This is a genomic window from Macrococcoides caseolyticum (genome assembly GCF_002902665.1).
GTDB classification, from domain to species: domain Bacteria; phylum Bacillota; class Bacilli; order Staphylococcales; family Staphylococcaceae; genus Macrococcoides; species Macrococcoides caseolyticum.
The window spans coordinates 1,432-59,102 of the sequence record NZ_PPRM01000068.1 but is presented as its reverse complement, the minus strand read 5'-3'; the positions used below and the strand labels follow the sequence as shown (position 1 = coordinate 59,102).

The 57,671-nt window shown below is 36.1% G+C and carries 56 protein-coding genes and 1 riboswitch (1 of these 57 running past the window's edge); of the genes, 41 read left to right on the top strand and 15 right to left on the bottom strand.

The window, feature by feature from the left end; all coding sequences use genetic code 11:
* The 6 genes from CD152_RS09670 to CD152_RS09645 all read left to right on the top strand — a co-directional run.
* On the top strand, window positions 1-1,747 hold the 3' portion of the coding sequence (locus tag CD152_RS09670) for a sensor histidine kinase (RefSeq protein ID WP_103214711.1). It extends 770 nt beyond the left edge of the window; only the last 1,747 of its 2,517 coding nucleotides appear in the window; its start codon lies off the left edge, out of view; its stop codon occupies window positions 1,745-1,747.
* Window positions 1,744-2,430, top strand: coding sequence for a response regulator transcription factor (locus tag CD152_RS09665; RefSeq protein ID WP_086037894.1), 687 nt, complete (start codon window positions 1,744-1,746; stop codon window positions 2,428-2,430). Before CD152_RS09670 ends, CD152_RS09665 begins: the two co-directional genes overlap by 4 nt.
* A gap of 54 nt (window positions 2,431-2,484) precedes the next feature.
* Window positions 2,485-3,009: a hemerythrin domain-containing protein gene (locus CD152_RS09660; RefSeq protein WP_086037895.1), complete on the top strand. Its 525-nt coding sequence runs from the start codon at window positions 2,485-2,487 to the stop codon at window positions 3,007-3,009.
* Between the two features lie 167 nt (window positions 3,010-3,176).
* Entirely contained in the window at window positions 3,177-4,334 is a 1,158-nt protein-coding gene (locus CD152_RS09655; RefSeq protein ID WP_086037896.1) for a nitrate/nitrite transporter, read from the top strand.
* A 10-nt stretch (window positions 4,335-4,344) separates the two neighbouring features.
* Complete coding sequence (locus CD152_RS09650; protein WP_101140719.1) at window positions 4,345-5,334, top strand: ThiF family adenylyltransferase; 990 nt, start codon at window positions 4,345-4,347, stop codon at window positions 5,332-5,334.
* An 11-nt stretch (window positions 5,335-5,345) separates the two neighbouring features.
* A complete protein-coding gene (locus CD152_RS09645; protein WP_103214710.1) occupies window positions 5,346-5,846 on the top strand; it encodes a MogA/MoaB family molybdenum cofactor biosynthesis protein in 501 nt (166 codons plus the stop codon).
* On the opposite strand, the gene moaC is transcribed toward CD152_RS09645, so the two are convergent.
* Window positions 5,847-6,323, bottom strand: coding sequence for a cyclic pyranopterin monophosphate synthase MoaC (moaC, locus tag CD152_RS09640; RefSeq protein ID WP_101140717.1), 477 nt, complete (start codon window positions 6,321-6,323; stop codon window positions 5,847-5,849).
* A 63-nt stretch (window positions 6,324-6,386) separates the two neighbouring features.
* On the opposite strand from moaC, the gene CD152_RS09635 reads away from it, so the two are divergent.
* From CD152_RS09635 to desA, 7 genes are all read left to right on the top strand, one after another.
* Window positions 6,387-7,631, top strand: coding sequence for a molybdopterin molybdotransferase MoeA (locus CD152_RS09635; RefSeq protein WP_103214709.1), 1,245 nt, complete (start codon window positions 6,387-6,389; stop codon window positions 7,629-7,631).
* Window positions 7,625-8,104 (top strand): molybdopterin-guanine dinucleotide biosynthesis protein B, encoded by a 480-nt coding sequence (mobB, locus tag CD152_RS09630; RefSeq protein WP_101140715.1) that lies wholly within the window; start codon window positions 7,625-7,627, stop codon window positions 8,102-8,104. The genes CD152_RS09635 and mobB overlap by 7 nt, the downstream gene beginning before the upstream one ends.
* Entirely contained in the window at window positions 8,091-8,531 is a 441-nt protein-coding gene (locus CD152_RS09625; RefSeq protein WP_086037902.1) for a molybdenum cofactor biosynthesis protein MoaE, read from the top strand. The genes mobB and CD152_RS09625 overlap by 14 nt, the downstream gene beginning before the upstream one ends.
* 4 nt (window positions 8,532-8,535) lie before the next feature.
* Window positions 8,536-8,769: a MoaD/ThiS family protein gene (locus CD152_RS09620; protein ID WP_103214708.1), complete on the top strand. Its 234-nt coding sequence runs from the start codon at window positions 8,536-8,538 to the stop codon at window positions 8,767-8,769.
* On the top strand, window positions 8,770-9,381 hold the full coding sequence (mobA, locus tag CD152_RS09615; protein WP_103214707.1) for a molybdenum cofactor guanylyltransferase MobA: 612 nt from the start codon (window positions 8,770-8,772) through the stop codon (window positions 9,379-9,381). It abuts the gene before it with no gap.
* The gene (moaA, locus tag CD152_RS09610; protein ID WP_103214706.1) at window positions 9,362-10,372 is read left to right on the top strand and encodes a GTP 3',8-cyclase MoaA; all 1,011 of its coding nucleotides are present in this window, start codon (window positions 9,362-9,364) and stop codon (window positions 10,370-10,372) included. Before mobA ends, moaA begins: the two co-directional genes overlap by 20 nt.
* 242 nt (window positions 10,373-10,614) lie before the next feature.
* On the top strand, window positions 10,615-11,628 hold the full coding sequence (gene desA / locus CD152_RS09605) for a Delta(5) desaturase DesA (protein ID WP_041635767.1): 1,014 nt from the start codon (window positions 10,615-10,617) through the stop codon (window positions 11,626-11,628).
* A gap of 33 nt (window positions 11,629-11,661) precedes the next feature.
* Here desA and CD152_RS09600 read toward each other — a convergent pair whose 3' ends face one another.
* The 4 genes from CD152_RS09600 to CD152_RS09585 all read right to left on the bottom strand — a co-directional run bounded on the left by CD152_RS09600 (window position 11,662) and on the right by CD152_RS09585 (window position 15,949).
* The gene (locus CD152_RS09600) at window positions 11,662-12,702 is read right to left on the bottom strand and encodes an SDR family oxidoreductase (RefSeq protein WP_232237523.1); all 1,041 of its coding nucleotides are present in this window, start codon (window positions 12,700-12,702) and stop codon (window positions 11,662-11,664) included.
* A gap of 69 nt (window positions 12,703-12,771) precedes the next feature.
* On the bottom strand, window positions 12,772-13,944 hold the full coding sequence (locus CD152_RS09595; RefSeq protein WP_103214705.1) for an MFS transporter: 1,173 nt from the start codon (window positions 13,942-13,944) through the stop codon (window positions 12,772-12,774).
* 15 nt (window positions 13,945-13,959) lie between these two features.
* Complete coding sequence (locus CD152_RS09590; protein WP_086037907.1) at window positions 13,960-14,385, bottom strand: MarR family winged helix-turn-helix transcriptional regulator; 426 nt, start codon at window positions 14,383-14,385, stop codon at window positions 13,960-13,962.
* A gap of 112 nt (window positions 14,386-14,497) precedes the next feature.
* Window positions 14,498-15,949, bottom strand: a complete 1,452-nt coding sequence (locus tag CD152_RS09585) for an NAD-dependent succinate-semialdehyde dehydrogenase (protein ID WP_103214704.1) — start codon at window positions 15,947-15,949, stop codon at window positions 14,498-14,500.
* Window positions 15,950-16,074: 125 nt separating this feature from the next.
* Here CD152_RS09585 and CD152_RS09580 point away from each other — a divergent pair, with 125 nt between their 5' ends.
* From CD152_RS09580 to CD152_RS09565, 4 genes are all read left to right on the top strand, one after another.
* A complete protein-coding gene (locus CD152_RS09580; protein WP_103214703.1) occupies window positions 16,075-17,256 on the top strand; it encodes a multidrug effflux MFS transporter in 1,182 nt (393 codons plus the stop codon).
* A 73-nt stretch (window positions 17,257-17,329) separates the two neighbouring features.
* On the top strand, window positions 17,330-18,208 hold the full coding sequence (locus CD152_RS09575; protein WP_103214702.1) for a nuclease-related domain-containing protein: 879 nt from the start codon (window positions 17,330-17,332) through the stop codon (window positions 18,206-18,208).
* A gap of 224 nt (window positions 18,209-18,432) precedes the next feature.
* A complete protein-coding gene (locus CD152_RS09570) occupies window positions 18,433-19,191 on the top strand; it encodes an ABC transporter ATP-binding protein (RefSeq protein WP_101140709.1) in 759 nt (252 codons plus the stop codon).
* Complete coding sequence (locus CD152_RS09565; RefSeq protein WP_103214701.1) at window positions 19,184-20,755, top strand: hypothetical protein; 1,572 nt, start codon at window positions 19,184-19,186, stop codon at window positions 20,753-20,755. Before CD152_RS09570 ends, CD152_RS09565 begins: the two co-directional genes overlap by 8 nt.
* A 97-nt stretch (window positions 20,756-20,852) precedes the next feature.
* Here CD152_RS09565 and CD152_RS09560 read toward each other — a convergent pair whose 3' ends face one another.
* The gene (locus CD152_RS09560) at window positions 20,853-22,142 is read right to left on the bottom strand and encodes a DUF1958 domain-containing protein (RefSeq protein WP_103214700.1); all 1,290 of its coding nucleotides are present in this window, start codon (window positions 22,140-22,142) and stop codon (window positions 20,853-20,855) included.
* A gap of 250 nt (window positions 22,143-22,392) precedes the next feature.
* On the opposite strand from CD152_RS09560, the gene CD152_RS09555 reads away from it, so the two are divergent.
* The 4 genes from CD152_RS09555 to CD152_RS09540 all read left to right on the top strand — a co-directional run bounded on the left by CD152_RS09555 (window position 22,393) and on the right by CD152_RS09540 (window position 27,455).
* A complete protein-coding gene (locus CD152_RS09555; protein WP_101030950.1) occupies window positions 22,393-23,598 on the top strand; it encodes a NupC/NupG family nucleoside CNT transporter in 1,206 nt (401 codons plus the stop codon).
* 272 nt (window positions 23,599-23,870) lie between these two features.
* The gene (locus CD152_RS09550) at window positions 23,871-25,466 is read left to right on the top strand and encodes an L-lactate permease (RefSeq protein WP_101035595.1); all 1,596 of its coding nucleotides are present in this window, start codon (window positions 23,871-23,873) and stop codon (window positions 25,464-25,466) included.
* Window positions 25,467-25,493: 27 nt separating this feature from the next.
* A complete protein-coding gene (locus CD152_RS09545; RefSeq protein WP_012656074.1) occupies window positions 25,494-26,441 on the top strand; it encodes an L-lactate dehydrogenase in 948 nt (315 codons plus the stop codon).
* Window positions 26,442-26,621: 180 nt separating this feature from the next.
* Complete coding sequence (locus tag CD152_RS09540; protein WP_103214699.1) at window positions 26,622-27,455, top strand: YitT family protein; 834 nt, start codon at window positions 26,622-26,624, stop codon at window positions 27,453-27,455.
* 94 nt (window positions 27,456-27,549) lie between these two features.
* Here the strand turns inward: CD152_RS09540 and CD152_RS09535 are convergent, their stop codons facing one another.
* A complete protein-coding gene (locus tag CD152_RS09535) occupies window positions 27,550-28,590 on the bottom strand; it encodes an NAD(P)/FAD-dependent oxidoreductase (RefSeq protein WP_101140706.1) in 1,041 nt (346 codons plus the stop codon).
* 106 nt (window positions 28,591-28,696) lie between these two features.
* Here CD152_RS09535 and CD152_RS09530 point away from each other — a divergent pair, with 106 nt between their 5' ends.
* From CD152_RS09530 to CD152_RS09480, 11 genes are all read left to right on the top strand, one after another.
* Window positions 28,697-29,518, top strand: a complete 822-nt coding sequence (locus CD152_RS09530) for an ABC transporter ATP-binding protein (RefSeq protein ID WP_012656077.1) — start codon at window positions 28,697-28,699, stop codon at window positions 29,516-29,518.
* Window positions 29,511-30,506 carry a FecCD family ABC transporter permease gene (locus CD152_RS09525; RefSeq protein WP_012656078.1) on the top strand — a complete coding sequence of 332 codons (996 nt, stop codon included), beginning with the start codon at window positions 29,511-29,513 and terminating at the stop codon, window positions 30,504-30,506. Before CD152_RS09530 ends, CD152_RS09525 begins: the two co-directional genes overlap by 8 nt.
* Window positions 30,503-31,510, top strand: a complete 1,008-nt coding sequence (locus tag CD152_RS09520) for a FecCD family ABC transporter permease (protein WP_232237438.1) — start codon at window positions 30,503-30,505, stop codon at window positions 31,508-31,510. The genes CD152_RS09525 and CD152_RS09520 overlap by 4 nt, the downstream gene beginning before the upstream one ends.
* 97 nt (window positions 31,511-31,607) lie before the next feature.
* Complete coding sequence (locus CD152_RS09515; protein ID WP_169926192.1) at window positions 31,608-31,856, top strand: GTPase domain-containing protein; 249 nt, start codon at window positions 31,608-31,610, stop codon at window positions 31,854-31,856.
* 132 nt (window positions 31,857-31,988) lie between these two features.
* A complete protein-coding gene (locus CD152_RS09510) occupies window positions 31,989-32,657 on the top strand; it encodes a hypothetical protein (protein ID WP_103214697.1) in 669 nt (222 codons plus the stop codon).
* 9 nt (window positions 32,658-32,666) lie between these two features.
* The gene (locus tag CD152_RS09505; RefSeq protein WP_407943924.1) at window positions 32,667-34,343 is read left to right on the top strand and encodes a glycoside hydrolase family 13 protein; all 1,677 of its coding nucleotides are present in this window, start codon (window positions 32,667-32,669) and stop codon (window positions 34,341-34,343) included.
* Between the two features lie 76 nt (window positions 34,344-34,419).
* Window positions 34,420-35,118 carry a FadR/GntR family transcriptional regulator gene (locus CD152_RS09500; RefSeq protein ID WP_103214695.1) on the top strand — a complete coding sequence of 233 codons (699 nt, stop codon included), beginning with the start codon at window positions 34,420-34,422 and terminating at the stop codon, window positions 35,116-35,118.
* A gap of 119 nt (window positions 35,119-35,237) precedes the next feature.
* Complete coding sequence (locus CD152_RS09495) at window positions 35,238-35,975, top strand: (Fe-S)-binding protein (protein WP_103214694.1); 738 nt, start codon at window positions 35,238-35,240, stop codon at window positions 35,973-35,975.
* Entirely contained in the window at window positions 35,972-37,405 is a 1,434-nt protein-coding gene (locus CD152_RS09490; RefSeq protein WP_101143178.1) for a LutB/LldF family L-lactate oxidation iron-sulfur protein, read from the top strand. The genes CD152_RS09495 and CD152_RS09490 overlap by 4 nt, the downstream gene beginning before the upstream one ends.
* The gene (locus CD152_RS09485) at window positions 37,405-38,100 is read left to right on the top strand and encodes a LutC/YkgG family protein (protein ID WP_086037919.1); all 696 of its coding nucleotides are present in this window, start codon (window positions 37,405-37,407) and stop codon (window positions 38,098-38,100) included. Before CD152_RS09490 ends, CD152_RS09485 begins: the two co-directional genes overlap by 1 nt.
* A gap of 116 nt (window positions 38,101-38,216) precedes the next feature.
* Complete coding sequence (locus CD152_RS09480; RefSeq protein WP_169926191.1) at window positions 38,217-38,951, top strand: VOC family protein; 735 nt, start codon at window positions 38,217-38,219, stop codon at window positions 38,949-38,951.
* Here the strand turns inward: CD152_RS09480 and CD152_RS09475 are convergent.
* The gene (locus tag CD152_RS09475; protein ID WP_041635768.1) at window positions 38,944-39,198 is read right to left on the bottom strand and encodes a hypothetical protein; all 255 of its coding nucleotides are present in this window, start codon (window positions 39,196-39,198) and stop codon (window positions 38,944-38,946) included. The two genes, CD152_RS09480 and CD152_RS09475, sit on opposite strands and share 8 nt — an antisense overlap.
* 85 nt (window positions 39,199-39,283) lie before the next feature.
* Between CD152_RS09475 and CD152_RS09470 the strand changes: the two genes are divergently transcribed.
* Complete coding sequence (locus CD152_RS09470; RefSeq protein WP_165980527.1) at window positions 39,284-40,525, top strand: lipid II:glycine glycyltransferase FemX; 1,242 nt, start codon at window positions 39,284-39,286, stop codon at window positions 40,523-40,525.
* Window positions 40,526-40,619: 94 nt separating this feature from the next.
* On the opposite strand, the gene CD152_RS09465 is transcribed toward CD152_RS09470, so the two are convergent.
* Window positions 40,620-40,934, bottom strand: coding sequence for a hypothetical protein (locus CD152_RS09465; RefSeq protein WP_012656088.1), 315 nt, complete (start codon window positions 40,932-40,934; stop codon window positions 40,620-40,622).
* 56 nt (window positions 40,935-40,990) lie between these two features.
* Between CD152_RS09465 and CD152_RS09460 the strand changes: the two genes are divergently transcribed.
* The 3 genes from CD152_RS09460 to CD152_RS09450 all read left to right on the top strand — a co-directional run bounded on the left by CD152_RS09460 (window position 40,991) and on the right by CD152_RS09450 (window position 46,508).
* Complete coding sequence (locus CD152_RS09460) at window positions 40,991-41,869, top strand: NAD(P)-dependent oxidoreductase (protein ID WP_050742416.1); 879 nt, start codon at window positions 40,991-40,993, stop codon at window positions 41,867-41,869.
* 70 nt (window positions 41,870-41,939) lie between these two features.
* Window positions 41,940-45,122 (top strand): efflux RND transporter permease subunit, encoded by a 3,183-nt coding sequence (locus CD152_RS09455; RefSeq protein WP_103214692.1) that lies wholly within the window; start codon window positions 41,940-41,942, stop codon window positions 45,120-45,122.
* Between the two features lie 64 nt (window positions 45,123-45,186).
* Window positions 45,187-45,287, top strand: a riboswitch (SAM riboswitch).
* Window positions 45,288-45,344: 57 nt separating this feature from the next.
* Window positions 45,345-46,508 (top strand): aminotransferase class I/II-fold pyridoxal phosphate-dependent enzyme, encoded by a 1,164-nt coding sequence (locus tag CD152_RS09450; RefSeq protein ID WP_101140702.1) that lies wholly within the window; start codon window positions 45,345-45,347, stop codon window positions 46,506-46,508.
* A gap of 34 nt (window positions 46,509-46,542) precedes the next feature.
* Here CD152_RS09450 and CD152_RS09445 read toward each other — a convergent pair whose 3' ends face one another.
* From CD152_RS09445 to CD152_RS11945, 3 genes are all read right to left on the bottom strand, one after another.
* Window positions 46,543-46,860, bottom strand: coding sequence for a hypothetical protein (locus CD152_RS09445; RefSeq protein ID WP_101140701.1), 318 nt, complete (start codon window positions 46,858-46,860; stop codon window positions 46,543-46,545).
* A complete protein-coding gene (locus CD152_RS09440; RefSeq protein ID WP_103214691.1) occupies window positions 46,857-48,002 on the bottom strand; it encodes an MFS transporter in 1,146 nt (381 codons plus the stop codon). The genes CD152_RS09445 and CD152_RS09440 overlap by 4 nt, the downstream gene beginning before the upstream one ends.
* Before the next feature lie 81 nt (window positions 48,003-48,083).
* Window positions 48,084-48,242 carry an SE1832 family protein gene (locus tag CD152_RS11945; protein WP_169926190.1) on the bottom strand — a complete coding sequence of 53 codons (159 nt, stop codon included), beginning with the start codon at window positions 48,240-48,242 and terminating at the stop codon, window positions 48,084-48,086.
* A gap of 85 nt (window positions 48,243-48,327) precedes the next feature.
* On the opposite strand from CD152_RS11945, the gene ybaK reads away from it, so the two are divergent.
* From ybaK to CD152_RS09425, 3 genes are read left to right on the top strand one after another with little or no spacing between them, the layout of a single operon-like run.
* Window positions 48,328-48,807 (top strand): Cys-tRNA(Pro) deacylase, encoded by a 480-nt coding sequence (gene ybaK, locus CD152_RS09435; RefSeq protein WP_012656094.1) that lies wholly within the window; start codon window positions 48,328-48,330, stop codon window positions 48,805-48,807.
* Window positions 48,797-49,858, top strand: a complete 1,062-nt coding sequence (locus CD152_RS09430) for a metallophosphoesterase (protein WP_101143176.1) — start codon at window positions 48,797-48,799, stop codon at window positions 49,856-49,858. The genes ybaK and CD152_RS09430 overlap by 11 nt, the downstream gene beginning before the upstream one ends.
* A gap of 33 nt (window positions 49,859-49,891) precedes the next feature.
* A complete protein-coding gene (locus CD152_RS09425) occupies window positions 49,892-50,797 on the top strand; it encodes an AEC family transporter (RefSeq protein ID WP_101140698.1) in 906 nt (301 codons plus the stop codon).
* Window positions 50,798-50,835: 38 nt separating this feature from the next.
* On the opposite strand, the gene CD152_RS09420 is transcribed toward CD152_RS09425, so the two are convergent.
* The 3 genes from CD152_RS09420 to CD152_RS09410 form a co-directional block, all read right to left on the bottom strand.
* Window positions 50,836-51,621 (bottom strand): glucose 1-dehydrogenase, encoded by a 786-nt coding sequence (locus tag CD152_RS09420; protein WP_101140697.1) that lies wholly within the window; start codon window positions 51,619-51,621, stop codon window positions 50,836-50,838.
* A gap of 13 nt (window positions 51,622-51,634) precedes the next feature.
* Complete coding sequence (locus CD152_RS09415) at window positions 51,635-52,486, bottom strand: GRP family sugar transporter (RefSeq protein ID WP_101140696.1); 852 nt, start codon at window positions 52,484-52,486, stop codon at window positions 51,635-51,637.
* Between the two features lie 133 nt (window positions 52,487-52,619).
* Window positions 52,620-53,471: a GNAT family N-acetyltransferase gene (locus tag CD152_RS09410; RefSeq protein ID WP_157820921.1), complete on the bottom strand. Its 852-nt coding sequence runs from the start codon at window positions 53,469-53,471 to the stop codon at window positions 52,620-52,622.
* Between the two features lie 244 nt (window positions 53,472-53,715).
* Between CD152_RS09410 and CD152_RS09405 the strand changes: the two genes are divergently transcribed.
* Both CD152_RS09405 and CD152_RS09400 read left to right on the top strand, forming a co-directional pair.
* Window positions 53,716-55,842: a DNA topoisomerase III gene (locus CD152_RS09405; protein ID WP_103214690.1), complete on the top strand. Its 2,127-nt coding sequence runs from the start codon at window positions 53,716-53,718 to the stop codon at window positions 55,840-55,842.
* 73 nt (window positions 55,843-55,915) lie between these two features.
* The gene (locus tag CD152_RS09400; protein WP_103214689.1) at window positions 55,916-57,433 is read left to right on the top strand and encodes an SLC13 family permease; all 1,518 of its coding nucleotides are present in this window, start codon (window positions 55,916-55,918) and stop codon (window positions 57,431-57,433) included.
* Window positions 57,434-57,671: the final 238 nt, after the last annotated feature.

Sequence of the window (57,671 nt, the reverse complement as noted above, 5' to 3'; positions counted from 1 at the left end):
TATTGTTGTAGAAAATGAAGATAGTATAGACAGTGCAGTGCTTAATGAAAATTTAAAGCTGCTCGATGCATTAGGTGGAAGATACGTAAAATTATATGGGGATGAAGTTGAACAAATCGGTGATTGGTGTAGGTTGAATAGAGTAGATAAACTTGTATTAGGAAGAAGTTTAAAACAAAAATGGTTTCAAGATGACATCATTACAAGAATTAATAAAAATTATCAAGAGATAAATGTAATCATTATAAGCAATGCGATTACATATACGGATAAACAAAAATATTCATTACCGAAATTTGATGTACAGTTCTTAGAATTATTTAAACTAATCGTTATACTCTCAATATGTACGTTAATTGCATTGTTAATGTTTAATATTAATCTCAATGAATCGAATACAATAACTGTTTATATGCTCGGTGTCCTTGTACTGGCATTATGGACGGAGTCGAGATGGATGATATTGATCAGTTCAATAAGTGCCGTATTAACCTTTAATTATTTCTTTACTGTACCTAGATTTTCATTTGAAGCATATCGCTCTGATTATCCGGCGACTTTCTTGATCATGTTCATATCAGGGTTGATTATTAGTTCATTAGCAAAAGGTGTGAAAAGACAAACGAAGATTGCACGATTTAAGACGTATCGTATGAGCTTGTTACTTGAGACGAACAAACAATTATCAGAAGCAAACAGTGCCTTAAATATCGTTCATTGCGTAAAGGAACAATTATCTAGATTACTTACAGGACAAATTGATATTTATAAAGCGGATGAAATATATGCGAGTTCGCTTGATGATACACTGAAAAATCACGTAAAATGGGCTGTGAAAAATAATACGCCTGCAGGTTATATGACGGATACTTTTGCAGGTTTAAATGCACTGATTATTCCAGTCATCGTCTCATACCGATACGAATATGTCATTATTATTCATGTTACAGAAGAAGATAAACTTCAATTTGAAGAAGATATCATTTATTCGATTATCGGTGATATGACCAGTGCTTTAAAAAGATTAGATTTATATGAAGAAAAAGAATTGCAGCTGAAAGAAAAAGAACAGGAGAAAACAAGAAGTACATTCTTAAAATCTATTTCTCACGATATAAGAACACCACTAACAACGATAATGGGTAATGCTCAATTACTTAAGGAATCAAATCTAGATGATGCTAATATTGCTCTATCTATTTATGAAGATGCAAAGTGGTTAAATAATTTAGTGAATAATATATTACTTGTAACGAAGATGGAACAAGAAGATAAACTAAATCTCCAGTTAGCACTGTTAGAAGAAATAATTTATCAAGCGTATCAACTTTCCTCTAAAAGGAGTGGAAATAAATCTATTCAGCTTCACATAGAAGATACTTTAATGTTTGTTGAAGTAGATGAGTATTTAATCACCCAGGTTATTATCAATTTAATAGATAATGCATTAAAATATACACCGGAAACTGCTCAAATCGAAATACATGCATTTAGAATTGATGGTAAAGTAACAATAGAAGTCAGAGACAATGGCTTTGGTGTGAACGGGGTGGAACATGATAAATTATTTGAACAGTTCTATACGAATAATATTACTTCAGATAAAAGTAGAGAAGGACTTGGGCTTGGTCTATATATTTGTCAGGTTATATTAAAAGCGCATCAATCTTCATTGTATGTAAAGGATAATGAACCTCAAGGGGCAATATTCGGCTTCCAGCTCCAATTAAAGGAGGAAGTTCTGTGAAACAGAAATTATTAGTAATAGAGGATGATAAATCTGTACAACTCTTGCTAACAAGAATATTTGAAAAACAACAGTATACGACTAAAATAGCATCTAACGGTAAAGATGGAATATTTGAAGTACAAAATTTTAATCCTGATTTAATCATTCTTGACTTAGGATTACCGGATATTGATGGGTTAGAAGTAATTAATCAGCTCAAACAATTTAGTGACACACCTATCCTAGTGCTTAGTGCCAGAGCAGATTCTAATGAAAAAGTAAGCTGTCTGGATCTTGGTGCAGAAGATTATGTCACGAAACCTTTTGATGCTGAGGAATTACTAGCCAGAGTCCGTGTCTTGATTCGAAGACATTTTAAGATGAACGAACAAGAGAAGTATTATGTAAATGGTGATTTGAGAATTGATTATGAAGGTCATAAAGTATATGTCGGTGAACAAATCATTCACCTTACACCAATTGAGTATCGTTTAATTGTACTATTGTCACTGAACACTGGCAAAGTATTGACGTATAATTATATTTTGAAGGAAATCTGGGGACAGGTAATGGAAAGTGAACTTCCGTCATTGCGTGTCTTTATGACAACATTACGCAAAAAAATTGAGAAAGATCCAAAAAATCCAGAATATATTGAGACGCATATGTCCGTTGGCTATCAAATGAATAAAATCATTTAAAGGGAATTTCCTAATATCTTTTCTAAATCATTCATTTACAATGGAGTAAAAGAATTGATAGGACGTGTAGATATGCAACAATTCCAGACGAAGATGAAAGCATTACGCATATTAGAAAATGAGCACATGCTCATTAGAAGTTTAATGCATGAATGGTTTAGTGAAATGCAAATTATTAAAACATGCGCACCGCTCGCGCGTTTTGAACATGTAAACAACATACGTAAATTGATAACCGCATTCATTCCTGTATTGATGAAACATCAGGAAAAAGAATCACGCTTCTTCTTTCCTATCCTAGGTTCATATATCGGAACAGATCAAGGTCCGATTATTACGATAGAAGCAGAACACGATGAGATGATGCAGTACTTTAATCACTTCTTAGAGGTGACAAAGGTGATGAATTACGAAGTGGAAGATATCCCTTTAATCATGCAGGATTTAAATGAAGGGTATGAAATCTGTATGGTACATATGTATAAAGAAGAAAATGTACTGTTTCCGATGGCAGAAAAAGTATTCAAGATTAAGGATGAAGATTTGCTGCTGGAAGTAGTGAATACAAAAATATTATAAGTATAGAACGCAGGATAATTATTATTCTGCGTTTTTAATTTTATACTGTACAACATATAGGGAAACTTTCCTCATCATAGGGGAAATCCCCAATTATATAAGCACATAAAAAGGCTTAAAATAAGTTTGTATAAATAATCACAAACTTATAAAAAAGGGTGAAACGTATGAACAAAGCATCGGGTAAAGTGCAGTTAACGCTTCAAACGTTCAGTTTATTAGCTGGATTTATGGCTTGGACAATTATTGCACCGTTATTACCATTTATGTCTCAGGACTTCTCAATTCCTGAAAGTCAGAAAGCAATCATTTTAGCAATTCCAGTTATTTTAGGTTCTGTATTACGTATTCCATTAGGATATTATGCAAACTTAATCGGTGCACGAAAGGTATTTTTAGGAGCATTTATATTCCTGCTCATTCCTGTATTTTTACTTAGTATGGCGCAATCGACTACAATGTTGATGATTGCTGGTCTTTTTCTAGGGGTTGGGGGCGCAATCTTCTCTGTAGGTGTTACAAGTGTGCCAAAATATTTCCCTAAAGAAAAGCATGGTCTTGCTAACGGTATTTACGGTATGGGTAACATCGGTACGGCAGTATCAGCATTTGCTGCACCACCGATTGCGAATGCAATTGGCTGGAGCAACACTGTTAAATCTTATTTAGTAGTTATGGCACTGTTTGCGCTACTGAACTTCTTATTAGGGGATAAAGATGAACCTAAAGTAAAGCAACCATTAATGGATCAAATTAAAGGGGTGTTACCGGAGTATAAATTATATTTACTGAGCTTCTGGTACTTTATTACATTCGGTTCGTTCGTAGCATTCGGATTATTTTTACCAAACTTTTTAGTTAACAACTTCGGTTTAGATAAAGTAGATGCTGGTGTTCGTACAGGTACATTTATTGCGATTGCAACGTTGCTTCGTCCAATTGGTGGAGTACTCGGTGATAAGTTACGTGCTATGGACGTGCTTAAAGTTGTATTCGTCGGTTTAATTATTGGTGCTGCAATGTTATCTATTAACCATCAAATTTTCTTCTTTACTGCAGGATGTTTAATTATTTCAGCATGTGCGGGATTAGGAAATGGCTTAATCTTTAAATTGGCTCCGACATATTACTCTAAACAAGCAGGTATTGTTAACGGTATTGTTTCGATGATGGGTGGATTAGGTGGATTCTTTCCGCCACTAGTTATTGCCGCTTGTGCAGCAAACTTCGGTACAAACAAGCCAGCTTTTGCCTTCCTTGCAGTGTTTGGTATAATTGCATTAATAACAATGTTCTGGATGGACAAAAAAGAAGGCAGAAATTAGGGGATGACATATGCGATATGACAGACAAATAAAATTTTATGGTATCGGCCAGGAAGGTCAGGAGAAACTCTCTTGTAAGACTGTTGGTATTGTAGGATGTGGTGCATTAGGTACGCATCTTGCAGAATCCTTGGCAAGGTGCGGTGTAAGTAAAATTGTGATTGTCGATCGCGATTATGTTGAACTCTCAAATTTACAGCGACAATCACTTTTTAAGGAACAAGATGCGATTGATGCGACGCCTAAAGTGATTGCTTGTGAACGTGAAGTTAAAGCAATTCGAAGTGATATTCAAATTGAAACATATATCAATCATCTTGATGCGCCGCTTTTAGAAGCGGCGTTTTTGCAATGTGATTGTATATTAGATGCAACAGATAACTTTGAAACGCGATTGTTAATTAACGATTTCGCTTATAAATATAATATCCCATGGATTTATGGTGCATGTGTAGAATCAACTTACGTAGCATGCCCTTTTATTCCTGGTGTAACGCCTTGCTTTAATTGTGTGATGGGTATGTTACCCGTAATGAATAGAACATGTGATACAGTAGGTGTTATAGAACCCGCTGTGAGTATGGCAACAAGCTTTCAGATGATGTACGCATTAAAACTGTTAACAGATACACCGTTCGATGCAAAACTAGTGTTTGGTGATGTATGGCAGATGGATCATACAGCGCTTAAATTTTCTCGTATGTTTAATGAAAGTTGTTCAACGTGCGCAGCACATGCAACATATCCGGCACTTAGTCAGCAAACACATGAAACGATGTTATGTGGTAGAGATACAGTACAAATTGTGACAGCGTTCAGCGATGAAAATTTGTTGAAACATTTACAATCGTTGTCTATCATATTTCAGGAAACCCCTTACTTTATAAGGTTTAAGTTTGATGATCATCCGATTGTCTGGTTTAGAGGTGGTCGTATGCTTATTCATGAAGTTCAATCGATGGCGGAAGGCAAGACAGTTTATCATCAACTATTTGGTTAGGAGAGATAGTATTGGAACATTCAAATGACGTGCGTAAACAATTACTGGTCGGTGTGATTACAGTTAGTGATACGAGAGATTATGGTACGGATAAGGGCGGAAAGGCGATTATTGAACATTTAAAAAGTATCGAAATCGATGTTTCACGTGAACATTACTTAATCGTTAAAGACGACCAGGCTGACATTCGTGCAAGTATTATAAAATTATTGCATGAAAAAGTTGATGTTATTATTACAACAGGTGGTACAGGTGTTGCGAAGCGTGATGTTACAATTGAAGTTGTCCAATCGATTATCGATAAAGAAATGGAAGGTTTCGGGGAAATTTTTAGATACTTAAGCTATACAGAAGATGTAGGGACACGAGCGATGCTATCTCGCGCATTATGTGGCACGAAAGACAATACCGTAATCTTCTCGATTCCGGGTTCAGTTGGTGCAGTAAATCTTGCGATGAAAAAGCTCATTACACAAGAGATTCATCACATTGTGCATGAGCTTAATAAGTAATTAACGGTTAAAATCACCATTTTTGCCGCCTGATTTATGTTCAAGATAAGTTGGTCCGATGATCATACTTTTATCAACGGCCTTCGTCATATCATATATCGTTAGCGCAGTTGCGCTTGCACCTGTTAAAGCTTCCATTTCAACACCAGTTTGTCCGGTCGTTTTTACAGTGCAGGTAATGAATATTTCATAACCATCTGATGTGTCCCATTCAAAAGAGATATCAATGCCACTTAAATTCAGTGGATGACACATCGGTATAATCTGCGATGTATTTTTTGCAGCCATAATACCTGCCACCTGTGCAACGCCAAGTACATCGCCTTTTTTGTTCTTATGGTTGATGATTTGATCATGAATAACTTCGTTCACTTTGATAGAGGTTTTAGCAACAGCTGTACGTGTTGAGACTGGTTTATCTGAGACATCGACCATCTTTGCACGCCCTTGTTCGTTAAAGTGTGTTAATTGATTCATCATTTCACTTCCTTTTTTATATACTATAACTATCATACTACATTTATAGAAAGTAGGATAACGATGCTTGAAAAACGTACACCAATTCCTGTAACAGAAGCGATAGATAAGTGTTTAGAGCATGCTAAAAATAAATCAGTAATCAAGAAATATTATACAGATAGTTTAGGCTATACATTAGCTGAAGATATTATTGCAACATATGATATACCTATGTTTGACAAGTCACCATATGACGGGTTTGCGATTGTAAGTGAAGCGTCAGAAGGCGCAAGTGGTGATGATAGAAAATCATTTAAAGTTATCGATCACATCGGCGCCGGACATGTAAGTGACGCACAACTAAAAGACAACGAGGCAGTACGTATTATGACGGGCGCACCAATTCCAGAAGGTGCTGATGCTGTCGTAATGCTTGAACAAACGACGCCAATAGAAGATGGATTTACGCTTAGAAAAACCTTTGCACCGGGTGAAAATATTTCAAGGCAGGGTGAAGAATGTAAGCGAGGTGAAGTTGTTATTCCGAAAGGAACGCAAATTACTGCAGGGGTAATCGCAGTACTGGCGACGTTTTCGTATGAGTATGTGAACGTTCATCGTAAGCCAACTGTTGCACTCATAGCTACTGGTTCAGAACTTGTGGAAATTAATGAACCACTTGCACCGGGGAAAATTAGAAATTCGAATGGACCGATGATTGCATCACTTTGTAAAGCAATGGATGTTGAAGTGAAAGACTATCGTGTTCATGGTGACGACTTCGATGCGCTATACGAAGTCGTCCGTGATGCACTGGATGCACATGACATCGTAATTACTACGGGCGGTGTGAGTGTTGGTGACTTCGATTTCATGCCTGAAATTTATAATAAGCTTTCAGCAGAAGTATTATTCAATAAAATTGCGATGCGACCAGGTAGCGTAACAACTGTTGCAGTAAGTGATGATAAATTTCTATTCGGATTATCCGGAAACCCAAGCGCTTGTTACACAGGGTTTGAGCTATATACGAAACCTGTACTGCGTAAAATGATGGGGCAAAGCGATGTATATCCAACAGTGATTAAAGCAACGCTTGCAGAAGACTTCACGAAAGCAAATCCATTTACTAGGTTTATAAGAGCGGATTTAGATTACCGTAATATGATGGTAGCACCGAGTGGATTTAATAAGAGTAATGCAGTAATTGCCATCGCAAAAAGTAACAGCATGATTGTTTTACCTGGAGGAACGAGAGGATTTAAACAAGGCGATACGGTAGATGTCCTGTTAACAGATCTTTCTTGTCAGGATTCATCATGGTAAAAGTATTGCAAGTCATCGGATATAAAAAGTCTGGAAAAACAACGACGATGAATCGGATTATTAAGCAATTGAAAGCAATGGATTATGAAGTATCTGTTATTAAACATCATGGTGAAATTGGTGGACAGGAAATCGATATCCCAAGAACACGTGATCATATAACATATATAGAAAGTGGTGCAGATGAAAGCATCGTCCAGGGATATGCGTATATTCATAAGTTAAGAAAGAACGAGTCGATTGAACTAAAGACAATTATCGATGAAGAAGTAACGAGTAAGGATATTGTACTTATAGAAGGTTATAAGCAGGCACATTACGATAAAATTGTGCTCTACAACAATCATGAAGATAAAGAGGCGTTATCTCAGTTACAAAATATTAAACTGATGGTAGATACATCTGTGGATAGCGAACAAGTGATAAAGGAATTTATACAAATTTGGGTAGGTGACACACGTGAAACAATTTGAAGTAGTAACAATGCCGATTGATGTTGAACATTATCGCAAGATGACGGTAACACCTCATCAAGGTGCAGTATGTGTATTTACCGGGATCGTCAGAGAATGGACACAAGGTATTAAAACAGAGTATCTGGAGTACGAAGCATACATACCGATGGCAGAGAAGAAATTAGAACAAATTGGTCAGGAAATCAACGAGAAATGGCCGGGGACGATTGTAAGTATCGCACATCGTATCGGTAATCTTGATGTGTCTGAAATTGCTGTCGTTATTTGTGTTTCAAGCCCACACCGAAAAGATAGTTATGCTGCAAATGAATATGCAATTGAACGCATTAAAGAGATTGTTCCAATATGGAAAAAAGAAATATGGGAAGACGGAGAACAGTGGATTGGTGGCCAAAGAGGTTACCATCCGAATTATAAGGAGTGATATGATGAAAGTATTATATTTTGCACATATTAAAGCGAAGCTGGATCGCACAGAAGATCAGTTTTCATTTGCTGAGCCTATTACAGTAAGTCGGTTTAGAAATCATTTATATGAAACGTATCCGGTAATACGTGATGAGCAATTTCAAATTGCTGTTAATGAAGAGTTTGTGCGTGACGAAGATGTAATTCATAATGATGATATTGTCGCATTAATCCCACCTGTTAGTGGTGGCTAAATGATAGGTGTGATATTAGCAGGAGGTGCTTCTACGCGATTTGGCAGTAATAAAGCGCTTCACAAAATCGAAGGTAAACCATTTTATGAGCATGTATATGAAGCATTCAAAGAAAGTGATGTATCGCGCATTGTTTTAAGTACGAATAAAATGATGACTGCATACTTTGAATCGGAAATTAAAGAAAAACAGCTCGATATGCATGTAGTAACGGATATCGAAGCGGATTGTGGTCCGATGTCAGGCATATACACTGTAATGGAAGCGAGTTTTTCAGAAAGTTACTTCGTCGTCTCTGTTGATACACCGTTTATAACAACAGAAGCGATCAACTATCTTATTAGCTGTTTTAATACACGAAGTGTAAATGCGCTGTGTTATAAGGATGACTTACAAGTACATCGCACAATTGCGATTTATCATCGTTCGTTACTACCTGTTATACAAGAAAGTATGAAACAAAAGCGTTACGCGTTAAAACAATTAACGGTTGAGGCACAGTTTATTCCTGTTTCAGAAGTAAGCGACGAAAGCGAATGGTATGCTAATATTAATACAAAGAATGATTTACAGAGCGTAAGGAGGGTGACAAATGGAACAAATAACAGATAAATTAGGGCGCCCGATTAGAGATTTGCGTATTTCTGTAACAGATCGCTGTAACTTCCGTTGTACATATTGCATGCCGAAAGAAAAATTTGGCGATGACTATGTTTTTCTGCCGAAAGATGAACTGCTTTCCTTTGAAGAGTTAACACGCATTGCAAAAGTATATGAACAGCTCGGTGTTAAGAAAGTAAGGATTACAGGTGGAGAACCGTTATTGCGTAGAGATTTACCAAACTTGATACAGGAAATCCATGCGATAGAAGGTATAGAAGATATTGGTTTAACGACCAATGGTTTGTTGCTGAAAAAACACGGACAAGCATTATACGATGCAGGTTTACGTCGCATAAATGTGAGTTTAGATGCCCTGGATGCAACATTTGAAGCGGTCAATGGACGTGGTATAAAAGCAGAACAAATATTAGAACAAATTGATTACGCTGTTTCTATCGGTTTACAAGTTAAAGTGAACATGGTCATACAAAAAGGTATGAATGACCACCAGATGATTCCGATGGTGAAGTATTTCAAAGATAAAAAAATAACATTGCGCTTTATTGAATTTATGGATGTCGGTAACGACAATGGCTGGAATTTTGATAAAGTTATTACAAAACAGCAAATGATAACGCATATTTCAGAGCATTTTAATATTAAACGTGAACAACCTAAATACTTTGGTGAAGTTGCGAAATATTATGTTCATGATAATGGCGCGAAACTCGGATTTATTACTAGTGTTTCAGAATCATTTTGTTCATCATGTACAAGAACACGCTTAAGTTCAGATGGTAAACTGTTCGGTTGTTTATTTGCAACAGATGGCTATGACTTGAAAACATTCATTAGAAGTGGTGTGACAGATCAGGCGTTGAAAGAAAAGTTAATTGCGCTATGGTCTGTGCGTCAGGATCGTTATTCTGATGAACGTACTGTCGAAACTGTGAGACAAAGAAAGAAAAATAAAATTAATATGAACTATATCGGCGGATAAAATTAATTATTTTAATATAGCAATTTTATTAGATATAAACTGCATTTAAGAATATATAAACTCATATAACAATTTCAATATAGTATATCATCATTTTTTTTGATGATATGCTATTTTTTACTTTTATTATTCAAATTAAACGTTATAATAGAGTAGTAATAAAATTAGCACTAGGTAATAATATTAACTAACAATCCTCTTCGGTATCGTGGTTTCATTATTATTTTATTTAGAGGTGACTTATGGAAAGAGACAAGAAGTTAATGTTAAGAAAGATGGTTAAGCCTTATGAGAAATCAGCACTACAAATAAGTTTAGTCCAGGTGCTAAATACACTGGTTCCTTATTTAGTGCTTGTAGCGATAAGTATGTTAAGTTACAGTGTTTCTCCATGGATATCAGTAGCTGTTAGTATTGTGGCAGCATTCTTCCTAGTTCGAACGTTTATTATATTTCATGACTGTTGTCATGGTTCGTTCTTTAAGAATAAGAAGTGGAACGATGCAATGGGAAATTTTACTGGATTTTTGACGATGTTTCCGTATCAGCAATGGCGCAGAGAGCATAATATTCATCATGCAACAAGTGGTAACCTTGATAAGAAAGGCATCGGGGATATATGGATGATGACCATTGATGAATACGAAGCAGCAAGTAAATGGAAGCAACGTGGTTATCGTATGTATCGTAATCCAGTTGTTATGTTTGTTTTAGGGCCGATATATTTATTGTTCGTTACAAACAGAATTAATAGTAAAGGTGCTAAGCAGAAAGAAAAATTAAATACGTATTTTCATAATATTGCAATCTTGGTCGTGTATGGATCTATTATCTGGTACTTTGGATTTGCATTCTTTGCAGCGGTATTTCTGCCAATTATGTTTATCGGGGCAATGCTTGGTATATGGATGTTCTATATTCAGCATACATTTGAAGAATCTTATTTTGAAGAGAACTCTGAGTGGGATTATGTTAAAGCTGCAGTTGAAGGTAGTTCATATTACAAATTACCAAAATTATTGCAGTGGTTAACAGGGAACATTGGGTTCCACCATGTGCATCATTTAAGTCCGAGAATTCCAAATTACTATCTGGAAACTGCACACGAAGAAGTTAAACCACTGCAGTATGCGACGACAATCACATTTAAACAAAGTCTGGAGACGATTAAATATAAACTTTACGATGAGAAGAGAAAAGTGTTTATCACATTTAAAGATTATTATCGTAATTATGCAAAGAAAAGAACAATTTAAAAACGAGAATGGAATTTAATTCCATTCTCGTTTTTATTTAAAGAATACTTCGATAATGTAATCCAGATTATCGTCTGTAAGTTGTAGTGTCGATTCATTCACTTCGCTTAATAATGCTTTAGTATTATTTTCTTCAAATACAATAGATTTCTTGAAATATGGTTCAAACACATGAATAAAGCCGTTAAGTATAGCCTCTTCAGCGTTCATTGTAGAACGCGCTGATGTTGGTGCAACAGTTAATGCATCAAACTGTAAATGTCTCTTTATCATTTCAAGTACTTTTAAATTTTCTGGTGGTTGATTATTAGTAATATGGTATATCATTTCATGTTCAGCATGAGGGATTGCATGTGTTAATACTCTAACGACATAATCAACAGGCACTAGGTTAGATGTGCAGTTATTATCTGCAAATAATCGGAATGATTGTTTGTCAAGAAGTCCTTTACGTTCCATTTTACGTTTGAATACTTTCAATGCTTTCATAAATCCGTATAGCGTGAACTTAGAATCTGCCTCGCCCGTTACAGAATCTCCGATAATAATCGCAGGTCGTAAAATTGAATATGTCAATCCACTTTCAGCGACTGCGTGTTCCGCTTTAATCTTACTCTCTTCATATGGGTTGTTTACGGGTGTACCCATTGGATGAAGGACTTCCTTAGCATATTCGCTTGTCCCGACAGTATATGCTGTCGATACGTATAAGAAATGCTTTGTATTTAGATTTTGTGCTAGGTTAAGTGCGTGTAATGTCCCGTGATAATTGATATTAAATAGATCCTTGCGCAGTTCTTCATCAAATTTCACTAATGCTGCAAGATGATAAAAGTAATCCATCTCTGGAAACATCTTTATAACATTATTCTCAAGACCGCAATTAGGCAAGGTGATATCACCTTGAACAAAGTGGAGGCGGCTTTCATTTTCCTTAGTAATTAACTTATTCTTACGTGCTTCATCACGATATAGAATATACAAATGATGATTACTATTCTGTAGCAGCTTATTGATTAGTTGTGCACCAACAAATCCAGTTGCACCAGTTAAAAATATATTCAAATTGTTCACATCCATAAATTTAATCCTAAATTATATTGTGCAGTAATTTACAACTAGAGTAAAGGGATATGAAAAAATTTAAGAATAAAGATGTGCTTTTTTTCCATGTAGCATATAATATGCAACCATTCCGATAATTACTAGGATACTCATGTAACGATACAGACCATGCAGCCCAAGCACCGGGATAAATAATCCTAATACATAAGGACCGAATCCAAGTGCAAAGTCTAAAAAGATAAAGTATGTACTCGTTGCAAGACCCATCTTTTCATGATCTGTAACTTTAACTGCTGTTGCTTGTGCAATAGACTGAAAGTTGCCGTATCCAAATCCTAGTAATGCAGCGCTTAATATTAAAGTCCAGACAGCATGCGTGATACTTAAACATAATAACCCAAGGAAAAAGGAGATGAGTGCCGGGTACATTACGATATTTGTACCCTTACTATCCATAAGTTTACCTGTGATCGGACGAGATATCAGTACAACTAGTGCATAAGTAAGAAAGAAGAAACTTCCTGCAGTAATTAAATTGTTCTCTTCTGCGAAAAATGAAATAAAGCTGAGTACACTTGAATATGCTGTACAGCAAATAAGCACAACAATTGAGATAGGAATTGCATTAATATCGATATAATCTGAAATATGGAAGCCTTTCGGTGCATGTGAGGTCATAGATTTTACTTCATGGCTCACTTTAACTTGAGGCACCATTAATAGACCGATAACTGCAAGTACTAAACAGAAAATAAAGAGTTGTCTATAGGAAATGAATTGAAGTAAAGATAATCCCAGAAATGGTCCGATAGCAGTTGCCATCACTGTGCTCATACTAAAGTAGCTGATGCCTTCCCCACGACGTTTTATTGGGGTGATAAATGCAGCAATCGTACCTGTAGCTGTAGAAGCAATCCCATTGCCCATACCATTTAAAAATCGTATCGCAAGAAGTAACGCTAAGTTGAACGATGCGAAGTAGAGTGCGGTTGTAATCGTAAATATGAGTACGCCGATTACGAGTACTTTCTTTTGTCCTAATATGTCGATATTTTTTCCGGCCCAGAATCTTCCGAACAAACTTCCTACAATAAAGATTCCAGATACGAGTCCGGCAGTACTCGTAGAGACATGATATTCACTGACAGCGTATCCACCGATTGTAACGAGTAATAAAAACATTGATAACATTAATATAAAATTGATTAAAGAAACCATAATAAATGGTTTAGTCCATAATTTTTCTTCCAATATAACAGATCCTTTCTATTCTTCAGATATTTTAATTGTTGAGAGCGCCTCGTTAATAATGAGTAATGTGTCAGAATCGATATTCTTTAAATAATTGGTTTGAACAGTCTCTATCATTATCATGACCTCTTCATAAGTTGTGTGTCCTTTAGCTGTAGGGGTAAGTAAGCGGGACCTCTTATCTTGTCCAACTTTACTTTCAATAAATTCATTTTGAATAAGAAACTGAATTATCTTTGTAGCTGTGGGCTTTTCTATATTACGTAGCTTAGCGATTTCGACTAATGTCGTAGATTGTTTGCGCACGATAATTTTGAGTACGAGCCATTGAGCGGACGACAGACCGAAATAAATTAACGATTTGTTCATATGATCAACATATGCTTTCCTTAAGGCGAGGATGTGATCAAATAATTGCATTTGCTGTAGCGTTCTTGTCATAGTAAGGCACCTCCTCTTTTATACTTATATAGTTAGCCTAACTAACTACATAAGTATAAAAGAGTACAGAGTATTTGTAAATAAAAAAAGATGGCGTGGAAGCCATCTTTACTTATAGAAATTGTGTATTTACAAATTTTGCTGTCACATACTCTTTAATACCAAGATGAGAATTCTCTCGACCAAATCCAGAATGTTTTACACCACCGAATGGCGTTTCTGGATTTGAAATTGCAACTTCATTGATTCCGACCATGCCATATTCTAGAGTTCTAGAAATTTGTTGGATAACAGAGCTGTCACTTGCATATGCATAGCTTGCAAGACCATACTCTGTATCATTGGCCATAGCGAGAGCCTCTTCAATTGTATCGAATGTAATAACAGGAATTACAGGTCCAAATGTCTCTTCATAGAAAATGTCCATTGTTTTATTAACATGATCTAATATAGTAGGTTGTATAAAGAAACCATTAGAATACTCACCCTCAGTAAGTCTATGACCACCTGTGACAAGTGTTGCCCCTTTATCTGTAGCATTCACGATCTGCTTTTTGATTTTATCAATCGCATCTTCACGAATTAATGGACCTATATCACTTTCCTCATTTAAGCCATTGCCAACTTTAAGTGCTTCCACTTCAGGAACAAGCTTATCCATAAATTCATCTTTAATGGAACTATGAACAAATATTCGGTTAGGTGCAATACAAACTTGTCCATTATTACGGAATTTTGCAGCCATTAGACCTTTTACAGCTGCCTCGATATCAGCATCTTCATGAACGATAAATGGCGCATGGCCTCCAAGCTCAAGAGACATTTTCTTTAAAGTCTGGCCTGACTGCTCGTATAATGCTTTACCAATAGGTGTAGAACCGGTAAAAGTAATCTTATTTACTTTATCAGAATCAGTAAATGCCTGACCGATTTCTTTAGAACTGCCCATAACAATATTTGCTACACCTTTAGGAAGCTCTGCTTGTTCGAATAATTCAAATATCGCGAGCGCTGATAAAGGAGTATCTCCTGAAGGTTTAAGAACAATTGTATTTCCTGCTGCAAGTGCTGGTGCAATTTTACGTGTAATCATACCAGATGGGAAATTCCATGGTGTAATCGCTGCAACGACTCCAATTGGTTCATAAATAATTTCGTATTTATGATTGTTTGGTGCAGGGATAAGCTCACCGTAAAGACGACGTGACTCTTCAGCATTCCATCTAAAGCTTTCAGCACCTGAAAGTACTTCTAATTTAGATTCTTTCACAGGTTTCCCTTGTTCTAACGTCATAATTTCAGCAAGACGATCTGCATTTTCTTCTAATAAGTCAGCAATTTTATGGAGATAAGTAACACGTTCTTTAAGTTCAAGTGCTTTCCATCCAGAAAAAGCTTCATGAGCTGTATGAATCGCTTCTTCTACTTGTGCTTCGTTAGCTTGCGCGATTTGTGCAATTGTTTCACCAGTTGCCGGATTTATGACATCTTTCTTGTCTTGTGTCGTTATCCATTCGCCATTTATATATAAATCTGTGTGTAATTCATTGATTACGTTTGTCATAATATACCTTCTTTCAATAGATTGGTTATATCTATATCTACCCTTTTTATGGATGACTAAACAAATGATATGCTTACTGGATGAAATCTAGTATAGTAATTAATATTAAACATTGGAGGGAGTATATGAAGAAAGATAATAAGCTCATACTCATATTAACATTAGGATTACTAGCAGCTTTTGGACCGTTATCATTAGATATGTATTTGCCTGCTTTACCACGTGTAGCAGATGACCTTAGCACAGGCGCTTCCTTTGCTCAGCTCAGTCTGACTGCTTGTATGATAGGTTTAGCGGTGGGTCAGATTATAGTAGGACCCATCAGTGATGTCATCGGGAGAAAGAAACCGTTGTTTATCGTACTTATTGGATATGCTTTATTTTCTTACTTTGCTGCGCGTGCAGCTACGATAGAATGGCTTATTTTATTTAGATTTATTCAAGGATTTTGTGGTGGTGCAGGAGCTGTACTGTCACGAGCGATATCGAGCGATCTATATAAAGGGAAAGATCTGACAAAGTTTTTAGCAGTGCTGATGCTTGTTAATGGACTTGCACCTGTTCTTGCTCCCGTACTTGGTGGCGTTATATTGAGCATATCTACATGGCATACTGTTTTTTATATTTTATCGGTTTATGGTGTATTGATGGTACTCTTATCACTTACTTTAGAGGAGAGCTTACCGAAATCTAGCAGAAATGAAGGCGCATTGAAATCAATTTGGAAGGATTTTAAATTATTGCTAACAAATAAAGCATTTGTGACGATGTTGATGCTCCAATCATTAACATATGGTATATTGTTCAGCTATATTTCAGGGTCTCCATTTATTACCCAGAAAATATATGATATGAATGCACAGCAATTCAGTTATCTATTTGCATTAAATGGTATAGGTTTAATTGGATTCAGTCAGTTAACCGCTAAACTTGTAAATAAAATGGATGAACTTAAGATATTGAAGCTAGGACAAAATATTCAGCTCGTTGGGGTGATACTTACAGTGATAGTATTGTTATTCCATCTTCCGGTATGGATGCTGTGTACCGCGTTCTTCTTGATGATTACTCCGGTTAGTATGATAGGGACGACTGGATTTTCTGTCGCAATGCAAGTGCAGAATCAAGGTGCTGGCAGTGCATCGGCAATATTAGGATTAATGCAGTTTTTAATTGGTGGTATACTATCACCCCTTGTTGGTGTAATGGGGGAAAGTTCGATTATTCCATTTATCGTTATCATTATTACATGTACCGTTCTTGCGCAAAGTATTAGAGCTATTTCGGTGAAAAATATTGAAATTTAATGCAATGATCGACAAATAAAAGAAAGCCTCCTTATTTGATATATATATATATCAAATAAGGAGGGATTTTTTTATGTTAATAAAACCGAAACTTATGTTAATTGAGGAATGCGTGTATAGAAGAATGGAGAACTATCACTTCTCAGATGATTATCATTATAGTGCGTATGGATATCAAGGAGAGAAACTATTTAATGACACATTTCCTTTAAACGACAACTATATTCAGAGGTTTAATCTAACAATGCAACACTATTATCATCACTTTGAAGTTGATCGGCTTATTATTACAGGAGAAACAATCTATGCATTAGATGTTAAAGGGCATCATCGTACATATAAAAATGAAAGAGAAGTGTGGCGAAAGGATGGTAAAACTATAAAGAGTCCAATATCACAATATAAACAAATGAAAGAAGGCATGGAATCTCTGAAACAAATGCTCGGTCTACCGCATCAAGTTGTATGTAAAATGGTGTTCATTCAACCGGGATTTGATATCGATGTAAAAGAAGAAGGAATGCTCTTATTTAAGGATATTAAATATTTAATGAAGCACCTACACAGTGAGCATCCTGTTGGTAAGATAGAATTAGACGTCTTGAACTATTTTGAAACTATTCAAAAACCAATATCGCTATACGAACGTAGACCAGAATTCGATATGAATAATATTCAGTCGGGAATATTATGTGAAGTGTGTGGGATGTCGATTACGTTAGGAGATAATAAAGATAAAAATGTTTCATGCATAATTTGTAACCAAGTTAAAACAAAAGAAGAATGGGTGTATACAGCATTAATGGAATTAGAACTGTTATTAAATAGAGGTATTACCATTACGGAAGCAAATAAGTGGATTGGAAGGCGACATAGAAACATTGTAAGACGAGTTTTGAATAAACACTTTGTTAGTAATGATGAGTATTATAAATCCGCAAAAAAAGCATAGAAAGTGGCACACACGAGCGTTGAAGTGTGCCAAAAGCTTGGGGAGTGGCACATACAAGCATTGAAGTGTGCCAAAAGTAATAGAAGACTTAACGCGTGGCCCCCTTGTATATTAAATGACAGCCAGATACAGGCCTCCGATGCATCGTTAATGTTTTATGAAATAAGTCTATTATTTATACGATTGTATATATTATAATAAATGTAAAACAATGGGAGAATGCTATGGATGATTCTAATTTTGTAATTGAAGCGCATGATTTAACGAAAGACTTTGATGGGAAGCTTGCTGTGAACCATATCAACTTGAATGTAAAAAAAGGGGAACTCTATGCATTTTTAGGACCTAACGGTTCAGGTAAATCTACAACAATTAAGATGTTGATGGACTTACTTCAGCCTACATATGGATCAGTTTTAATGTTTAATAAAAGTTTGCAAGGTAACGCTCTGGAAATTAAACGTCGAATTGCATATATTCCCGATACACCAAACACGCTCGGTAAACTTACAGGGGATGAGTATTTAGATTTCTATGCATCGATATTTCAAATGGATAAAACGCAATATGAAACAAAGAAGAATGAACTATTATCTTTGTTTGAACTTGTTGGGAAAACCAATCAGCAAATTGAAAATTATTCGCATGGTATGCGCCAAAAGATTGTACTGGTGGCCAATTTAATGCATGAGCCTGAAATTATCTTTTTGGATGAGCCGACAGTTGGATTGGACCCGCTTAGCACTCGAAATTTAAAGAATTACTTACGCCATCAAGTAAGTCTTGGAAAGACAGTTTTCTTAACGACACATATATTAGAAATTGCTGAACAACTTGCAGATCGTATCGGTATTATTTACGAAGGGAACTTAAAGGTGGAAGGGACGCTTCAGCAGTTATATGCACTTCACCCAGAACATAGTCGCAGCCTTGAAGACATATTCCTTGCAGTGACTGGTAAGCATGAGGTGTCATATGATTAATGCGATGCTGAAGATGGAGTGGCGCAGTTTTTTAAATACGTTCAAAGGGATGTCTGATAATAATAAAGGATGGACGATGTTTGGTATCATCATAAGCATTATTATTTTTGTGCCGTTGACAAGCGTATTAATAACGAGTGGTTACACAAAAGAAGATGCACAACAGCAAATCATATTTACTTCTTATATTTATCTTATTATGTCATTAGTATTATTTTTTAGTTCAGTAAAAACGATTATTAATGATTTTTTTATTGCAAAAGATATTCAGCAGTTAATGACATTACCAATTAGTATTGCGCATATTTTTTTAGTTAAGATGATAAAGATGTGGCTATTATCGGTATTGTGGATTTATTTGATTGTTTCAATTACTATGGCTGCTAACTTGTACCGCCAATTAGATAATATTCACGTAATATTTACGACACTTATCACTATGCTCGGTTTGTGTTTAATATATACTGCACTCACGTTTGCTTTTATCTATATGCTGACTAAAGTACTGCCGAAAAACAAAATAAATGAAATCATGACTGCATTAATTGGTGTGTTTGGTGCAGTAAGTTATTTTATTTATATAGGACCACTTAATTTCATCGGCAGAACATTGACACCGTTACCAGACTTTTTATTATTTAATCAGCTAAGTGAGTTGATGCATTTAGAATATGGAGTCCCGACGGCATACATCGCTGCAACTGTGATAATTATCATTGGAGCCATTATCTATGTAATATTATTTAAACTATTATTGAAATATGGGCAGCATGATTTTGCAACAGAAACCATCCAAAGAAAAACAACTGTTTATAAACAACAAATCATGACACCTGTTCAAGCATTTCGATTTAAAGATTTGAAGATGTTGTTCAGAGACTTCAGAGAGGTAGCAAATATGCTGCCGCAGGTGATTATTCCGATTCCTTATTTCGTATTTATCATTCTGCAGTCAGGGGGAATAAAAGAGATGCTTGAGTGGTCTGAAGCTACTAAAGCAACAACGCTATTTGGTGTTGCTATTGGAGGAACGGGATATGTTGTAACAATCCTATCTGCACAATTTGCTGCGAAAGATGCAGAACAGTTTGATATGCTTTATAGTTTGCCGATTAATTTCAAAGATGTAGTAAAAGCTAAGTGGCAGATGGTTTCTGTGTTGAGTGCTTCATTATTCTCTGTTCCTCTTATTATTTTTGGTCTGTTCATTCAGCTTAATATTATTTATATATTATTTAGTGTAATTTCAGCTTTTATAACAGCGTTTAGCTTGTCGCTCCTTGGAATCAATATCGGTTTAACTGAACCTCAAATAAGTAAGAAGAATGTAAATAAACGTATTTCTGCTGGTATGAGTTTTATTCAGCTGATCATACTCGCATGTTTTATCGGTGTAGTTGTCTTTTTACAATTCATCATTGGTAGTATGCATCTAAACTTATTGCTGCATTATATAATTGTCTTAATGTCGGTAGCGCTATTCGGTTTAATCATTTATTTAACGACATTTAGAAAGTGTATCGAGAAGTATGAACAAGGATTAAAGATTACAATAGTAGATTGAATTAAATTAATATGATAAAAAGCCTGAACGATTATCGCACATTTATGCATCGTTTAGGCTTTTAACTGAAATCAAAATATATGTCAAAATAATATTTCTATTTTTCATCCCATAAATTTCTAAAGAGATGTGGTCTGTAATAGTATAACAGTAACAATAATCCAGCAATAATGGATACAGTACTTACTAAAACAATCCACCACATATTTTCCTGGAAGAATAGACGTTGTTCATACTTCTTGTTATCTTCGGCTTTAACAGTTGGAGCATGGTATTCATTTGAGACAAATGTACGTTTGTAGTGGTAAGAGAGTTTGCCGTCCTTAAACTGGAATGATCCTTTTACATCTTTCTTAACAATATCATATAAGTCTGAGTGCACATATAATTCTTGCCCGTTAATTGTATGGACGCCTTTAGCAAGTACTTTCTTATATGCGTATTCATTATATACTTCATCCATTATTGCATTTGCCATAATATTTCTATTAAATTCTGCTGGTGGATCGTACCAGCTTTCGACGCCCATCATTACTTGTATGATACGCATATCATTTTTCTTCCCTGTTATCGCGGTATTGAAGCCGGCCGTATCACTCGAACCTGTTTTAAGACCGTCAACTCCTTTATATCCAAGTTTAGCACCTTCTAATGAATGATTGTATGTATGAAATGTTTCTTCATCGATGGTACCTTTTTTTACAGTAACATCGACTCTTTTCGTATATTTCAGTATTCCTGGATATTCACTCACGAGATGCTGGCATAGTATAGCATAATCTTTAGCACTCGATATATTATCTTCATTTTGTGGATACTTCTTTGCTTTATATTCATTCAGTAAATTATTAGGAGCACCTACAGGATTATAGAACTTCGTACTGTTCATACCGAGTCTTTTAGCTTCTTGATTCATCTTATCTATAAATTCGGAATCATTTTTTGTTACGAGACTTGATAACATATATGTAGCTGCATTACTTGAATTTGTCAGCATGATTGGCATAAGTTCATCAACGGTATAAACGGCATTTAATCTAAGATTATTATTGCTTAATGCTGGTAACTTGGAAATGTTATAAAATTTATCCGTTACTTTAACTTTAGTATTGAAAGTAATTTCACCCTTATCCATTTCTTGCATTAATAGATATAATGTCATCAATTTGGACATGGAAGCAAGGGGCCATTTCGTATCTGCATCATCTGAATAGAGTACTTGACCATTTTTTTGTGCTATTACTATGGTACCTTTAGGGTTATATGATGCATCAATATAATTCCCAGCATCATTCGCAATTTCATAGGGTTCTTTAGCAAGTGCCTTATATGAAAACAAAAATAAAAAACATATTGAAAATGAGAAGACACGATTTAAAACTTTCATTCTTTGACCTCGATCTGTTTATTAAAATTATAGATTTATTCTATCATAATTATTGAATACTATAAATTTTATATTAAAAAAACAAATATTACTGGTACTATCACTAGCCAAAATGCCTTAATATTCGATTTTTAGATTAAATAGCTTATATTAATGAACAAATGTTCGTTTTTTATTGAAAAAAAGTGTACTTAAAACAAAAAAACCATGGTATAATCATGGATGTAAAATTTAATTAAAGGTGGAAAAGATGAATACTTATTTAATATTGAACATTATTGGTATCTTTGTTTTTATTCTTGTTGCATTCTTGTTTTCTCGCGATAGAAAGAACATCGACTGGAAATCAGTCGTAATTATGTTAGTGCTTAATTTATTTTTGGCTTGGTTCTTTACACAATTCCCATACGGGAGAATCGGCGTTCAAAAAGTAGCGGATGCTTTTAGTTGGATGTTGCAAGCTGCATATTATGGTATCGGAATGCCCTTTGCAAGCTTCACGGCACCTGGTCCTGGCAAGATGGATATGGCTGTTTCAGCTTTACTACCTATTCTTTTCGTAGTTCCTCTGTTTGATATTTTAATGTATATCGGAGTATTACCATTTATCATTAAATGGATGGGCTGGGTGATCGGTAAGGTTACAGGACAACCGAAATTTGAGTCGTTTTATTCTATTGAAATGATGGTTTTAGGAAATACAGAAGCATTAGCGGTATCAAATGCGCAAGTAAAGCAAATGAACGAAGCGCGTGTCCTTACTATTGCATTAATGTCTATGAGCTGTATCTCTGGATCTATCGTTGGTGCATATATTTCTATGATGCCTGGGGAATTGGTATTAACTGCAATTCCATTAAATATTATCAATGCTATTATTATCGCAACAATCTTAAATCCTGTTAAGTTAACACCTGAAGAAGACTATGTTGTTGAAATTAAAGCTGAGACACGTCAGCCATTCTTCTCATTCTTAGGAGATTCAGTACTTGGTGCAGGAAAGTTAATCTTAATTATTATTGCATTTTTAATCGCATTTGTCTCATTGGCACATTTTATTGACATGATATTAGGACTATTCCCGGGTAATTTAACATTAAGTATTATCTTAGGATGGATAATGGCACCATTTGCCATGCTTTTAGGCTTACCTTGGGCAGAAGCGAAAGTTGTCGGTGGTCATATGGCAACAAAGGTTATCACTAATGAATTTGTTGTTATGCTGGGAGTTAAAGATCAACTGAAATCTTTCTCGCCGCATATGACAGCAGTACTTGTAACATTCTTGATTTCATTCGCTAACTTCTCAACTATTGGTATGATTATTGGGACGTTAAAAGGAATTGTGAACGAAAAAACTTCTGATTTTGTAAGTAAATATGTACCGATGATGTTATTATCAGGTATTCTAGTATCGTTACTATCTGCAGCGTTTGTTGGATTATTTACTTGGTAAGAAAATTTAGGGCTGAGACATTAAGTCTCAGTCCTTTTTTTATTTGTTTCTTTATGTTTAAGGATCTAATTATCGTAAATATATAAAGTAAAGCTTCTGCTCTAATTGAAATCGCTTTCTCTGTATTATTTGTGAAAATAATCACAAAAGTATTGCAATCCCTCTATACAGGTAGTATTATAAAGCTGTGCTAAGAAATATTTAAATAAAATGCAACAGTTTATTTCATGATATTATGATTATTTTATATTAAAAGAAGAGGAGAATGTCTTATGTTCGTCAGTTCGTTTGATCCATTTGGTAACTTAGCAATATCAGCTATCGTTGCAGCAGTACCGATTATTTTGTTTTTATTATGTTTAACCGCCTTTAAAATGAAGGGGATAAATGCAGCACTGATTACGCTTGTAGTTACAGCAATTATTGCTTTATTCGTTTTCAAATTACCAGGAGCAGTCGCTGTAGGTGGTGTAACTGAAGGTGTTGTACAAGGATTGTTCCCGATTGGTTACATCATTATTATGGCAGTCTGGCTGTATAAAGTTTCAGTAGAAAGTGGTAAGTTTAAGGTCATCCAAGATTCTATTTCAGGAATTTCACCTGATCAGCGCATTCAGTTATTGCTGATAGGATTTTGTTTTAATGCTTTTCTGGAAGGTGCAGCTGGGTTTGGAGTACCAATCGCAATTTGTGCCGTGTTACTTGTACAACTTGGATTTAAGCCACTTCAAGCTGCGATGTTTTGTTTGATTGCTAATGCCGCTTCTGGAGCTTTTGGAGCAATCGGCATCCCAGTAGGAATTGTAAATACACTAGGCTTAAAAGGTGGCGTTACGGCAATGGATGTGTCACAGATGACCGTGTATACACTACCTATAATTAATATTGTTATTCCATTTGTGCTTGTATTTGTATTAAATGGTATGAAAGGGATTAAAGAAACTTTACCGGCAATTTTAGTTTCAGGTTTAACTTATGCAGTTACACAAGTATTGATTACACTCTTTATGGGACCTGAACTCGCAGATATTATTCCGTCTTTACTTGCAATGGCAGCATTGGCGATATTCTGTAACAAATGGCAGCCGAAGAATATATTCCGATTATCAGATGATCAAGTTGAAACAGTACATCATCCAATTAAGGAGATTATCTCAGCCTGGAGCCCGTTCATCTTCTTGACTGGACTAGTACTTTTATGGAGCTTACCTGCATTTAAAGCACTGTTTGCAGAAGGTGGCATATTACAGAAATCGATTCTAACATTCCAAATGCCAGGAACGTTCAATGAAACATTGCAAAAAGGTGTAATGCTGAAACTTGATCTAATTGGAGCGACAGGGACAGCAATCTTACTTGCAGTTCTGATTACGATCATCACTTCACCTAAAATCAATTTTGGTAAAGCATTTCAATTACTCGGTTTGACAATTAAAGAACTATGGATACCAGTTATCACAATTTGTGCAATTTTAGCGATTGCGAAGTTAACAACTTATGGTGGTTTAACTGTAGCGATGGGTCAAGCCATTGCCAAAACAGGGTCAATATTCCCGCTACTTTCACCTGTACTTGGTTGGATTGGGGTATTTATGACAGGCTCTGTTGTAAATAACAATGTTCTATTTGCTTCTATCCAGGCAACAGCAGGTCATACGATTGGCACAAATCCAGCACTGCTTGTTGCAGCAAATACAGCAGGTGGTGTTATGGCAAAGCTGATTTCTCCTCAATCTATAGCGATTGCTACTGCAGCTGTTGGTGAAGTTGGTCAAGAATCGAAGTTATTAAGTATGACATTGAAATATAGTATTGCATTACTTGTATTTGTTTGTATCTGGACATTCGCACTTAGTTTAGTACTCTAATCAATTATTATTAAAGGAGAGATAAAGATGGAAAAATTTAAAGGCAATAAAGTAGTTCTTGTAGGTAATGGTGCAGTAGGATCTAGTTATGCATTTGCGATGTTAAACCAAGGTGCTTGTGATGAATTTGTTATCATCGATCTTAATGAAGATAAAGCTAAAGGTGATGCAATGGATTTAAATCATGGTGTCGTTTATGCACCGAGTCCAATGCAAGTTAAATATGGTACGTATGAAGATTGTCATGATGCATCTTTAATAGTTATTTGTGCAGGAGCAGCACAAAAACCTGGAGAAACAAGACTAGATTTAGTTGGTAAGAATATGAAAATCTTTAAATCAATTGTCGATGAGATTATGAAAAGTGGGTTTGATGGTATCTTCTTAATTGCAACGAACCCAGTAGATGTATTAACTTATGCTGTTCAAAAATTCTCTGGATTACCTGAAAATCAAGTTATAGGATCTGGTACAATACTAGACACTGCGCGTTTTAGACATTTATTAAGTCAAGAGTTTAATGTTTCTCCTAACAGTGTCCACGGTTATATTATTGGAGAGCATGGGGATTCGGAATTAGCGGTATGGAGCGGTACAAATATTGCAGGTAATTCACTTTATGACATTTTGAATGAAAACCCTGAAAAACAAAAACTAATCGAAGAAATATTTGTTAATACGCGTGATGCGGCATACGAAATTATTAAAGCCAAAGGTGCCACTTATTACGGAGTTGCAATGGGCTTAATGCGTATTTCTAAAGCAATCTTAAATAATGAAAATGTTGTACTGACAGTATCTGCGAAATTAAATGGTGAGTATGGCCACGACGATGTATATATCGGCGTTCCTGCAATTATTAACAGAAATGGTATCAGAGAAGTATTAGAAACACCATTAAATACGGAAGAAAAAGAAAAGTTTGCAAAATCGGTAGAAACTTTAAAAGCGATTCAAACACCATTTTTCAGCTAAATAAATTAAACGATAATTAATTGATTGCAATGGATAAACCCCCTGGACGGTATGAGGAAATTTCTCCTTCTATGACTGTCTGGGGTTTTTATAAGTAGAGAATTATAGTATCACTGTTGAAAGTGAATTAAATTTTCGTTAAGCTTATTAACGATGATTATGACAAAAAGGAGGGTATATATGAAAATCTCAGCAAAATCGATTTTCTTCGTTATATTAGGTTCATTAATTTTCTCTCTCGCAGTGAATGTATTTATTATTCCTGCAAATTTGGGTGAAGGCGGCGTAACTGGGATGTCATTGATTTTCCTTTACAAGTTTGGTTGGTCACCCGCAATTACCACGTTAATTATGAATGTAATCTTGCTTATTGTGGGATTCAAATTTTTATCTAAGCGTTCGATGATTTTAACGATTATTTCTATTATTTCGCTTTCTGTATTTTTAAAGCTTACAGAACCTTTGCAACTTCATCTAAATGAAGTATTAGTAAGTACGATCTTTGGAGGATTCCTAATTGGTGTAGGTATCGGGATGATTGTTCTCGTTGGTGGTACGACGGCAGGAACGACAATTTTAGCGAGAATCGCACATAAATATCTGGATGTAAACACTTCTTATGCGTTACTGTTCTTTGATTTAATTGTAGTGGCATTATCACTTACTGTTATTCCGGTAGAACGTGCACTACTCACAGCACTTAGCTTATATATCGGTACAAAGGCGATGGACGTAATGATTGAAGGATTGAACCCTAAGAAAGCCATTACAATCATCTCTCAGAACCCAGATCCGATAGCGAAGATGCTGGATGAAGATATCGGGCGAGGTGTTACGATTTTGAATGGCCGTGGTTATTATTCTAAAAGAGAAACAGATGTACTTTATTGTGTGATCAATAAGCTGCAGTTAACACGTACAAAACGTATGATCAAAAAAATTGATGAGCAGGCATTTGTAGTCGTACATGATGTACGTGACGTACTTGGTAACGGATTTATGACAGAAGACTGATGCTCTAAATACAAAACCCGACTGATGTGTTAATAACACTTATCGGTCGGGTTTTCCTGTGCTTATGATGCTATTTTGACAGAAGAGATAGTTCTTAGCCTAAGGATGTATCGGAATGAATGAATGCATCTCTGATATTTTTATTTTCTTCTTCAAATAAAGGATTGTGGCTTGAAACGATACCATACTGTTCAGCAGAGGGATCGATATATGATTTAATTTTGTTGACTGCTATTGCAGCATCGTGAAAACAACCTGCGATTAAATTCACTTTTGCATCGTGTTTCAATATATCACCGATAGCATAAATACCATCGATATTTGTACTGCCATCTGCATTACCTGCAATATAAAAATTATCTGCACGATGAAGATTGATATCACTCTTATCAAGGAGTTCGGAATCCATGTGAAAACCATGATTGATAATGACTTCATCTACAGCTAAAGTATAAACAGTATCATCTTGTTTTTTGATGACTGCAGAAGTGATATAGTCATCTTGAGCATTAAAAGAATGTATCCATTGGTTGTTGAGCTTAATGACGCCTAACTGATCTAATTGATTGACCATTTCTTCATGACCTTTGAAATCTTCTTTGCGACAAATGATGTGAACACTATTAGCATATGGTGCTATGTCTCTCGCCCAGTCAATTGCAGTATTTCCGCCGCCAGATATCAAGATATCCTTATCTTTAAATCTTGTAAGGGAAGGGACGACGTAATGAAGATTATTGATTTCAAATCTTTCCGCATCTTGAATATCTAATTTTATCGGATTAATAATACCTGAACCAATTGCGATAATCACACTGCGAGAAAAATAAGAGTGCTTATTAGTGATAACTTCGAATGAATGGCTGTGGTGTTTTTTTATATTGATTACCTTTTCGTTGAGAAGCACTTCTGGACGAAAGGTTTTACCTTGAGTTACTAAATCTTTCATCAGTAGTGCTGCGGGTTTAGGTGTTGTAGCCCCGATATCCCATACAATCTTTTCTGGATAGAGATTGAGTTTGCCTCCAAGCTTATCATTGTATTCAATTATTCGGATATCTAGACCTCTTAATCCTGCATAGAAACTTGCATATAATCCGGCTGGGCCTCCGCCGATGATTGTTACATCTTTCATATTCTCAGTTCCTTTCTGCTAAATCTTGCTATAATAAATATTATACATTAAAATATCAATATTGATAATCATTATCAATTAATGATAAGAGAGAAAGTTGGGTATCATGAGCAGATTACAAGGGAATAAAGTAACAATCAGCTATGGAGACAAAGACATCGTAAAATCATTGGACATTTCCATTCCAGATCATAAGATTACATCAATCATTGGTCCGAATGGATGTGGTAAATCTACATTACTTAAAGGTTTGTCGCGTATATTATCGGTGAAGACAGGTGAAATTATACTTGATGGAAAAAATATTCACGAGCAATCGACAAAAGACGTGGCTAAGAAAATTGCAGTACTTCCTCAGTCACCCGATGTATCGGATGGTCTAAGTGTAGAGGAGCTTGTAAGTTATGGCAGATTCCCATATCAAAAAGGCTTTGGACGTCTATCAGCTGAAGATAAGATGGAAATTGACTGGGCACTTCGTGTGACTGGAACATGGGACTATAAAACACGTAATGTAAATGATTTGTCAGGTGGTCAGAGACAACGCGTATGGATTGCTATGGCGCTTGCACAAAAGACGGACATTATCTTTCTTGATGAACCTACAACGTATCTGGATATTTCACATCAACTTGAAATACTGGAGCTTGTACAAACATTGAATCGAGAAGAAGGATGCACAATCATTATGGTGCTTCACGATATTAATCAGGCAATTCGCTTTTCTGATCATTTAATTGCAATGAGAGAAGGTGAGATTATTAAAGAAGGTACGCCAGAAGAAGTTCTGACGAAAGATATATTGGCGAAAGTATTTAATATTGATGCGGAGCTATCTAATGATCCACGTAACGGTAAACCGATGCTTGTGACTTATGATTTATTATGCAGACATTATATGAAAGATGTAGTTGAAGATTATGAATAGAACTTACCTCTTCAAAAATTATTTTTACTCAGGGCTTTTATTATCCATGATTTTTTTAGTGATTACGCTGCTACTTTCTTTTATGTTAGGTTCAGAAAATTATAGCCTCTACGAAGTCGTTCAAGCTGTGCTTCATTATAATAATAGTGAGGTCCATAACATCATTCGTGAAATTCGAATGCCACGTGAAGTAGCAGCGATGCTTGTTGGTATGAGCCTTGCTTGTAGTGGTGCAGTAATGCAAGGAATAACGAGAAATCCACTCGCAGATCCAGCGCTTATCGGTCTGAATGCGGGGGCATTGTTATTTATCAGTATTATGTTTGCGATTGTACCGGGTGCGAACTTTATGATGATTATGTTATCAGGATTTATCGGTGCGATTATCGGTGGGACAATTGTACTTATGCTGGGAAATTCAAAGCGTGGAGGATTTAACGCGATGAAAATTATTTTAGCGGGAGCAGCGGTAAGTACATTGATGACCGCACTTGCACAGGGAGTTTCGATATATTTTAAGACGAACCAAAGCAATTTATTATGGTCAAGCGGAGGTGTAACAGGAACAACGTGGCAACATATATTTTATGCAGCACCGGTGATTCTGATTACGCTGTTGCTATTATTTATATTCAGTAGACAGCTTACAATTTTAAGTGTAGGAGATGAAATGGCTGCAGGATTAGGCGTAAATACATCAAAGACGAGAGTGTTATTCTCAGTGCTCACGATGATACTTGCAGGTGTAGCTGTTGCTTTAGTAGGATCCCTTGCATTTGTAGGGTTAATGGTGCCTCATATCGCTAGGATGCTTGTAGGTATTGATTATAGAAAGTTGTTGCCATTTACAACGATACTCGGTGGAATCTTCGTAGTTTGGGCAGATATTATTGCACGTCAGACGGGCGAGGCACCTATTGGAGCGATTGTATCGATTATCGGTGTTCCGTTCTTCATATATCTTGTTAGAAAGGATGGGACGATGTGAACATAAATAAGATAACAAGGCAGTGGTTCGTGATGGTTGCGCTTATAATATTATTGTTTATGGTGATTATCATCAGTATGACAACAGGAGACTTTAAAATGGCCCCCACCACTTTGTTACGCACCTTATTTGGAGCTGGAGATGAAACAGAAACTATGATTCTTTATGAGTTTCGGTTGCCGAGATTACTCATTACGATAATGGGAGGCGTCGCACTTGCTCTAAGCGGTGCCATCTTGCAAAGTATTACGAAGAATCCTCTTGCGGACCCCGGAATAATGGGAATCAATGCAGGGAGTGGCTTCTTCATTGCGTTGTTGATGATATTTATACCTGTAGATAGTAGCAACTTTATCTATGTGTTACCTCTTTTTAGCATGATGGGCGCTTTGATTACAATCGGTGTCGTGCTTAAATTAAGCTATGATAAAGAAACAGGTATTAATCCAGTAAAGATGATACTTGTAGGAATCGGTCTTTCTACTGCTCTAAGCGGTGCGATGATGATGCTGACTTCAACTTTTAATAAAGAAGATGTAGAGTTTATATCGAAATGGCTTGGCGGGGAGATCTGGGGAGACAGTTGGTCATTTGTAATCATGCTAGGGATAATATTGTTTATTTGTCTGCCATATATCATGCAAAAATTAACAGTACTGAATATATTGAATACTCATGATCATGTAGCGACAGGTGTTGGTGTTAATTTATCAGTAGAACGTCGTAATGCTGTGATTATCTCAGTCTTATTATGTGCAAGTGCTGTATCTGTATGTGGAAGCATCGCATTTGTAGGATTGATAAGCCCACACATCGCACGACAACTTGTTGGCGCAAGACATGAACGTTTTATCCCGGTGACAATCGTGATTGGTGCAATATTACTCAGTTTTGCAGATATGGTGGGACGCCTTCTTGTATCTCCTGCAGGTATACCGGCGGGTATTCTCGTAAGCATTATAGGAGCACCATATTTTCTTTATTTGATGAGAAAAAATTTATAATACCCACATGAATTCAATAGTATAAAATATTATATTGATGCATAATATATTGTACAAAAGGGAATGCATATTAAAAGAGTGAAGTGGAGTGGGTATGATGGATAAGCACCCGTTAATAAGGGCGTATACGACTTTTGTGAGAAATAGGTCAAACGATAAGATAGGAGTTATTGGACAGCCTGATGCAGGAAAAAGTGCGCTTATCAACTTGCTTTGTGAGAGTAAAGCATATATATCTGTTCAAACTGATGCAACGCTTGATACTAAAACTTATGCTTATAATGATTATGGCTTTCTTGTTGATTTTCCAGGTGTTGGAACGGAAGTTATGACAGTAAAAAAATAAAAAAAAATTATTCAGAACATAAATATAAATCATTATCTATACGTATTTTCGAGTAAGATAAAAGCAGTAGATATAGAAATAATTAAATATTTAGCGAAGCAAGGTAAAGACATTACGTTTATATACAATAAAGTGGATACATTAATCGATGTGCAAGGTGAAGATAATAGAGAGGCGTTAGTTCGTGATAAAGATGTAGAACTTAATGTGATGATGAAAGAAATAATCAATAAAAAGCAATCTTATATATTTACAAGCGTAGTAGATCATACCGGTATTGATTCGTTAAAACAGGCGCTGGACGAAATCTTTATGTTTGAAGAAGCGTTATTTATTAATCGATTTCAAGATGATAAATATAAAGAAAGCTATTTAAATTATAAGGTTCAGTCTGCCTTTCCGAAATTGTTTACGCCAAGCTTTAAAATAATCCTTTTGAAAGCCCGCTATAAATCATTGGAACGCACGATAATGAGTCACTTTAAAATACAGGAAGATGACATTATTGAACATGCGCAAAAATGGATTACAATTCAAGGGTTTATTGATGGATTTGAACAACAACGCTCGGATGAAAAGATGAACAAAGCGATGGAATTTGCTAAAATCGTGCAGCTTTTAAGAACGTCCTTTAAAATAAAAAGTGTTAATCCAATTTCAATGGTTGTTACATCTATACTTGAAGTTGGAATTAACAATGCATTTCCAGTATTTCAAGCAATCAGTAAATATATGAATGAAATTCGTCAGATTGCGGATGACATGATTGTTGAAGAACAGAAAATTTATAAACAACAATAGGAGGTTATCATTTTGAACACTAGAACATGGTGGAAAGAAGCGGTCTGTTATCAAATCTATCCAAGAAGCTTTAAGGATTCTAATGGTGATGGAATTGGTGATATCAATGGTATCACGGAGAAACTCGATTATTTAAAGGAATTAGGTATCGATGTCATATGGGTGAGTCCGATATTTGAGTCTCCTAATGATGATAATGGTTACGATATTAGTGATTATCAGGAGATTATGCGAGACTTTGGGACGATGGAAGATTTTGATCGCTTGCTTTATGAAGTACATGCAAGAGACATGAAATTGATTCTAGATCTTGTTATTAATCATACAAGCGATGAACATAGCTGGTTTGTAGAATCTAAGAAGAGTAAAGATAATGAATTTCGTGACTGGTACATATGGAAAGACGGCAAAGGTGATAAAGAGCCTAACAACTGGGCTAGTATATTTGAAGGTTCGGCATGGGAATATGATGCAACGACGAATCAATACTACATGCACGTATTCAGTAGAAAGCAGCCAGATTTAAACTGGGAAAATGAAAATATGCGCCAAGCGATATATAATATGGTGAACTGGTGGCTGGACAAAGGTATCGATGGATTCAGGGTGGATGCGATTAGTCATATTAAGAAAAGTTTTGATAAGGGAGATTTGCCTGGAGCAGATAAGCTAGGCTACGCAGAATCTTTCGAAGGACATATGAATCAACCAGGTATTCAAGAACACTTGCAGGAACTTAAAGAAAATACATTTGATAAATATGACATCATGACAGTGGGTGAAGCCAATGGCGTAACGATTGAAGACTCAGATGAATGGGTCGGTGAAGAAAACGGCAAATTCAATATGGTCTTTCAATTTGAACATCTAAATTTATGGGATCATAACGTAGGTAAGAGTTTTGATATTAAAGGGTATAAAGATGTTCTGAATAGCTGGCAAAAAGGACTTGAGAATAAAGGGTGGAATGCACTGTTTATTGAGAATCATGATCGTCAACGGGTGTCATCTACATGGGGAGATGATGAAGAATATTGGTATGAAAGTTCTACAAGTCATGCCGTTGTATATTTCTTGCAGCAAGGGACACCATTTATATATCAAGGGCAAGAAATAGGTATGACGAACTATCCATTTGAAGATATTATAGATTTCGATGATGTACACGCAAAGAATATTTACAATCAAGAACTCAAAAAAGGTGTGCCTAAAGAAGAAGTGATGGAGATGCTAAGACGTATCTCGAGAGATAATACGAGAACTCCGATGCAGTGGGATGATACAAAAAATGCAGGGTTCACGAAAGGAACACCGTGGCTTAAAGTAAACCCAAATTTTGAAGATATCAATGTATTTAAACAAGAGAAAGATGAAAATTCCATTTTAAATTTCTATAAGCAATTAATTCAGCTTAAGAAAAAACATCTTACATTAACATATGGAACATTTGATTTAATCTATCCTGAAGATACTAAAGTATTTGCATATACGAGAACGTATGAAGGTGATCAGTTTATAATCATTGGAAATTTGAGCCATGATAAAGTGACGTTGAAAAAAGATGAATCCCTTAAAATGAAAGATGAATCGCTTGTACTCTATAACTATCAGAAAGAAGATAGGTCGGAGGACATATTTACTTTTCAGCCTTTTGAGGCGCGCATATATCATATCAAAAACAGGTGACGCATTGCGTTACCTGTTATTTTTATATTCTATAGTTTGGTATAATTAAGATATTAAATTAGCGAGGGATATATACATGGTGAAATTAGAACGAAAGAAACTATATGAAGAGATTGCTGAAATAATTACTGAGAAGATAAAGAACGGAGAATACAGTAGGGGAGACAAATTGCCCTCAATTCAAGCTTTATTTAAAGAATACGGTGTGGGACAGGCCTCTATTCGTGAAGCGCTAAATGCATTACGTGTGATTGGTCTGCTGGAAATAAAGCATGGCGAGGGGACATTTGTTAAAGCGATTGAAAGCTCTGCATTTACACCTGAAATGGCACTATATGATAAGGAAGATATCAAGGATCTCCTTGAAGTGCGTAAAGTGCTTGAAGTCGGATCTGTCAGAGCAGCTGCGATGCATAGATCTGAACAACAATTGGAAGCGATACACTATGCATTAAAACAAATGGAACAGGCAATGTATGACAAGGAAATAGGTGAGGAAAGTGATTTAAACTTTCATCTTTCTATTGCGGAAGCTTCTAATAACAAATTGTTAAAACATATGTTAATAGAAGTATCAGATAAAATTAAGACAGTGATGAAAGAAACAAGACAAATTTGGTTATTTAATGAAGAGAAATCTATTGAAAAACTTTTTAATGAACATACCGAAATTTTTCTGGCTATAAAAAATAGAAATATGAAACTTTCTGAGAAAAAAATGCTTAAACACCTGAAAGACGTGGAAGAAGTATTAATAGAGCATTATAAAATATAATTTTGTCACTTGCTTTTAGAAAAACGTTGCAATAGAATAGAACTATTGGTCACCGAGTCATATGATGACTGTTTAATTTTCAGCTGTGGGCACACTGAAAAAAATTGGGGGGTATAACTATGAAAGTAAGCTTATTCAGTACGTGTTTAGTAGATGTATTCGAAAAACGTGTGGGTATTGCAACAGTGGAATTGTTAGAGAAACTAGGATGTGAAGTAGATTTTCCGGCAGCACAAGTATGTTGTGGGCAACCTGCTTATAACTCAGGGTATCACGAGGAAACGAAGAAAGCTGCGAAGAATATGATTAAAGCTTTCGAGCAATCAGAGGTTGTCGTTGCACCTTCAGGATCATGTGTAACGATGTTTAAACATTATCCGGATCTATTCAAAAACGATGCAAAGTGGCAAGCACGTGCACAAGAACTTGCAGATAAAACGTATGAAGTTACGCAGTTCATTGTAGAAGTGTTAGGTATTACAAATGTAGGAGCAAAGCTTGATGGTGTAGCTACAATTCATCCATCTTGCCATATGACACGTCTGTTAGGTAATGTGACTGCACCTGCTAAACTTCTGAACGAAGTAGAAGGACTAGAAGTTGTTGAATTACCTAAATACTACAGTTGTTGTGGTTTCGGTGGGACATTTGCTGTTAAAATGAGCGATGTTTCAGGTGAAATGGTAGATGAAAAAGTAGATTGCATCGTTGAAAGTGGTGCAGACTATTTAGTTGGCGGAGACTGCAGTTGTTTGATGAATATTGATGGTAGATTAAGACGTCGTGGTGTTGATGTGAAAGCTGTACATATCATTGAAATCTTAAATAACCAAGTTGAGGCGGTGACTACACGATGAGTATGAGAATAGGTAATGAAACGTTTAAGCAGGCAGTTAAGACGGAACTTAAAGATGACTTCATGCGTGGTGCTGTGAGTAGTGCACAAGATAGATTAAGAGAACGCAAACTTAAAACTCAAGAAGATCTTGGAAACTGGGAAGAGTGGAGAGACCATTCTGAAGAGATTCGTCAGCATACGCTTGCGAACCTTGACTACTACTTAAATATGCTTTCTGAGAATGTCGCTGCAAAAGGTGGACATGTATTCTTCGCTGAAACAGCAGAAGAGGCCAATCAATATGTGCAAAAAGTATTACGTGACAAAAATGCTAAAAAAGTAGCAAAATCAAAATCAATGGTAACTGAAGAAATTGGTCTGAACGAAGCGATGGAAGCGGTAGGATGTGAAGTCATCGAGACAGACTTAGGAGAATACATTCTTCAAGTTGATGATCATAATCCACCTTCACACATCGTTGTACCTGCACTTCATCTTAATAAAGAGCAAATCGAAAAGGTCTTCAAAGAAAAACTTGGATATGATAAATCGAGTCAACCGGAAGAACTTGCGTTATTTGCGCGTCAAAAGCTACGTGAAGAGTTTCTTTCTGCAGATGTCGGGATTACCGGGTGTAACTTTGGTGTTGCAGAAAGTGGTTCATTCAGCTTAGTTACAAATGAAGGTAACGCACGTATGGTAACAACATTACCTAAAACTCAGATTACAGTTATGGGTATGGAACGTTTAGTTCCTACACATGAAGAACTAGAAGTATTAGTGTCAATGCTTACGCGTTCGGCTGTAGGGCAAAAACTAACAAGTTATGTGACAACTTTAACAGGACCACGTGCGGAAGATGAGATTGATGGTCCGGAAGAATTCCATTTAATTATTGTTGATAATGGACGCTCTAAAATTTTAGGAACGCAATTCCAGTCTATTCTACAATGTATTCGTTGTGCTGCTTGTGTCAACGTTTGTCCTGTTTATCGTCAAACAGGTGGCCATTCATATGGTTCGATTTATCCAGGACCAATTGGTGCGGTATTATCACCATTACTTGGTGGATATGATACTTACAAAGAATTGCCATATGCTTCTACATTATGTGGTGCTTGTACTGAAGCTTGTCCGGTTAAGATTCCGTTACATGACTTATTACTTGAACATAGACGTGTTATTGTTGAGGAAGAACATATGTCACCAGTTGCAGAACGTCTTGTCATGAAAGGTTTTGCACAAGGAGCTAGTCATTCAACTTTATTTAAATACGGTACTAAAGCAGCGCCAGCATTAATGTCACCGTTTGAAAACAAAGATAAAGGTATGATTACTAAAGGTCCTAAGCCTTTACAAGCATGGACAAATTCTCGGGATTTCCCAATGCCGGATGATGAAAACTTCCGCGACTGGATGCAAAATAGATTGAAAAGAGGTGCGAAATAATGGAAAGAGGCACAATTCACAATAAAGGATCATTCTTAAGTAACATCTCTAAAAATTTACAGCGTGAAATGCCACAGCATGTAGAACGTCCTGAATGGCAATATCGACCTCAAGATAAGACACTTACAGGTCTTACGCAAGACGAACTATTAGAAGTTTTAAGACAGCAATGTAACTTTATTCATACAGACCTCGTTGAAACGACGACAGATAATATTAATGAAACCTTGAGTCAAGTCATTGAGAAGTATGGCAATGGTGAAGTTATTGCCTGGAACGACAAACGTTTCGCTGATTTTGGAATCGATTTAGAAGCGCATGATGCTTTTATCTGGGATGAAGCAAAAGGTGCTGAGAACTTACAAGTCGCAGAGCGCGCAAATGTTGGGATTACTTTCAGTGATGCAACACTTGCAGAGAGTGGAACGGTTGTATTATATGCGGATAAAGGTAAAGGACGTAGTGTAAGTTTACTTCCTGCAACATATATAGCCATTGTCCCTAAATCTACAATAGTGCCAAGGTTTACACAGGCTGCACAACAGATGAATGCCATGATGGAAGATCAAGAGAACTTCCCTACATGCATTAATTTAATAACGGGACCATCAAATTCAGCAGATATCGAAATGAAACTTGTTGTTGGTGTTCACGGACCTATTAAAGCGACGTATATCGTTGTAGATGATAAATAGTTTAACAAAACCAGTTATTGTATAATACAATGACTGGTTTTTATTTATAAAATGATTAGATGATTGCTTTAGTTTTTATAATATTTAACTTAAAATAGTATTAAGAGGTGAGGATAGTGGAATTAAAGTTTGATCATATTATTCATCATGTACATTATCTAAATAATGCTGATATTGATTTTTTAAAGGTGATTAACGGTGGAAAGCATGAGCAGTTAGGGACATACAATAAATTATCTTATATTGATTTATCATATATCGAATTTATAGACGCATATGATCGTACGCTTGTTCATAAAGCAGCACAAAGTACAGAAGAACGTTTAAGTTTTGCAGCATCACTTGAACGAACAGAGTATACGGAAGGATTTAAACGCTTGTGTTTTAGAACTGAGGATATCAATGCATTGAAGCAACATTTTGAACAAATAGGTGTAAAGACGATTGGTCCGTCTCGTATGCAACGGGTGACACCAGAAGGCGAAGTTATTGCTTGGCAGTTACTCTATATTGATGAAGAGAGAAATTATGAATTACCATTCTTTATACAGTGGGGAACGTCAGATGACGAACGCATGCAGTCACTATCTCCATATTTCCAGGGAAATCTCAAGATTGAAGGAATCGATATTGAAACGACAGATTTTAATGATATGGCAGAGATATATGTAGAATGGTTAGGTTACGAAGTCACAAGTGGTGTGATCAATAGCTATTTTAAACTAGAAAAATTGGGTTGTCCTTCAATCTACTTAATTCCTGGCAATACTGATACAATTAGAAGATTAAAAATAAAAAGTGATGCACCCGCAGTACATCACTTTAGAAATGCAATTTATCAATTTAATTAGCATAAACGTTATTATAAATTGTCATAACGATAAGGTAAATATGATATGCAGCAACAATCAGCGAAATCAATGCTATATACATTGTTGATTTAGATACTCTTGTAATCAAATAGAGGAGTGAGATGATTGTGGTGAAACTTGCTGCAATAATATGCAAGCTTAACATATCGATAGAATCCTGCTGGAATAATGAAACGAGTATACTATTAATAATGATTAAGATAATAAGCAGTAAATTTTTAAACATGGGTCACCTCTTTACTTTAATAACAAAAGTATAACAATAATAATTAAATATTTGTTGTAAAACGAAAGGAAAGAATAAAATGACAGTGACGAGAAAGAATATATCCAATGAAGTACACGATAACTTTGTAAAAACACATGTAAATGGTGATATGCTGCAGCTGTCAACATGGGCAGATACAAAACGATTGACAGGATGGTATAGCAGACGTATCGCTGTAGGAAGGGATGACGAAATCGCTGGAGTGGGACAGTTATTATTTAAGAGAGTACCGAAGACACCATATACGATGTGCTACGTATCGCGAGGTTTTGTATGTGACTACCATGATAAAGAAGTCGTGACAGCACTTGTTGACGCGGCAATTGAAGTTGCGCGTCGTGAGAAAAGTTACTCTATTAAGATTGACCCGGATGTTGAAGTAGATACGGTCCCAGGATTAGTTGAATTTATGAATACATTAGGTTTTGTTCATAAAGGATTTAAAGATGGGCTTCATCCGGATTACATACAACCGCGTATGACGATGATTACGAATATTGATATGGATGAAGATGCACTTATACAGTCATTTGAAAAACGTAATCGTTCTACGGTAAAGCAAAGCCTGAAAAAAGGCGTACAGTGTGAAATTGGAACACGTGAAGATCTTAAGATTTTTGCGCAGCTTATGAAAGAAACTGGAGAACGTGACGGCTTCCTGGTCAGAGATATCTCTTACTTCGAAACGATATACGATGCGCTTAATCCAGCAGGAGATGCAGTACTTTTTCTTACTAAATTAGTTCCAGATACTGTATTACAGAATTTAAATACAACATTAAAGAGCAGTCGTGATGAAAAAGAGAAAGTTTTATCAAAAAAACAGACGAAGAAAACTGAAAACCAATTAAAAGACATAGATATTATCATTGAGAAGATACAAAAGCAAATTAAAGAAATGGAAGAACTTAAAGAAACACACCCGGATGGTAAATATTTGTCAGGTGCAATTCTGACATTTTGCGGTAAGAAAGCCTATTACCTATACGGTGCATCTAGTAATGATTATCGTAGCTATCTACCAAATCACAAAATGCAGATCGAAATGATGAAATATGCCCGTAGTAAAGGTGCAGTATCCTATGATTTTGGTGGGACAGATAACAATCCCGACAAGGATTCTGAACACTATGGTTTATGGCAGTTTAAGAAGAGCTGGGGTACACAATTGAGTGAAAAAATCGGCGAATTTGACTACATACTTAATAAACCTGTTTATACATTAATTGAAGTTGCGAAGCCAAAAGTAAAAGCATTAACAAAGAAAATTAATAAGAGAAGATAGCAGTGTTTTGAGGCCGAATTGAAATGCTGTAACAGAAGTAACTACGCGCAATACAGAAAAGAAGAGAGTGATGACAAGAAAACACCACTCTTTTTTATTCACTGAAAAATTTAAAGACACTCATCTTCGTTTCCATATAAAGATATGGATCAATAAAGGTGATATATAGAATAAAAAAGAAGTTGAATAAACTAAATGCTGTTAAAAGGATAGAAAGAATTCTATAGGTAAAGTTGTTCATCAAGTTCTTATCGGTTGTAAAGTGATACTGTATGCCTGAGAAAAACGTAATGATACAAAAAACCATCCAGAAATATGTTGTTAAAAATACGATACCGCTATGAACAAAGTAGCTGCTTATAAACACAGTTTGCATAATGATAAGTAAAAACATAATTACTTTTTGCATTCTTTTCACTCCTTTCCCTATAATTGTAATATATAACTGTAAATTATCAATATAATATGACAAGAGAGGTTTTCAAAATGAAAATTGGTTTTATTGGAACAGGCGTAATGGGCAAAAATATGGCTGAGCATATAGGTGATAAACTATATATTTATAACCGAACGAAAGAAAAAGCAAGGTCACTAATCGAACAAGGTCATATATGGTGCGATACACCTGCTGAAGTTGCAGCACAATCCGATATTATTTTTACTATGCTTGGCTATCCAGCTGATGTAGAAACTATCTATCTCGCACCAGATGGATTGATTAATAATGGTAAACAAGGTCAAATATTTATTGACTGTACAACGAGTAGTCCTGAACTTGCCCAAAAGATCAATCAAGAAGCAAATAAGAAAGGAATATATGTGTTAGACGCACCTGTAAGTGGTGGAGATATCGGTGCCAAGAACGGAACTTTGAGTGTAATGGTGGGTGGAGATGAAGCGATATTTGATAGAGTAAAACCCTTAATCGATAAATTTAGTAGTGCAGTAACATATTTTGGTGATGCAGGAAGTGGTCAACATACTAAGATGGCGAATCAAATTGCTATCGCTACAAATATGATCGGTATGGCTGAAAGTCTGTACTATGCGCATAGAGCAGGATTAGATGTTGAAAAAGTACTAGAAACAATCAGTAAAGGAGCGGCAGGAAGCTGGTCATTATCTCACTTAGCGCCTAGAATTTTAAAAGAAGACTACGCGCCTGGATTTTATACGCATCACTTCCTGAAAGATATGAGTATCGCGCTTGAAGAAACAAAGAAGATGGGCATTGAACTTCCGGGTCTCGAATTAAGCTGTAAGTTATATAGTAGCCTTTCCGATGAACTAAAAGAAACGACAGGTACACATGTGATATATCAATATTATACACAAGCAAGATAAGGATATTGGTAAAATTTAAATAATAAAGCTACAATAAACACATAAAATTCGTATAAATGGAGGAAACCCTTTGATAAAGAAAATTATTGATTTTTCTTTGCATAATAAACTTGCAGTGTGGTTAATGACACTCATTATCCTAAGTGCCGGCGTATATAGTGCGATGAAGATGAAGATGGAAATGCTGCCGAGTATGTCGACACCTGTAATTTCTATTACAACACCTTACCCAGGTGCTACACCTGAAGATGTGTTAAATGGTGTTACAGATCCAATAGAGAAGAAGGTTAAAAATTTATCGAGTGTAGATAAAGTAACGAGTCAATCGTTAGAGAATGCATCTGCAGTCACTGTTCAATATAAGTTTGGAACAGATATGGACAAAGCACAATCTGAATTAGAGAAACAAATTGATAAAGTTGATCTTCCAGAAGGTGCACAAGAGAAACAGATTTCACAAATGTCAATGTACACTTTTCCGATCATTAGCTATTCACTTTCAAGCGATAAGGCAGATATTAAAGATCTGACAAAGCGTATTAAAGAAGATTTAGTTCCAGAAATTGAAGGTGTAGAAGGTGTTACAAATGTAACGTTTTCTGGACAAGAAGTCGAACAAGTTGAGCTACAATTTGATGATAAGAAGTTAAAGAAAAATAATTTAACAGAAGAGTCTGTACTTCAATTCATTAAAGGTGCTACAACCGATGCGCCGCTTGGATTATATACTTTTGGTAACGATTTAAAAAGTATCATCGTAAATGGTCAATTTACTAGTGTGGATGCTCTTAAAGATTTAAAGATCCCATTATCAGGCGGAGATAATCAAGCTAATACTGCTAAAGCCTCACCTGAAGCACAGGCAGCGCTTGCGAAGATGATGCAGGCCGGTAAAGTACCGACAGTAAAGCTTTCTGATATTGCTACGATTAAAAATGTAGAGAGTCGTGAATCTATTTCTAAGACAAATGGTAAAGATTCACTAAGTATTCAAGTCATTAAGTCAGATGATGCGAATACTGTAGCGTTAGCAAACGATGTAAAAGATAAAGTAAAGGAATTTAAGAAGAATAATAAAGATATTAATGCCGTACTGATGATGGATCAGGCTAAACCGATTGAAGACTCTGTAAAAACAATGGCAGAAAAAGCCATTATTGGAGCATTGTTTGCAGTGATCATGATACTCGTGTTCCTTAGAAATATCCGTTCAACGATGATTGCTGTCGTATCCATTCCGATGTCTATATTAATGGCAATGTTAATCCTTAAACAGATGGATATTTCACTTAATATTATGACGCTTGGAGCGATGACGGTTGCAATTGGACGTGTTATTGATGACTCTATCGTCGTTATCGAAAATATATTCCGACGTATGTCTGACCCTAAAGAGAAATTGCGTGGCTCTGAGTTAATTAGCAGCGCGACTAAAGAGATGTTTATACCGATTATGAGTTCAACGATGGTCACAATTGCAGTATTCTTACCACTTGGACTGGTGTCAGGTTCTATCGGTGAAATCTTTAGACCTTTTGCTTATACAGTCGTATTTGCATTGTTGGCCTCATTATTAATTGCAATTACGATTGTACCGATGCTTGGACATACATTCTTTAAGAATGGTATTAAATGGCATCATGATGATGAAGCAAAGGTAGGACGTATTGCAAGTTTCTATCATAACGTATTAGAGTGGTCTTTAAAACACAAGCTTATCGTCTCACTATTAAGTATCGGCCTTCTCCTTGGTAGCTTGTTCTTAACGCCGTTTCTAGGGACGTCATTCATTTCAACAGGGGAAGATAAGTTTCTTGCATTAACTTACAAGCCTAAACCTGGTGAAACTGAAGAAGAGGTTGTAAAAAAAGGTGAGCAAGTTCAGAAGACTTTAGCTGAGAATAACGATGTAGTAAACATTCAGTACTCAGTTGGAGGAGAAAATCCATTTAACCCGGTTGCCACTAATGATATGGCAATGATGGTTGAATATAAGAAAGATACACCCAAGTGGGAAAGTGAAGCGGAACGTGTATTGAACAAAATCGCTTCTTTCAAACATGAAGGAACTTGGAAGAACCAGGATTTTGCAACGGGTGGTTCGACGAATACTGTGACTGTGACTGTTAACGGCCCATCGATGAATGAAATAAGACCAGTTATAGAGCAGCTTGAGAAAGAAATGAAGGATGTTAAGACGGTTACAAATGTAAGTTCATCATTAACCGATAGTTATGATGCATATACATTGAAGGTGGATCATAACAAGTTATCTGAACGAGGACTTACTGCAGGTCAGATTGCAATGGCATTGAATCAACGTAGTGATAATAAAGTTGTCACTAAAATAGGTGATAATGGCAAGTCGACAGATGTTGTTCTGACAAAAGAAAAAGAAACAAAATGGACAAAAGATAAATTAGAGAATACAAAGATTACTTCACCACTCGGTAAAGAGGTTAAGTTGAGCGATGTCGTAACGATTGAAGAAGGAAAAACTTCAGATACGATTAAACGAGAAGACGGTAATATATCTGCGTCAGTAGAAGGGAAGATTAAAGGAAAAGATGTCAGCCAGGCTACACAGGACGTGGCAAAGAAAGTGAACGCATTAAAACACCCTTCAAATGTTGATGTACATATCGGAGGTACGAGTGAAGATATCGGCGAGAGCTTCTCTCAACTCGGATTTGCGATGCTTGCCGCTATCGGAATCGTTTACCTGATACTTGTACTGACATTTAAAGGCGGACTTGCACCGCTCGCCATTTTATTCTCGTTACCGTTTACGATTATCGGGGTAATATTAGGGCTTCTCGCGTTTGGAGAGACGCTTTCTGTACCATCGATGATTGGTATGCTTATGCTCATTGGTATTGTTGTTACGAATGCGATTGTGCTGATTGACCGCGTTATCAATAAAGAAGCAGAAGGATTAACAACACGTGATGCATTGCTAGAAGCAGCGACGACTCGTGTACGACCAATCCTGATGACAGCCCTAGCGACAGTAGGTGCATTATTACCATTATTGTTTGGAGGAGACGGCTCTGTGCTTATTTCTAAGGCACTTGCTGTAACAGTAATCGGTGGATTGACTTCATCAACATTATTAACATTAATCGTTGTCCCTGTCGTGTATGAAATATTAATGAATTTAAAGCAGAGATTTACGAAAGACGAAAAAAATATTGATCCATTTATACCAACTCATGATGCTTCAACACGTATCCATATTAAAGATAATAGATAAAATATTCTGAATACTGTTGACGTATGATTTGAACTATACTATAGTGATATCACCAATTAAATATTTCTTATCCAGAGAAGTGGAGGGAACTGGCCCTATGATACTTCAGCAACAGACTTTAAGTACTGTGCTAAATCCAGCAAGCATATGCTTGGTAGATAAGTGCCATATCGGCGTCATTGCTACTGAAGCAATGACGCTTTTCTATTTTTAAAGGAGCGAATGTCTGTGAGTTCTAAATTATTAAATTCAATACCTGAAAGTTATTTTGGTAAGACGATGGGCAGGAAGCTTGAAGTCGGGGATAAACCATTGATTAATACAGCAGTCGGTATCCCTGACCAACCAGTGGATCGTAAGGTGTTAAACGCATTACAAGATGCCATTGTTGACCCTGATAACCATAGATATGGTGTATTCCGTGGCAAGGAGACATTGAAGAAAGGGATCCAGAAGTTTTATAAAGATATCTATGATGTTTCACTGGAGGATGATGAAGTTTGTATTCTTTATGGTACAAAAAATGGTCTTGTTCATATCCCTGCATGTGTCATTGAACCTGGCGAGGGAGTGTTACTCCCTAATCCGGGATATACCGATTACCTTGCTGGTGTTAAGCTTGCCAGAGGCTTACATTATGACTTACCATTACACCCTGAAGATTATTACTTACCTGACTTTGATAATATAGATAAAGCGCAGCTTAATAATACAAAGCTGATTTATCTTAACTATCCATCTAATCCAACTGGAGCAGTAGCGACCCAAGCATTTTTTGATGATACAATTATGCGTTTTAAAGATACCGAAACAAAGATTGTCCATGACTTTGCCTATGCAGCTTTTGGATTTAATGGTAAGAATCCAAGCATTCTTGCTTCACCTCATGGGAAAGAAGTCGCTGTAGAAATATATTCGTTATCTAAAGGGTTTAATATGTCGGGTGTACGTGTCGGGTTTGCTGTAGGGAATAAAGAGATTGTGAGTGCTCTGAACTATTTTCAGGATCATACTCAAGTTGGTATGTGGGGCGTTGTACAAGATGCGGCGATAGCAGCGCTTGAGCTGGGAGAGCCATATCTAGAAAGTCAAAACAATATATTTAAAGCACGACGCGATAAAGTGACAGCATATTTAAAGCAATATGAAATTCCGTTTGAGCCTATGAATGGTGGTATATTTTTATGGATAAAAGTGCCGGACGGTTTTGAGGGGGAATCATATACAGACTATTTATTGAAGCAAGAATCAATTTTAGTAACTCCAGGGATTCCTTTTGGGTCACGTGGTAAGAATTACATTAGAATCTCCCTTGCTATTGATGATGTGTTGATCAATGAACTGCTCGAGCGCTTAAAAAATACAAAGAAGTTATATATAAAATAAGAACTTACAAAGCATTACTTTGTAAGTTCTTATTTTATAAGTATAGCGCACAAAGTGCGATAATCATTAGCGCCGTTATGATAGAGAAGAGATCGAGAATGAGCTTTGCTTTTTTGTCATTAAACTTAAATTTATAGTTAGAAATCTCTATATTTAAAAATAAACAAAGTGCAAGTAATGTAATCCAGAACTTTATCGTTCCAAGATGCATCAATGCAATGAAGATGAAGACAACGAACACAGCACCAAGTATGATTCTTAAAAAATCCAGCAGACGCATGTTAATCATATAAATGCTTGTATAACTTATGATCAGATACATTATCATAAGTAAAATAATTAATATAATCATACGACTCTTCCTTTCTTATAATAAATAAATAGTAGGATTAAACCAAATACGGAAGTGAGTGCACCGAAATAAAATGGCATTTCTAGATGTCTGGAAAGCAGTGCGGTAAATAACAAAGGACCAAGAATACGACCTAAACTATCCATACTGTAACTGATAGAAGTAAGTTTTCCCATTTTATTACTCGAAGTTTCTTTCGTCAATTGACTCGTCAGTAATGTTCTTACAAGGGCATTACCAGACATAAGGAGCACAAGACAGAGTCCGGCATAAAATAAATTCATGGAAAAAGGCAGCATGATAAATGCAACAATTGTAATCAATTGTCCTGTTATAATCACTGGTTTTTCTTGACCGTGTTTCACTTTACGTAAGTACCTACCTTGTAATCCAGCATTAACAAGCCCGCCAATCATAAAGAGCATTCCCATTTGTGTTGCAGTAATATTAATCTTCTCTATTTCAAAGAGTTGGAACGAGCTCTCCATCCCACTCATCGTAAATGTCACGATAAATGTTGATAATAACAGCATATAGACTGCTGGAGTTAGCAATTTAGGGTTCACAGTAGCCTGTTCTGAATCAGTCGAATGCTGTAATGTTTCCTGAATCGTGAAGAGACAGAACAAAGCAATAACGGTTAATATTGCAGCAGTTACGAAATACGGAATCTGGTAGCTGATGCCAGAGAGCAGTCCTCCAACTGCTGGACCAAATATAAACCCAAGTCCAATCATCATCCCCATGAGACCCATATACTTATTGCGTTCTTCATGTGTAGTCATATCACTGACCATGCTTGTCGTAGTAGAGAAGCATGCACCAGAGAACAAGCCGCCAAGAATTCGGGAGGTATAAAGCATAGGTAAGTTATCGATAAATAATCCGAATAATACGAAGCTTAAAGTAAAACCGATAAGCCCGATGATTAATATTTTCTTACGACCGTATTTATCGGATAGATATCCCCACATTGGCGCTACAATAAATGAAACGATAGAATAAGAGGCAAGCAGTAACCCCATATGAAATGCATTTAAATTTAAACTATGTACAAGAGCGGGTATTACAGGTATTACAATACTGAATCCAAAGTATATAAAGAACTGAATCATCATCAGCAATTTGAATTGTTGTTTCATTGAATTTCCTCCTTAAAGCTATAGTACTATTGTAGCGAAAGTTAAGCTTAAATCCTATATTTTTATAATAAAAAAGAGCACTTACAGTTGTGCCCTTATTTGTGCAATTTGTTGTTCGATTTCAATAAGTTTCTCTTCCAGTCGTGGAGAAGACTGACCAGTAGACTCTACTTTCTCTAAATCGTTTTGAATGCGCATGTATTCTTCTTTTAGCTCTAATAGTTGCTGGTTAAGAACCATAATATCCTCCTTTTTGCTTATTCTATATATGAAATATACATTAAAATGATACTATAATAAAGAAACAGAGATTGGAGACATAGAAATGACGAAGAAAATTAAAACAAATGCGTTAAGAAAACTTGACCAAAAGAAGATTCCGTATGAAACATATACATATGAAGTGACGGATGAGTTAGACGGTGTTACAGTCGCAAATAAAATTGAAAAACCTTATGCTCAAGTATTTAAAACATTAGTATTGCGCGGGAAATTAAATTATTATGTTGCAGTTATTCCTGTTGTAGCAACGTTAGACCTTAAATCAATGAGTAAAGTTGTCGGAGAGAAGAAACTTGAGCTCTTGCCTGTGAATAATCTTGAGAAATTAACGGGTTATATTCGTGGTGGGTGTTCACCTGTGGGGATGAAGAAGCTGTTTCCGACAGTTATTGATAGTAGTGCAGAGCAGTTTGAAGAGATTATTGTGAGTGCAGGACAACGAGGAATACAGATGCAAGTACCGCTTCAATCATTAGTCAATCTTATTCATGCGAAAGTGAGACCGATTACACATGAGGATTAAAGACAATTATCTAAAATTAAATATAAGAAATAAACGTACGATTGTCACGAGTGATGTACATGGAAGACCAGATTTATTAGAACAATTATTGAAGAATGTGGATTTTTCACACGAAGATATTCTTATAATTAATGGGGATATTATCGATAAGGGACCTGACAGTATACAAATGATTACATATGTAGAACGTCTGATGGCGCAGGGCAATGTATATGTGACATTAGGTAATTGCGATAAAATATTCGACGAACTAGAAGAAGCATTTCTATATGACTATATGGCGTATCGCTATACGATTGTTCATGAAATGCTTAAGCAACTTGGAAAGACATTGGATGATTATACATCACAAGGTGAACTGGCGAAAGAGCTTAGAACGAAATTTGAGCATCTTCATAATGTGATGAAAGATTTGCCGTTAATGATAGAAACTGAAGATTATATATTTGTGCATGCAGGAGTCGATGAAGATTATATGGAGACGACAGAACGCGATGCGCTGAATATGCCGTTTTTCTATAATCAACCGCATCAACTTGAAAAGACTGTAATAGTGGGTCATTTCCCTGCTTGTAACTTTGTTGAACAAGGGGTATACCACCATAATATTAAAATACATCCGAATCACAATACAATTGCCATCGATGGGGGAAATCAGGTCAAGACGAGTGGTCAGCTGAACGGACTCATCATCGAAGCAGATGGGACATTGCACACAACGTTTGTGGATGATTATGAGCAGAGTATGGTTATCCAGTCTTTTGATCCAGGGGTTCAAATACCGCATAGCTTTACCTATCCTGATTACGCTATTACTTCTTTTGAAAGGGATGAATACTTTACGTATTGTGAGCGTGGTGAACACGATGGTTGTATGGTGAAAACTGAATTCATCGATTTCGAAGCACAACGATTAAAAGATGATTATACGGATTATTTCCACGCAGTAGAAGCTGGAGCATTCGTCAGTGTGATTCATCATTATAAAGGATACGTATTGATTAAGAAAAATGGTATTGTTGGGTTTGTTCCGGAAGAAGTACTGGAATAGATATGTACATCAATACAGAAAGAAGGGTGATTTGTGACACAGACATTTATAATGATTATCGCTTTAATATTAACTGGATATTTAATGAAGCGCCTAAACTATATAAAAGAAGCAGAAGGCGGTGTTATTGCTAAACTTATCTTCAATTTAACATTGCCCTCATTGGTCATCGTAACATTAAACAGCGTTAAGATTGAACCTTCTTTAATGCTCTTGCCTGTAATTATGGTAATCTATGTTGTTATCGCTAAACTGATTGTTATCATTCTATTTCTCAAGTACAATAATCAGATTAGAGGTTCTGTAGGAATGATGGCTGCGGCATTTAATATCGGCTTGTTCGCCTATCCTCTAGTTGGTGAGATGTTCGGTGCAGAGGGATTATTATATTTTGGGATGTTTGATATCGGTGGTTCCATCGGTATGTTTGGTATTACGTATTTTGTAGGAAATTATTTCAGTGAAGGTGGAGACACGTTTGACATCCGATATTTACTCATGAGCTTAATGAAGACAGTACCACTTATGACATATATCATCATGCTCGCGATAAACTTACTAGATATACATATACCAGGTGAAATCATTGAATTCTTTAAAATAATTTCACAGGCGAACATGCCTTTATCCATGATATTGCTCGGCGTATATTTAAACTTTAAGGTGGATACATATTATTTACCATTAGCAATTAAATATTTATGTTTCCATTATGGATTTGGACTTATTGCAGGGTTGATATGTTATTATACGTTACCATTTAATGAAATGTTCAGAACAACATTGCTTATTGGATGGCTACTTCCTATAGGAGTGGCAATCATCCCGTATGCAATACAATTTAAGTATAAAACATTACCGCTCATAGCGATGATCTCTAATATTACAATTGTTATTTCTATTATTATTTTATATATTTTTCAAAAGGTAATCTTATAAAAATATATAAAAAAGGATAAAGTGGCATATCAGCCGCTTTATCCCTTTCCTCCCATAAATGAAGGGTATTTTGTCATTCCGCCGTCTACGTAGAGCGTTGTCCCCGTAATATAGGCTGCCTGCGTGCTTGCTAAAAAGAGTGCCGCGTTGGCAACGTGTTCAGGTTCCCCAATAAAGCCCATAGGTATCATTCTTTCGGTTTCTTCGCGTGTAGCGGGATCTGAAAATTTTTCTTTCGTATGTTCTGTAACAATAGCTCCTGGAGAGATATTGTTTACTCTTATCCCATGCGGTGCAAATTCCATGCTTAACGTTTCCATCATAAGCTTTAATCCGCCTTTACTTGCAGCATAATTAACATAATTTGGCCAAGGAATAACATCGTGCACACTTGACATATTAATGATGACACCTTTTTTCTTTGTTTGGGTGAAATGTTTAGCGGCTTCTCGGCTGCCGACAAACGCACCGGTTAAGTTAATATTCATGACATGATTAAAATCTTCTGCTGACATTTCAAGAGAAGGCGTCGCCTTTTCAAATCCAGCATTATTAACCATAATATCTATCGTACCAAAGTGTCTTACTGCTTCTGATATAAGTGCAGTGACTTCGTTTTCTTTAGAAACATCCGCTTGAATTGTAATCGCATCTCCACCAGACTTTTTAATTGTTTTGGCAATTTCTAATGCTTCGCTTTCGCTTGAATTATAATTCACTACGACTTTACAGCCTTCTGCACCAAACTGTTCTGCCATCGCTTTACCAATGCCGCTTGAAGCACCAGTAATAACGACAACTTTATCTTTTAAATCTGTATACATAAATATCGCTCCTTTATTGTTTTGCATATCCTAATAGGAATGCTGCGATGATAATTAATATAATTCCTGTGGCTATTCCGATATATTGCTTCTTTGTTTTCTTTTCTCCTAACAGGAAGATTCCACCGAGTGTCGAAACTACGACAAGCATCTGTGAGAATGAAAAGCTTGTTGCTACACCCACTTTAGGCTGAGAATAGAACATTGCCATATTACCTAAAGCCCATAGCATACCAGGGAACATGTTCTTAGCAATTGCTTTTTTCTTCGGATGATGTTTTAGAGTAAGCAGCAATCCACCGATGACCATACCGATTGATTGAGGGAATAGTGCGCTCCAACCTTCGACACCGAAGAACTGACCGATAACGACATAAGTTACATACCCTAAAGTAGAGATTAATAATATAGGGACTGCTTTTTTAAGATTTCCTTTCGTCTGGTCACTTTCTTTACCTTTTAGTGAGGTTAACATGACCCCGATAATTAAAAGTATTAATGCTACAACTCCGAGAATAATTGAAGTCATGGTCTTCCATTCGTTGAAGAATATGACTGAAATCAATGTTGTACCAACGAGTTGTAAGCCTGTTGAAATTGGCATGGTCTTAGAAACCCCGATAAGATCAACACTTTTAAGCTGATTTCCTTGACCAAGCGCCCAGAATGCACCAGAAACCATGCCGACTAATAGAATTTTTATATTTAGTTCTGGCTGAACCATGATATAAGTAATCGAGCCGATGATAAAGGCACCGATGACAGTCCCCATAATTTGTTCATAAGGGGTCCCGCCTACTTTAACATTAATTAAGACGACACTTCCCCATAGTAATGCTGGTAACAAAGCAATTAATATATCCATAAATTCTCCTTTATCCTTTTATTATTAATTACCCTACTGATGTTTCTGAAAACGTGTACTTTTGAAACTTGATTTGTAGATATACACAAGGAGACCCTTAAATAATGGCTGAACATTATTTAAGGGTCTTTAATTATTCTATAGTATATTTAAAATGATTCATTTCATTTATTTTTTTGAATCCAAGTTTCTCGTAGAATGCTATATCTTTTTCCCGTTTACTCTTCACGGAAAGTTGTACACTCGTTGCGTGATGTTTTTTAAAGGCATGGTCTACAGCGAAAGATACAAGGTCGTGGCCAATACCTTTATGACGGTATTGTAAATGTGTATAGACGAATTGGATGTCACAGCTATCGTCATCGTTGATCTGCATCCAGATGAAGCCTTTAGCAATACCTTCATTCAAGTAGAGGTACAGTTCATGACTACTACCAATAGAATTCAATATTTTATCACGCCTCGGTTTATAGTCTATATACATATCTTTCATAATTTCTGTGAAGCTCTTTTTATATACAGACTTATATTTAATAACTTGAGGTACGAGAGATGTCGTTTTATTTTCATGTGTTGTCATCGTATATGTCGTTCCAAGATATTGTGTTCGTAAATTCTTCATAACAGACTGGCCAAAACGATGATCTTCATGAAGGCTGAAGTAATATACTTTCAGTTCCGGATGTGTTATAAGCAGATCTTGCCACATAGTTTTTATCATATTCAATGTTATTTTATCTGTCTGTTTCGTAATAGGGCCGAGAATGTGCGCCTCTTTATCGTTAATAGGCTCTACACCAAATGCAGCTATGATTTCCTCGTTATCTATAATGAGCAGCATATCTTCTTTTTTTATGTGATGAAGTTGTTCTTCTATACTTTGTAATGTCACACGTATATATCCGACGTGATGGTCATTATGCTGATTGAGATCATATAAGAACTTTGCTGTTTTATGTATATCTTCCATTTGTGTGATTTTCAAACGATCACTCCTCAAAGTGTTATGACAATCCTTCATGTATTCTTCTATTATACTGGTTTAGCGTTACATGTGAATATATACTTTCCTGCTTCTTCAAGTGCATGAATATTGTCTGGGAAATGTGATGATTTCATACGCATCCTCCTTAAGTAAAGCATACAAGATAGTACCTAAAATCTCAATTTAATCATATGAAATATATTCTGTTATAATAAAGATTATTAAAGAATAGAGGACGGATATTATGAAATCAGTAGTGTTAGCAGAGAAACCTTCAGTCGCACGTGATATTGCACGTGTACTTAAGTGTAATCAAAAGAAGAATGGATATATGGAAAACGACAAATATATCGTCACTTGGGCATTAGGACATTTAGTTACAAATGCTGATCCCGAGCAATATGATGCAAAGTATAAACAGTGGGATCTAAATATGCTGCCTATTATACCCGAACGTATGAAGACGGTCGTCATTGGTAAGACCCGTAAACAATTTAATACAGTGAAATCACAGATTGAACGTCAAGATGTAAATGAGATTATTATTGCAACTGACGCAGGACGTGAAGGAGAACTTGTAGCACGCCTTATTATCGAGAAATGTAAAGAGAATAAACCGATGAAACGTCTCTGGATATCCTCGGTTACAGACAAAGCAATACTGGACGGCTTTAAACATTTGAAACCAGCACAGGCGTATCAAGGATTATATGAAGCAGCTATGGCACGAAGCGAGGCGGATTGGATTGTTGGGATTAATGCAACAAGAGCACTAACAACGAAATATGATGCACAACTTTCTACAGGTCGTGTGCAGACGCCGACGCTACAGATGGTCAAGATTAGACAAGATGCAGTGCAGAAATTTCAACCGAAAACATATTATAGTGTTGAGCTTGTAAGTGGGAGTGATAAGTTCAAGTGGCAAAGCGGGAGTCAGATATTTGATGAATCAAAAGTAGATGGACTATTAAAAGACATACAAGGAAAGCAAGCTGTTGTTCAAGATGTGGTCTCTAAAGAAAAGAAACGCTACCCTGGAAAACTCTATGATTTAACAAGTTTGCAGCAGGATGCTTATAAGCGTTTCAAATATTCAGCGAAAGAAACATTGAACGCGATGCAAAGTCTATACGAGACCCATAAATATGTAACATATCCAAGAACAGATTCAAATTACTTAACGACAGATATGGAAAGCTCACTTAAGGAACGTGTCGCATCCCTTGGTGCTACACCATATAAAGATCAAGTTGTGAAATTACTAAAGACACACATTAAAGGTGGTAGTCACTTTATTAGCAATGCGAAAGTATCAGATCACCATGCCATTGTTCCGACTGAGATTAGAGCGAACTTAGAAGCACTTGGAGCAAGAGAAAAGAATATATATTTACTTATTGCAGAACGTTTCCTAAGCAATTTAATGGAGCCCCATATATATAATGAAGAAACAATTACTGTACAGATTGGAAAAGAAGTATTTACACTTAAGACTGAGACGACTGTGAAAGCAGGATTTAAAGCATTGTATGAACAGTCATCCATTGAGCGTCATAAGGTATATCATAAAGGAGAAGTGTTAGGTTCTGTCAGCCTGAAGAAGACGACCGGTGAAACACAACCCCCAGCTTATTTAAATGAGGGGACGTTGCTTAAAGCGATGGAGAACCCGGCGTCTATCTTTAATATTGATAAGGAGAGTACGACGACATTAAAGTCTGCAGGTGGTATTGGAACAGTGGCTACACGAGCAGATATTATTGAAAAGCTTTATAACTTAAATGCGATAGAAAACAATAACGGCAATATTAAAGTGACGAACAAAGGACGTCAGTTATTAGAACTTGCACCTGATGCACTCAAGTCACCAGAACTTACAGCAGACTGGGAACATAAACTAACACGCATTGAAAAAAACAAGTATGGAAGAAAGCAATTTATGCGTGAGATGATAGATTTCACAAAAGAAATCATTGATGAAATTAAGTCGAGTGACGAGAAATTTAAACATGATAACTTAACGAGTACAGAATGCCCGACTTGCGGTAAGTTTATGTTAGAGAAAAAAACGCGTAACGGCAAGATGCTTGTATGTCAAGATCCGACGTGCGGTACGAAGAAGAATGTTCAGCGTAAAACAAATGCGCGTTGCCCAGAATGTAAGAAAAAGCTGACGCTACATGGTAAAGGGCCAAAAGCAATGTACAGTTGTGTATGTGGATTTAGAGAAACGCAGGAACAGATGGACAAACGCTTCAATTCGAAGAAGACAGGAAAGGTATCGAAAAAAGAAATCAATAAATATATGAAGAAAGAAGAGCCGATCAATAATCCTTTTGCCGATGCACTCAAAAACTTAAATTTATAAGTAGACTAAATATCTATTGTTCAATACTTCACAAATTGTTAAAATAGAAGTGAATAAAATAGGGGGTGTGTCTATGGAAAACGTAAAACAAAAGAAGAATCTCAAACCAATTTGGATTATTTTGAGCTTTCTTGTATTGATTGCGATCGTATTGCTACCGACACCTGCTTCTTTACCAGTGATGGGTAAGATAGCACTTGCGATTCTTGCATTTGCCGTAATTATGTGGGTTACTGAAGCGGTAAGTTATCCTGTTTCCAGTACGATGATTGTTGCTTTAATCATAACACTTATTGGGTTCAGCCCGATCGAGAAACTTGGGCCATCGATGGGAAATCCAATGGCTGCAGGTAAACCGTTAACTGAAGATGCCTTGTTCGGTACACAGAATGCATTAAAGATTGCCTTTAGTGGATTTTCAAGTTCGGCAGTAGCACTCGTTGCAGCTGCGCTGTTCTTAGCGACAGCTATGCAAGTAACAAACTTGCATAAACGTCTCGCGCTTTTAGTACTCTCGGTAGTAGGGAATAAAACGAATGCAGTTGTCGCAGGTTCTATCATTGTTTCAATCATTCTTGCATTTTTCGTTCCTTCAGCAACTGCACGTGCAGGCGCTGTCGTACCGATACTGCTTGGTATGGTTACAGCGTTTGGCGCTAAGAAAGAATCCCGTCTGGCAGCATTGCTTGTGATTACCGCTGTCCAAGCTGTGTCGATATGGAATATCGGTATTAAGACTGGAGCCGCTCAAAATATGGTTGCAATGGGCTTTATCAATAAAACCTTCAACGAAGATATCTCTTGGGGTCAATGGTTTATGTACGCGGCACCGTGGTCCATTGTTATGTCGATTGTCTTATACTTTGTCATGATTAATTTGATTAAACCTGAAACGAAAGAAATTGAAGGTGGAAAGGAACTTATAAAGGCACAGCTAGCAGAACTTGGACCCGTAACGCCGAAAGAATGGCGATTAATTGCAATCTCAGTAGCATTGCTCTTATTCTGGGCAACTGAAGGTAAGTTTCATCCAATTGATTCTTCATCGATTACTTTAATTGCGTTAGCTATTATGCTCACTCCGAAGATTGGCATCTTCTCGTGGAGCGATGTAGAAAAATTGATTCCATGGGGAACAATTATAGTGTTTGCGATTGGGATATCTTTAGGGAATTTATTGCTGCAGACGACTGGGGCGCAGTGGCTAAGTGATAAGACCTTTGGATTGATGGGGTTAGAGCATTTGCCGTTACTTGCTACAATTGCTTTAATTACGATATTTAATATTCTGATTCATTTAGGATTCGCGAGCGCAACAAGCTTATCAAGTGCACTTATACCAGTGTTTATTGCACTTACAAGTACTTTAGGATTAAAGGATAATGCAGTTGGATTCGTATTAATACAACAATTTGTGATTAGCTTTGGATTCTTGCTTCCGGTGTCAGCGCCACAAAACATGCTTGCATATGGTACAGGCACTTTCACTGTAAAAGATTTCTTGAAGTCGGGTATACCTTTAACGGTTATTGGCTATTTACTTATCCTGCTCTTCAGCGCAACTTATTGGAAATGGATTGGATTAATATAATCAACGAAAAGAAAGATGCTGAGACAAATGTCTCAGCATCTCAGACTGTAGACAAAGTCTCCTTCGGAGATGAAGTTTACAGTCTTTTTTTGATAAAATATAGGTATATCATTGAACGGTGGTGTTTTACTTGATTAAGAGAAGTAAGTCTGAAGATATTAATATCATTCGCAGTCAATTTGAAATGTATTCATTAGAAGACCTTGTACCAGAAAATCATCTTCTAAGAAAAGTTGAT

Coding starts and splice junctions, on each gene's coding strand:
- mobB (WP_101140715.1), top strand. CDS start 7,625: ATGGTAAAAGTATTGCAAGTCATCGGATATAAAAAGTCTGGAAAAACA.
- CD152_RS09570 (WP_101140709.1), top strand. CDS start 18,433: ATGGATGATTCTAATTTTGTAATTGAAGCGCATGATTTAACGAAAGAC.
- CD152_RS09420 (WP_101140697.1), bottom strand. CDS start 51,621: ATGTATACAGATTTAAAAGATAAAGTTGTCGTTATTACTGGTGCTTCA.
- CD152_RS09580 (WP_103214703.1), top strand. CDS start 16,075: ATGAAGAAAGATAATAAGCTCATACTCATATTAACATTAGGATTACTA.
- CD152_RS09515 (WP_169926192.1), top strand. CDS start 31,608: ATGGATAAGCACCCGTTAATAAGGGCGTATACGACTTTTGTGAGAAAT.
- CD152_RS09440 (WP_103214691.1), bottom strand. CDS start 48,002: ATGAAACAACAATTCAAATTGCTGATGATGATTCAGTTCTTTATATAC.
- CD152_RS09585 (WP_103214704.1), bottom strand. CDS start 15,949: ATGACAAACGTAATCAATGAATTACACACAGATTTATATATAAATGGC.
- ybaK (WP_012656094.1), top strand. CDS start 48,328: ATGACGAAGAAAATTAAAACAAATGCGTTAAGAAAACTTGACCAAAAG.
- CD152_RS09535 (WP_101140706.1), bottom strand. CDS start 28,590: ATGAAAGATGTAACAATCATCGGCGGAGGCCCAGCCGGATTATATGCA.
- CD152_RS09655 (WP_086037896.1), top strand. CDS start 3,177: ATGAACAAAGCATCGGGTAAAGTGCAGTTAACGCTTCAAACGTTCAGT.
- CD152_RS09555 (WP_101030950.1), top strand. CDS start 22,393: ATGAATACTTATTTAATATTGAACATTATTGGTATCTTTGTTTTTATT.
- CD152_RS09465 (WP_012656088.1), bottom strand. CDS start 40,934: ATGCAAAAAGTAATTATGTTTTTACTTATCATTATGCAAACTGTGTTT.
- moaA (WP_103214706.1), top strand. CDS start 9,362: ATGGAACAAATAACAGATAAATTAGGGCGCCCGATTAGAGATTTGCGT.
- CD152_RS11945 (WP_169926190.1), bottom strand. CDS start 48,242: ATGGTTCTTAACCAGCAACTATTAGAGCTAAAAGAAGAATACATGCGC.
- CD152_RS09545 (WP_012656074.1), top strand. CDS start 25,494: ATGGAAAAATTTAAAGGCAATAAAGTAGTTCTTGTAGGTAATGGTGCA.
- CD152_RS09540 (WP_103214699.1), top strand. CDS start 26,622: ATGAAAATCTCAGCAAAATCGATTTTCTTCGTTATATTAGGTTCATTA.
- CD152_RS09400 (WP_103214689.1), top strand. CDS start 55,916: ATGGAAAACGTAAAACAAAAGAAGAATCTCAAACCAATTTGGATTATT.
- CD152_RS09485 (WP_086037919.1), top strand. CDS start 37,405: ATGGAAAGAGGCACAATTCACAATAAAGGATCATTCTTAAGTAACATC.
- CD152_RS09430 (WP_101143176.1), top strand. CDS start 48,797: ATGAGGATTAAAGACAATTATCTAAAATTAAATATAAGAAATAAACGT.
- CD152_RS09565 (WP_103214701.1), top strand. CDS start 19,184: ATGATTAATGCGATGCTGAAGATGGAGTGGCGCAGTTTTTTAAATACG.
- CD152_RS09650 (WP_101140719.1), top strand. CDS start 4,345: ATGCGATATGACAGACAAATAAAATTTTATGGTATCGGCCAGGAAGGT.
- CD152_RS09490 (WP_101143178.1), top strand. CDS start 35,972: ATGAGTATGAGAATAGGTAATGAAACGTTTAAGCAGGCAGTTAAGACG.
- mobA (WP_103214707.1), top strand. CDS start 8,770: ATGATAGGTGTGATATTAGCAGGAGGTGCTTCTACGCGATTTGGCAGT.
- CD152_RS09635 (WP_103214709.1), top strand. CDS start 6,387: ATGCTTGAAAAACGTACACCAATTCCTGTAACAGAAGCGATAGATAAG.
- CD152_RS09500 (WP_103214695.1), top strand. CDS start 34,420: ATGGTGAAATTAGAACGAAAGAAACTATATGAAGAGATTGCTGAAATA.
- desA (WP_041635767.1), top strand. CDS start 10,615: ATGGAAAGAGACAAGAAGTTAATGTTAAGAAAGATGGTTAAGCCTTAT.
- CD152_RS09475 (WP_041635768.1), bottom strand. CDS start 39,198: ATGTTTAAAAATTTACTGCTTATTATCTTAATCATTATTAATAGTATA.
- CD152_RS09525 (WP_012656078.1), top strand. CDS start 29,511: ATGAATAGAACTTACCTCTTCAAAAATTATTTTTACTCAGGGCTTTTA.
- moaC (WP_101140717.1), bottom strand. CDS start 6,323: ATGAATCAATTAACACACTTTAACGAACAAGGGCGTGCAAAGATGGTC.
- CD152_RS09495 (WP_103214694.1), top strand. CDS start 35,238: ATGAAAGTAAGCTTATTCAGTACGTGTTTAGTAGATGTATTCGAAAAA.
- CD152_RS09460 (WP_050742416.1), top strand. CDS start 40,991: ATGACAAGAGAGGTTTTCAAAATGAAAATTGGTTTTATTGGAACAGGC.
- CD152_RS09620 (WP_103214708.1), top strand. CDS start 8,536: ATGAAAGTATTATATTTTGCACATATTAAAGCGAAGCTGGATCGCACA.
- CD152_RS09405 (WP_103214690.1), top strand. CDS start 53,716: ATGAAATCAGTAGTGTTAGCAGAGAAACCTTCAGTCGCACGTGATATT.
- CD152_RS09550 (WP_101035595.1), top strand. CDS start 23,871: ATGTTCGTCAGTTCGTTTGATCCATTTGGTAACTTAGCAATATCAGCT.
- CD152_RS09450 (WP_101140702.1), top strand. CDS start 45,345: ATGTCTGTGAGTTCTAAATTATTAAATTCAATACCTGAAAGTTATTTT.
- CD152_RS09590 (WP_086037907.1), bottom strand. CDS start 14,385: ATGACAAGAACGCTACAGCAAATGCAATTATTTGATCACATCCTCGCC.
- CD152_RS09530 (WP_012656077.1), top strand. CDS start 28,697: ATGAGCAGATTACAAGGGAATAAAGTAACAATCAGCTATGGAGACAAA.
- CD152_RS09445 (WP_101140701.1), bottom strand. CDS start 46,860: ATGATTATATTAATTATTTTACTTATGATAATGTATCTGATCATAAGT.
- CD152_RS09575 (WP_103214702.1), top strand. CDS start 17,330: ATGTTAATAAAACCGAAACTTATGTTAATTGAGGAATGCGTGTATAGA.
- CD152_RS09560 (WP_103214700.1), bottom strand. CDS start 22,142: ATGAAAGTTTTAAATCGTGTCTTCTCATTTTCAATATGTTTTTTATTT.
- CD152_RS09415 (WP_101140696.1), bottom strand. CDS start 52,486: ATGGATATATTAATTGCTTTGTTACCAGCATTACTATGGGGAAGTGTC.